Origin of the sequence: Pseudomonas sp. ChxA (genome assembly GCF_030263855.1) — a bacterium.
Taxonomy (GTDB): domain Bacteria; phylum Pseudomonadota; class Gammaproteobacteria; order Pseudomonadales; family Pseudomonadaceae; genus Aquipseudomonas; species Aquipseudomonas fluorescens_CB.
Map to the genome: position 1 here is coordinate 574,206 of NZ_JARPMK010000001.1, position 57,671 is coordinate 631,876.

Sequence of the window (57,671 nt, forward strand, 5' to 3'; positions counted from 1 at the left end):
AGAGCTGTTGGCACAGTATCCGCACCGGTTGATTGACATCATCGACCCTGCCGAGAGCTATTCCGCCGCCGATTTTCGTACCGATGCCCTGGGCGCCATGGCCGAAATCACCGCACGGGGCAATATTCCGCTGCTGGTGGGCGGTACGATGCTCTATTACAAGGCTTTGCAGGAAGGCTTGGCGGATATGCCTGCGGCCGACGCCCAGGTGCGCGGCGAAATTGAAGAAGAGGCTGCACGCCTTGGTTGGCAAGCCCTGCACGACCAGTTGGCGGCAGTTGACCCGGTTTCCGCTGCGCGCATTCACCCCAATGACCCCCAGCGCCTCAGCCGTGCCCTGGAAGTCTGGCGGGTGAGCGGCCAGACCATGACTGAACATAGGCTGAAACAAACTGCGCAAAGTGCTGATGCAGGCGCATCTGGACAGTCACAATTGCCCTATACTGTGGCGAATCTGGCCATTGCTCCGGCAAATCGTCAGGTGTTGCATGAACGAATTGCACAAAGATTCACAATTATGTTGGAACAGGGGTTTGTGGACGAGGTCGTAGCACTGCGTTCCAGAGGTGACCTGCATGCCGGGTTGCCTTCTATACGTGCTGTTGGCTACCGCCAAGTCTGGGAACACCTGGATGGCAAGCTGACGTCAGCCGAAATGCAGGAGCGCGGCATCATTGCCACGCGCCAATTGGCGAAGCGCCAGTTCACCTGGCTGCGCAGCTGGAGCGATTTGCACTGGTTGGACAGCCTGGACAGCGACAATCTGTCACGCGCCTTGAAATACTTGGGATCGGTCTCCATATTGAGCTGAGTCCTTGCAATTGCCGTCTATCCTTGGGGGTGTGACGGCCATGAGCTATCTATTTTCCGAATTTTATTATTGATCCTTAAAGGAGTGCGGCACATGTCAAAAGGGCATTCGCTACAAGACCCTTACTTGAATACTTTACGTAAAGAGAAAGTTGGGGTTTCCATCTACCTGGTCAACGGTATCAAGCTGCAAGGCACGATCGAGTCGTTCGACCAGTTCGTGATCCTGCTGAAAAACACCGTCAGCCAGATGGTTTACAAGCACGCTATCTCGACAGTCGTTCCAGTTCGTCCAATCCGTCTGCCTAGCGCAGCAGGTGATGAACAGGGTGACGCTGAGCCAGGTAACGCCTGATAGGAGTCTCCTTTGTTCTTTGAGCGCCACGGTGGTGGTGAGCGAGTAATCCTCGTTCACTTGGATGGACAGGACCCTGAGGCGCGCGAAGATCCGCAGGAGTTTCAGGAGTTGGCAAATTCGGCCGGCGCCGAGACCGTTGCGTTTTTTAACGTACCGCGTCATCGGCCAACCGCCAAATACCTGATAGGCAGCGGCAAGGTCGAGGAACTGCGCGACCTGGTTCACGCCGAAGAAGCCGATCTGGTGATCTTCAATCACACCCTCACGCCCAGTCAGGAACGTAACCTCGAACGTGTTTTCGAGTGTCGCGTGATCGACCGCACCGGTCTGATTCTCGATATTTTCGCCCAGCGTGCCCGTACCCATGAAGGCAAGCTCCAGGTAGAACTGGCCCAGCTTGACCACATGAGCACCCGGCTGGTGCGTGGCTGGACTCACCTTGAACGTCAGGGTGGTGGCATCGGTATGCGCGGCCCGGGTGAAACCCAGCTGGAAACCGACCGCCGTCTGCTGCGGGTACGCCTGCGCCAGATCAAGGGCCGCCTGGAAAAAGTACGCAGCCAGCGTGAACAATCACGCCGTGGCCGCTCGCGTGCGGACATCCCTACCGTATCCCTGGTGGGCTATACCAACGCCGGCAAATCCACGCTGTTCAACAACGTGACGAAATCGGACGTGTACGCGGCCGACCAACTGTTCGCTACCCTCGACCCGACCTTGCGCCGTCTGGACATCGACGACCTGGGGCCGATTGTCCTGGCCGATACCGTAGGTTTCATTCGTCACTTGCCGCACAAGCTGGTCGAAGCGTTTCGGTCTACGCTCGAAGAGTCGAGCAATTCCGACCTGCTGTTGCACGTGATCGATGCGGCCGAACCGGATCGCATGCTGCAGATCGAGCAGGTGATGGTGGTGCTGGGCGAGATTGGTGCACAGGACTTGCCGATCCTCGAGGTCTATAACAAACTCGATTTGCTTGAGGGCGTTGAGCCGCAAATACAACGCGATGAAGACGGCAAGCCCCAGCGGGTATGGCTGTCGGCGCGCGATGGCAGTGGGCTGGAGTTGCTTGAGCAGGCGATTGCCGAGCTATTGGGCAGCGATTTGTTTGTCGGCACCTTGCGCTTGCCGCAACGTTTTGCTCGACTGCGTGCACAGTTTTTCGAACTGGGCGCCGTACAGAAAGAAGAATACGACGAAGAAGGTGTCAGCTTGCTGGCCGTTCGATTGCCGCGCTCGGAGCTGAATCGGCTGGTCAGCCGTGAAGGTGTAGTACCGACGGAGTTCATCGAACAACACACTTTGCAATAAAAGCCTCCGAAAGCGGTTGTGCCGCAGTAGCAGGCATTCTGTAGCATTGGTCGGCGCGCCGTGGGTGCGTCTTTGCTTTATCAGATGGAGAGCGCTATGGCTTGGAATGAGCCGGGTGGCAACTCGAATAATCAGGATCCTTGGGGTGGTAAACGCCGCAATAATGGCGACCGCAAGGGGCCACCAGATCTCGACGAGGCCTTCCGAAAGCTGCAGGAAAGCCTGAATGGGTTGTTCGGTGGTGGAAAAAAACGCGGTGGTGGTGACGACGGCGGTCGCACAAGCAAGGGCGGCGGCTATGGCCTGCTGGGCCTCGGGCTTGTCGTGCTCGCAGCCGTTTGGCTGTACAGCGCCGTGTACGTGGTGGACGAGCAGGAGCAGGCCGTGGTGCTGCGCTTCGGCAAGTACTACGAGACTGTCGGGCCAGGCCTGAACATCTATTTCCCGCCGATCGACAAGAAGTACATGGAGAACGTCACGCGTGAGCGTGCCTACACCAAGCAGGGCCAGATGCTGACCGAAGACGAGAACATCGTCGAAGTGCCGCTGACCGTGCAGTACAAGATCAGCAACCTGCAGGACTTCGTGCTGAACGTTGATCAGCCGGAAATCAGCCTGCAACACGCAACCGAAAGCGCCCTGCGCCACGTGGTGGGTTCCACCGCCATGGACCAGGTGCTGACCGAAGGTCGTGAATTGATGGCCAGCGAAATCAAGGAGCGCCTGCAACGGTTCCTCGATACCTATCGCACCGGCATCACGGTGACTCAGGTGAACGTACAGAGCGCAGCTGCACCGCGCGAAGTGCAGGAAGCCTTTGATGACGTGATCCGCGCCCGTGAAGACGAGCAGCGTTCGCGCAACCAGGCTGAAACCTACGCCAATGGCGTCGTGCCGGAAGCCCGTGGTCAGGCCCAGCGCATCCTTGAAGATGCCAACGGTTACCGCGACGAAGTGGTCTCCCGCGCCAAGGGTGAGGCGGACCGCTTTACCAAGCTGGTTGCCGAGTACCGCAAGGCTCCGGAAGTCACGCGTGAGCGTCTGTACCTGGACACCATGCAGGAAGTCTTCAGCAACACCAGCAAGGTTCTCGTGACCGGCAGCAAAGGTGGGCAGAACAACCTGCTGTACCTGCCGCTGGACAAGATGATCGAAGGTGGTCGTAGTGGCACCAGCGCACCGTCCAGCAGCTCGAATGCCGCTGCCAACGAAGCGAGCGCCCGTGCGGCCGCTGACTTGCTGCAACAGCAAACACGTACCAGGGAGAGTCGTTGATGAGCAATAAATCGCTGACCGCCCTGATTGTGGGCGTCGTCGTGGTCATCGCTGCCTGGAACTGCTTCTACATCGTGTCTCAGACCGAGCGCGCGGTGTTGCTGCAATTCGGTCGTGTGGTGCAGGCGGATGTCCAGCCGGGCCTGCATGTGAAAGTCCCCTACGTGAACCAGGTGCGCAAGTTCGATGGCCGCCTGATGACCCTGGATGCACCGACACAGCGCTTCCTGACCCTGGAAAAGAAAGCCGTGATGGTTGACGCCTACGCCAAGTGGCGCGTCAAGGATGCCGAGCGCTTCTACACCGCGACCTCCGGCCTCAAGCAGATTGCCGACGAGCGTTTGTCGCGCCGTCTGGAATCGGGCCTGCGTGACCAGTTTGGTAAGCGCACCCTGCACGAGGTGGTATCCGGTGAACGTGATGCGCTGATGGCTGACATCACCCGTTCGCTGAACACGATGGCGGAAAAAGAGCTGGGCATCGAAGTGGTTGATGTTCGGGTCAAGGCCATCGACTTGCCGAAGGAAGTGAACCGCAGCGTGTTCGAGCGTATGAGCACCGAGCGTGAGCGTGAAGCCCGTGAGCATCGCGCCAAAGGTAACGAGTTGGCTGAAGGTATCCGTGCGGATGCCGACCGTCAGCGCCGTGTACTGCTGGCAGAGGCTTATCGCGAGTCTGAAGAGGCCCGTGGTGATGGCGACGCCCAAGCTGCGGCGATCTACGCCAAGGCTTATGGCCAGGACCAGGAGTTCTACGCGTTCTACCGTAGCCTGCGTGCCTACCGTGAAAGCTTTGCGAACAAAACCGACGTCATGGTGCTGGACCCAAGCAGCGACTTCTTCCGCTACCTGGAAAAGTCCAAGTAACCAAGCCTGTGACTTTAGGGCGCACTCCGTCGGGCGGCTAAAATGCCTGGCGGGGTGATCCTTTCAGAAAACGGGTGTATGATGCGGCAGCCGGGAAATTCCCGGCTTTTTTGCGTCTGCATGTTTGATTCGGCAGACGCCACAGGTTTTTCGAGGAAAGTGCCCGACGAGGCCGCAGGCAGGCCGTTCGTCACGTCGCTCTTGCGCGTGGATTATGCAAAGCGTGGGTATTTTCTGCTTCACTCAAGGCTCGGCCGAGGGCTGGCCGCCCGGATCATAGGGGAATGGCGTAATGGCAACGGTAGACCGCTGGCTGCTGCCAGATGGCATCGAAGAAGTACTGCCACCAGAAGCTGCGCGCATTGAAGTAGCGCGTCGCCAGGTGTTGGATCTGTTCCAGAGCTGGGGTTACGAGTTTGTCGTGACCCCCCATATCGAGTACCTGGAATCCCTGCTGACCGGCGCGGGCCAGGACCTGGATCTGCGCACCTTCAAGGTCATCGACCCGCAATCGGGCCGGCAAATGGGTTTCCGTGCCGACATCACGCCGCAAGTGGCGCGCATCGATGCGCACACCCTGCGTCGCGAAGGCCCGAGCCGCCTGTGCTACGCAGGCAGCGTGCTGCATGCTCAGCCGCGCGCGTTGTCGTCTTCGCGCAGCCCGATTCAGTTGGGCGCCGAGTTGTACGGCGATGCCAGCCCGAGCAGCGACGTTGAAGTGATCAGCCTGATGCTGGCCATGCTGCAACTGGCCGACGTGCCGGATGTTCACATGGACCTGGGCCACGTCGGTATCTACCGTGGCCTGGCCCGTGCGGCCGGTTTGTCCGGTGAAGTGGAGCAACAGTTGTTCGATGCCTTGCAGCGCAAGGCTATCGATGAAGTGATCGCCCTGACCGCAGGCGTGCCTGCGGACCTGGCCGACATGCTGCGCGCACTGGTGAACCTGTGCGGTGGCCGTGAAGTGCTGGTGGCTGCTCGTGAGCGCCTGGCCAACGCGCCGGCGCCGGTCTTGGCTGCGCTGGATGATGTGTTCGCGATTGCCGAGCAGTTGTCGGCGCGCTTCCCCGAGTTGCCGCTGTATTTCGACCTGGGTGAGTTGCGCGGCTACCACTACCACACCGGTGTGGTGTTCGCCGTGTTTGTGCCGGGTGTTGGCCAGGCCATCGCCCAAGGCGGTCGTTATGACGATATCGGCGCTGATTTTGGTCGCGCACGTCCGGCGACTGGCTTTTCGACCGATTTGAAAACCCTGGTGACCCTGGGGCGTGCTGAGGTCGAGCTGCCGTCTGGTGGCATCTGGATGCCCGACAGTACGGACGCAGCACTCTGGCAGCAGGTTTGCCAGTTGCGCAGTGAGGGTCAGCGTGTCGTCCAGGCTTTGCCTGGGCAGCCATTGGCCGCCGCCCGTGAAGCGGACTGCGACCGGCAATTGATTCTGCAGAACGGGCTTTGGCAAGTATCGCCACTGGCTTCTTGAGTTTTCCTGCCGGCCATCGCCGGCACCAAGTTTGCGCGAATGAGGACAAGTGTTATGGGTAAGAATGTCGTAGTCCTGGGCACCCAATGGGGTGATGAGGGCAAAGGCAAGATCGTTGATCTGCTGACCGAACATGCTGCCGCCGTAGTGCGCTACCAAGGTGGCCACAACGCTGGCCACACCCTGGTCATCGATGGCGAAAAAACCGTCTTGCACCTGATCCCGTCGGGCGTGCTGCGCGAAGGCGTGCAGTGCCTGATCGGTAACGGCGTAGTGGTTGCGCCTGACGCCCTGCTGCGTGAGATCACCAAGCTGGAAGAGAAAGGCGTACCGGTGCGCGAGCGCCTGCGTATCAGCCCGTCTTGCCCGCTGATCCTGTCCTTCCACGTTGCGCTGGACCAGGCCCGTGAAAAGGCGCGTGGCGAGCTGAAGATCGGCACCACCGGTCGCGGCATCGGCCCGGCTTACGAAGACAAGGTTGCACGTCGTGGTCTGCGTGTGGGCGACCTGCTCAACATGCCGCGCTTTGAAGACAAGCTGCGTGAACTGGTGGATTACCACAACTTCATGCTGGTGGGTTACTACAAAGAGCCAGCCATCGAGTTCGAAAAGACCCTGGCCGAGTGCAAGGAATACGCTGAGCTGCTCAAGCCGCTGATGCTGGACGTGACCGCCGAGCTGCACGACCTGCGTCGCGCCGGCAAAGACATCATGTTCGAAGGCGCTCAGGGTTCGTTGCTCGACATCGACCACGGCACCTACCCGTACGTGACCAGCTCCAACACCACCGCGGGTGGCGTTGCGACCGGTTCGGGCGTTGGCCCGATGTTCCTGGATTACATCCTGGGCATCACCAAGGCTTACACCACGCGCGTAGGTTCGGGCCCGTTCCCGACTGAGCTGTTCGACGCAGTCGGCGCGCACCTGGCCAAGCAAGGTCACGAGTTCGGCGCCACCACCGGCCGTGCCCGTCGTTGCGGATGGTTCGACGCCGTTATCCTGCGTCGCGCTATCGATGTGAACAGCATCTCGGGCATCTGCCTGACCAAGCTGGACGTACTCGACGGCCTGGAAACCATCAACATCTGCATCGGCTACAAAGATGCACAAGGCAAGGACGTTGCACCGACCGACGCTGACAGCTACGTCGGCCTGCAGCCTGTGTACGAAGAAGTGCCGGGCTGGACCGAATCGACCGTGGGCGCCAAGACCCTGGAAGAGCTGCCGGCCAACGCCCGTGCCTACATCAAGCGTGTTGAAGAGCTGATCGGTGCGCCGATCGACATTATTTCGACAGGCCCGGACCGCAACGAGACCATCGTTCTGCGTCACCCGTTCGCTTAACAAGCTGTTGATGTAAAAAGCAAAAGGGCTCCTTCGGGAGCCCTTTTTCGTGCCAGGCCGGCAATCGGCACGACCCTTGCTATGGTTCTTTCTTTCGCGGTGCTATCAAATTAATGGCACCCGTGGTGGAGGGATTTACCGTGTCTGCCGTTCTCTCATTGTTACAAAGCCGGCTGTTGCGGCCGGTGTTCGTTACCCTAGGTATCGCTCTTTTGGTGCAAGTGCTGGTGGCCGTTGCCCTGACGCGAAGCACCGTGACGGCGTTGGAAGCGGATTTAAGCAGCCGCCTGGGTACCGACAGCCAGAAACTGTCTGGCGAGCTGGCGCAAGCCGGCAAGGAAGTCACCTCGAGCCTGGACAGCTTGTCTTCGAGCACGCGCCAGCGTCTGACCGCAGGGCTTTCCACGCGCCTGCAAGAGGAGCAGAAGCAACTGCGTGCGACCCTGGAAAAAGACCTGCAGGATTCGGCCAATGACATGGCCCAACTGCTGGCGTCGGTGGCACCCCGCGCCATGTGGGACAGCGACGTGCCGACGCTGTCGGAGTTTGCCCGGCGTGCCCAGCGCAATCCGAACGTGTTGTTCGTGGTGTATGACGACGCGGCTGGCGAGCACCTGACCCGTTACCTCAATCGTGAAAACCCGATCAACCAGGCGCTGCTCGACAAGGGCAAGGGCGACCGAGCCTTGGATAAGGTCCTGGATGCGGCTAAAAACGATCCTTCGGTGTTCTACGTCGAAGCCTCGATCAGTCCCAATGGCACCGAGATCGGCAAAGTTCGCATGGGGGTCTCGACCAAAGCGGTAGAGACCGACCTGGCTGCGCTGGACAAGCGCTTTGCGGCCTTGATCGCCAGCAGTGATCAGTTGGTCGGTGATAGCCTCAAGGGCGCCGCCGCCGACAGCGCAGCGGCCATGGGTGCGCGCCTGCAATCGGCGCAAGCCACCGCCACCCAGATGACCGCCAACACCAGCAGCGCTGTGCAGGATGCTGCGGGAGCGTTGCGCTGGCGCATTGGCCTGGGCCTTGCCATTGTCGGGTTTGGCGTATTGCTGCTGATCGCCATTGTGCTGGGACGTCGTGTGGTCAATCGGCTGAAGCTGTTGATTGCCGCTATGGACGACCTGGCGGCGGGCGAGGGCGACCTCACCAAGCGAGTGCAGATCAACAGCAAAGACGAAATCGGCGACATGGCCTCGGCGGTCAATCGCTTTGTGGATAAGTTGCAGCCGATCGTGCGTGAGGCGGGCGATGTGGCTCAGCGCACCGGCGTCGAAATCGGCGCCATGACCTTGCGCAATGCCGGGGCTGACAAGGCGGCCGGTTTGCAGCGCGACGAAGTTGCCGAAAGCCTGCGCGCGCTGTCGCAAATGGCCGATGAGGCCCAGTCCGAAAGCCATGCGATGCAGGCGGCGTTGCAGCAGGTGGTGGATATTCGCCAGGCCACAGATGAAAACTCGCGGACCTCGGCGGAGGTTGGCAGCCTGATCGAAGCGCTGGCGGGGCAGGTGCAGGCCGGTTCCCAGGTGATCGAGCGGTTGGCGCAGCAAAGCGAGCAGATCGAAGTGGTGTTGACGGTGATTCACGGGATTGCCGAGCAGACCAACCTGCTGGCCCTGAATGCGGCGATTGAAGCGGCGCGCGCGGGTGAGACCGGGCGAGGTTTTGCGGTGGTGGCGGACGAAGTGCGGGCGCTGGCGAGTAAAACCCAAAGCTCCACCGGCGACATCCAGGCGCATATCGTGGCGTTGCAGCAGGGGGCGCGTGAGGCGGTAGAAACCATCGGCAAGGCCGGGCGCCAGGCGAATGAAGGGTTGTTGGTGCTGCGCGACAGTGTGCGCTTGCAACAGTCGGTGCAGGCTTCGGTGGAGCAAGTGCATGCGGCGATTGGCTTGGCGACGCGTGCGGCCGAGCATCAAGCCCAGGGCGCGCATGCGGTGCGTGGGCGGGTCGAGGTGATCCACGCCCAGGCCGAACGGGCCGCGCAGGCGGTGGTGGAAACCACGGCCAGTGGCAAGGTGCTGGATGGGTTGGCGGCGCAGTTGAAGGCGAGTTTGGGGCAGTTTCGGGCTTAGCGTCGATTGCACCGGCCTCATCGCAGGCAAGCCAGCTCCCATATTTGACCGCATTCCAACTTTGGAACTCGGTCAAATGTGGGAGCTGGCTTGCCTGCGATAGCGGACTCAGCGGCTCAAATATATCCGCGTCGTCAGCAGATACACCGGCAACCCCGACACCAGAATCAACAACGCCGCATACGGCGCCGCCGCCGCAAACTCAACATTCGAGGTATGCGCCCACACGGCAGTCGCCAGGGTATTTAACCCCGTCGGGCTGAGCAGTAAAGTCGCCGTCAACTCCTTCATCGCATCCAGAAACACCAACGCGAACGCCGCACCCAAGGCCGGGAAAATAATCGGCAAGGTGACCCGGCAAAACGCGCTGAACGACGAAGATCCCAGCGTGCGTGCCGCCTCTTCCAATTGCGGTGCAGCTTTGTTCAGTGCGGTTCGAATCGGCGCTTGAGCGAGCGGCAAAAACAACAGCGCATAAGCAATCAGCAGCAGCGCCGAGGTCTGATACAGCGCCGGCACATAGTGCAGGGCGAAATACACCAGTGTCAGAGCAATCACCAGCCCTGGCAGGGCATGCAGCAGATAAGGCAGGCGTTCAGCCCAGATCGCCAGCTGGCCTTTGTAGCGCACCACCAGCAACCCCACCGGTACAGCCAACACCAGGCAAAGCGCAGCGCCGCCCAACGACAGTGCCAGCGAGGACAGCAGCGCCTCACCAATCTCGGCCACCGGGAACGCCGCCGATGAACCCACGGCAAGCCAGTAAGCGAGCATCCCCAAGGGAATGCCGCTGCCAATGATCGCCAGCGCCAGGCAGTACAGCTGACCCACGGGCGACCATTTACCCAGTTTGACCTGTTCCGCATGCCGCGCCGCGCCCTGGCCGATGCGCACATGCCGACCCTTGCCGCGCACGCGCAGCTCCAGCCACAGCAGCGTCAGGCACATCACCAGCAACACCGCCGAGAGCATCGCGGCATTGGCGTTGCTGAATTCCAGTTCGAACTGCTGGTAGATCGCGGTAGTGAAGGTCTGCAGGCCGATAATCGACAGTGCGCCGAACTCCACCAGCATATGCAGCGCGATCAACAGCGCGCCGGCCAACAGCGAAGGCCACAGCAAAGGCAGTGTGACGCGAAAAAAAACGCCCCAGCGGTTCAGGCCCAAGGTGCGTGCCGACTCTTCCAGGGATGGGTCAAGATTGCGCAGGGTCGCCGCCACTGGCAGGAACACCAGCGGGTATTTCGACAGGGTCATCACCAGTATCGCCCCGCCAAGCCCTTCAAAGTTGGCGCTCAGCGACACCCAGGTGAAGCTGCTGACAAACGCCGGCACTGCAAATGGCAGGCACAGGATCACGCCCCAGATGCGCCGCCCCAGCAGGTTGCTGCGTTCAAGCAGCCAGGCCAGCGAGAGGCCGATGACGCCACAGGCCACGGTTACGCCAATCATCAATGCCAAGGTGTTGCGCAATAGCCCAAACACATACGGCCGCCACAGCAGGTGCACTGCTTCTGCCCAGCCGGCCTGCCAGGCCTTGGTACCGACATACACCAACGGCAGCAGGCTCAGGCCAACCAGAAACAGCACGGGTAACAACAGCCAGATCGACGGGCGTTTGCGCCGGGGGCTGAACACCCCGGCGGGTAGCGATGGGTTCATCAGTTCAAGCCAACGTCACGTTCCAGGTCCAGGGCTTCTTCGGCGTTGCCAAGGTCTGCCGGGGTGACTTTCGGCGGTTGCAGCTCGCTGAACGGCTTGAGGCCGCGATTGGATTGCATGCCCTTGCGCAGCGGGTATTCGGCCGAGGTGTTGGTGATCACGCGCTGGCCTTCTTCACTGGCCATGAACGCCAGCAGTTGCTGGGCTTCTTTGGGGTGCTTGCTGGATTTGAGCGCCGCCGCCGAGGACACGGTGATCAGGCCGCCCACATCGCCATCGGTGAAGTAATGCAGCTGCGAGTCCAGGTTGGTTTTTTCTTTCTTGAGGGCGAACCAGTAGTAGTTGTTCACCAGCACGGTGGCCACTTCGCCGTTTTCCACGGCTTTGAGGGCGACCATATTGTTGCTGTACACCTTGCCGAAGGCGCGCAAGCCGGTCAGCCATTCTTCAGCGGCTTCGCGCCCGTGCAATTTGATGATGGCTACCGCTTGCTCCTGGAATGCGCCACTGGTGGGCACAAAGCCGACTTTGCCTTGCCACTCGGGGCCAGCAAAATCGAGTACCGACTTGGGCAGGTCTTTTTCGGCGATCAGTTTGGGGTTAAAGGCCACGACGCGGGTGCGAGCGGTCACGCCCATCCAGTCGCCATTGCTGCCGACGTAATCCTTGGGCAACACGTCCAGCGTGCTGGCATCAATTTTGGCCAGCAGGCCTTGCTCGCCGAGTTTGTTCAGCGGCGGCGATTCTTCGGTGTAGATCACATCGGCAGGGGAGCGCTCGCCTTCTTCCACGACCTGGCTGGCGAGCTGGTTGCTGCTGCCTTTACGCACGTTGACGTGAATGCCGGTCTTGGCTTCGAAGGCCTTGGCGAGTTCATCGCCGACTTCTTTGTGCTGGCCGTTGTACAGGGTCAGGGACACCTTGTCGGCGGAATAGGCGGTGGGCGAGAGCAGGGTCAGGCCGAGCAGTGTGAGGGTCAGGCCACGCAGAAGGGATGTCTTGAGACGGTTATCGCGGATCATCATCCGAAGTGTTCCTCGCTTGTATGCAACAAATCATTGCAAGGATAAACGATAAAACTTCTCAAGTGCGGTGAAGGGCCAAATCAGCGGTGAGGTTTTCAAACCCCGGAAACGAAAAAACCCGCTTTCGCGGGTTTGATCTGAATTTGGTGCCCAGGAGAAGACTCGAACTTCCACGACCTTGCGATCACCAGCACCTGAAGCTGGCGTGTCTACCAATTTCACCACCTGGGCATTATCAACAACGCTTGCGCTGTTGATGGAGCGAACTATACGGAGCGCTTTTTAATCTGTAAACCCCTGATATCAAAAATATAATTCAATATTCTTGTTAAAAATCAAAGGCCTGAAACGAAAAAACCCGCTTTCGCGGGTTTGATCTGAATTTGGTGCCCAGGAGAAGACTCGAACTTCCACGACCTTGCGATCACCAGCACCTGAAGCTGGCGTGTCTACCAATTTCACCACCTGGGCAGCATCAACAACGTTGCCGTCGTCGATGGCGCGCACTATACGGAGGCGATTTTGAGCTGTAAAGCCCTGGCATGAAAAAAGCTTGGAAAATTTCGCCAATGGTCATGCAAGGCGCTTTCCGAGGGCTGCAAAGGCCTTTTAAACGCTTGTTGACACCTGAAATTTCCCGTTTCAATACGCGTATGCCAAACTAACCCGCATATAGACAAGGTGAAAACTCTCTAATGGCCGATTGGCAGTCCCTCGATCCCGAGGCCGCTCGTGAAGCGGAAAAATATGAAAACCCTATTCCTAGCCGCGAACTGATCCTGGCGCATCTCGCCGATCGTGGTTCGCCTGCTAGCCGCGAGCAGTTGGTTGAAGAATTCGGTCTGACCACCGAAGACCAGCTCGAAGCCCTGCGCCGCCGTTTGCGTGCCATGGAGCGCGATGCTCAACTGATCTACACCCGCCGTGGCACCTATGCGCCAGTGGATAAGCTCGACCTGATCCTGGGCCGCATCGCCGGCCATCGGGATGGCTTCGGCTTCCTGATCCCGGATGACGGCAGCGACGACCTGTTCATGAGCCCGGCGCAAATGCGCCTGGTATTCGACGGCGACCGTGCCCTGGCACGCGTTTCCGGCCTGGACCGTCGTGGTCGCCGTGAAGGCGTGATCGTCGAAGTGGTGTCCCGTGCCCACGAGTCCATCGTCGGCCGTTACTTCGAAGAAGGCGGCATCGGCTTTGTAGTGCCGGATAACCCGAAGGTCCAGCAGGAAGTGCTGATCACCCCGGGTCGCAATGGCGCCGCCAAGGTCGGCCAGTTCGTCGAGGTGAAAATCACCCACTGGCCAACCGCGCGCTTCCAGCCTCAGGGCGATATTGTTGAAGTGGTCGGCAACTACATGGCGCCGGGCATGGAAATCGACGTTGCGCTGCGCACCTACGATATTCCTCACGTCTGGCCGGAGGCTGTGCTCAAGGAAGCCGCCAAGCTCAAGCCGGAAGTGGAAGAGAAAGACAAAGAAAAACGCATCGACCTGCGCCATCTGCCGTTCGTCACTATCGACGGCGAAGATGCTCGCGACTTCGACGATGCGGTCTATTGCGAAGCCAAGCCTGGCAAGCTGCGCCTGTTCTCCGGCGGCTGGAAGTTGTTCGTCGCGATTGCCGACGTGTCGAGCTATGTGAAGATCGGTTCGGCCCTGGATAACGAAGCCCAGGTGCGCGGCAACTCCGTGTATTTCCCTGAGCGCGTGATCCCGATGCTGCCTGAGCAGCTGTCCAACGGCCTGTGCTCCCTGAACCCGAAAGTCGACCGTTTGGCCATGGTGTGCGAGATGACCATCTCCAAAACCGGCGAAATGACCGACTACCAGTTCTACGAAGCGGTGATCCACTCCCAGGCGCGCCTGACCTACAACAAGGTCAGCACCATCCTGGAAGCGCCGAAGACCAGCGAAGCCAAGGCCCTGCGTGGCGAATATGCCGACGTCGTGCCGCACCTCAAGCAGCTTTACGCGCTGTACAAGGTGTTGCTGGGCGCACGTCATGTACGTGGCGCCATCGACTTTGAAACCCAGGAAACCCGGATTGTGTTCGGTTCCGAGCGCAAGATCGCGGCCATTACGCCGACCACGCGTAACGATGCGCACAAGCTGATCGAGGAATGCATGCTGGCGGCCAACGTGGCCACCGCAGAATTCCTCAAAAAGCACGAAATTCCTGCCCTGTACCGCGTGCACGACGGCCCGCCGCCGGAGCGTCTGGAGAAGCTGCGCGCGTTCCTCGGTGAGCTTGGCCTGTCCCTGCACAAAGGCAAGGACGGCCCGACGCCGAAGGATTACCAGGCGTTGCTGGCCAGCATCAAGGACCGTCCGGATTACCACGTGATCCAGACCGTAATGCTGCGCTCACTGAGCCAGGCGGTGTACAGCGCCGATAACCAGGGCCACTTCGGCCTGAATTACGAGGCGTACACCCACTTCACGTCGCCGATTCGTCGTTACCCGGACCTGCTCACGCACCGGGCGATTCGCAGTGTGATCCACTCCAAGCAGAACACCCCGCACGTCAAGCGCGCCGGTGCCATGACCATTCCGAAGGCACGGATCTATCCGTACGACGAAGCGGCTCTGGAACAACTGGGCGAGCAGTGCTCCATGAGCGAGCGCCGCGCCGACGAAGCCACCCGCGACGTAGTGAACTGGCTCAAGTGCGAGTTCATGAAAGACCGCGTGGGCGAGTCGTTCCCTGGTGTGATCACTGCCGTGACGGGTTTTGGCCTGTTCGTCGAGCTGACCGATATCTACGTCGAAGGCTTGGTGCACGTCACTGCGCTGCCGGGCGACTACTACCACTTCGACCCTGTGCATCACCGCCTGGCGGGCGAGCGCACGGGTCGCAGCTTCCGTTTGGGCGACACCGTGGAAGTGCAGGTCATGCGCGTCGACCTCGACGAGCGCAAGATCGACTTCGGCATGCCCGACAAGCCGACCGAAACACCGACTGGCCGTAAAAAGCGTGGCAGCGAAGCAACTGCGCCAGCCAGCAAAGGCAAAAGCGCGCCTGCGAAAGCAGCTGCCGCCGAGCCTGCGCCCGCCAAGGCTGGTCGTCGTTCGTCCACCAAGGAAAAGGCCCCTGAGGCCTACCGCCCGAGCGATGCTGCGGCGAAAAACGCTGAAGTGCGCAAGAGCCGTGAGTTGAAGCAGCAGTTGCTCAACGAAGCCAAAAGCGGTGGTAAAGCGGCGTCTGGGGGAAAGTCCCACGGGGCGGAAAAGCCGTCGAGCAAACCGAGTAAACATCGTAAAGGCCCGCCTAAAGCGGGTTCGGCTCCCGCGAAAAGCGGCGGGTCGCGCAAACCTAAGGCCAAGTCATGAGTCTGGAAAAAATCTACGGCGTACATGCCGTAGAAGCACTGCTGCGTCATCACCCTAAACGCGTCAAGCAGGTGTGGTTGGCCGAAGGCCGCAGCGAGCCGCGTGTACAAGCGCTGGTCGAGTTGGCCACGCAAAACAAAGTCGCTATCGGTCAGGCCGAGCGCCGTGAGATGGACGTGTGGGTTGAAGGCGTTCACCAGGGCGTGGTTGCGGACGTAAGCCCGAGCCAGGTGTGGGGCGAGGCGATGCTCGACGAGCTGCTCGACCGTACCGAAGGCGCACCGTTGTTGCTGGTGCTGGACGGCGTGACCGACCCGCACAACCTCGGCGCTTGCCTGCGTTCGGCCGATGCGGCCGGTGCGCTTGCGGTGATCGTGCCTAAAGACAAGTCGGCAACCCTGACGCCGGTCGTGCGTAAAGTCGCGTGTGGTGCGGCGGAAGTGATTCCACTGGTGGCCGTGACCAACCTGGCGCGCACCCTGGAGAAACTCCAGCAGCGCGGCCTGTGGGTCGTGGGTACGGCGGGCGAGGCCGAGGTCAGTATTTATGACCAGGACCTCACCGGCCCGACCATCCTGATCATGGGTGCCGAAGGCAAAGGCATGCGCCGCCTGACTCGCGAGCATTGTGATTACCTGGTGAAACTGCCGATGGCCGGTAGCGTCAGCAGCCTCAACGTGTCGGTTGCCACCGGCGTGTGCCTGTTTGAAGCCCAGCGTCAGCGTGGCGTCAAGGCCAAGAGCAAGAAGTAACCCGATCAAAAATGTGCTGCCGGGCTTGTGTGGGAGCTGGCTTGCCTGCGATAGCATCACCTCTGTATCACTGATACACCGAGGTGCCTGCATCGCAGGCAAGCAAGCTCCCACAGAATTTCAGCTCCCGCAGTCGTTTCAGGCTGTTTGGAAGATTGTTCAAATAATCACCAATCACCTTGCGCCGTTTCTCCCCCTTCTCTACAATTGCGCCCCTTGCCTTCCTGGCAGGCACCTATGTGCCTCCCTGCGGCAAGATCCATAAGTGTCATTCACTCCTTGTCTGACCGTTTTTGAGCGGCAGGCTACAACCCGTAAGGAGCATTCATGCGTCATTACGAAATCATCTTTTTGGTCCACCCGGATCAAAGCGAGCAAGTCGGCGGCATGGTTGAGCGTTACACCAAGCTGATCGAAGAAGACGGCGGCAAAATCCACCGTCTGGAAGATTGGGGCCGTCGTCAACTGGCCTACGCAATCAACAATGTTCACAAGGCTCACTACGTGATGCTGAACGTTGAGTGCACTGGCAAGGCCCTGGCCGAGCTGGAAGACAACTTCCGCTACAACGATGCAGTGATCCGTAACCTGGTCATCCGTCGCGAAGAAGCCGTTACCGGCCAATCCGAGATGCTCAAGGCTGAAGAAAACCGCAGTGAGCGCCGTGAGCGTCGCGACCGTCCTGAGCACGAAGGCGCTGAAAGCGCTGATAGTGATGACAGCGACAACAGCGATAACGCTGACGAGTAATCCACGGACCTTTTAAGGAGCCTATCAAATGGCACGTTTCTTCCGTCGTCGTAAATTCTGCCGCTTCACCGCTGAAGACGTGAAAGAGATCGATTACAAAGATCTCAACACTCTGAAAGCCTACGTATCCGAGACCGGCAAAATCGTTCCAAGCCGTATCACCGGTACTAAAGCACGTTATCAGCGTCAGCTGGCCACCGCTATCAAGCGCGCCCGCTTCCTGGCCCTGCTGGCCTACACCGACAGCCACGGCCGCTGAGACCGGGCAGTCGACAAGTAGTAAGGGATTGAATGCATGCGCGCCTTAGCTGAGTTCATCATGCGCGGTCGCGTGCAGGCCACTCTGGTAGTGGCTGGATGTGCGGCATTGCCGCTGCTTTATTGGTTGGGTGCTGCTGCAGGTTGCCTTGTGCTCCTGCGGCGCGGTTTGAAGGACGCCCTTGGCGTTCTTGCTTTGGGATTGTTGCCGGCCTTGATCTGGTGGCTTCAATTCGGTGATCCGCGGGTACTTCTGGTACTGCTGGGGTCATCGAGCCTTGCGTTGGTTTTACGCGCAAGCGAGTCCTGGGTCCGCACGCTGCTGGTCAGCGTGGCATTGGGGTTGGTGTACTCAGTGATGCTTGGCGCGGCTTTCCGCCCGCAAATCGAAGCGCTGTCGCAAGAGATCGTCAAGATCCTGCCGATGGCCCTCGGGGATCTCTACCAGCAATTGTCGGTAGATGAGCGAGCGCGGTTTGCGTCACTGATTGCTCCGGTCCTGACCGGCCTGATTGCGGCATTGTTGCAGGTCGTCAGCGTGCTGAGCCTGATTGTTGGGCGTTATTGGCAGGCGTTGTTGTACAACCCGGGTGGTTTTGGTCGCGAATTTCGCAGTATCAGAATCCCCGCGGGGCCGGCGATGTTGCTGCTGGCGTGCATGGTTGTCGGGCCGAACTTCGGCCCACAGATGGCCTTGCTGGCGCCGATTTGCAGCGTACCGCTGGTGTTTGCCGGGCTGGCCCTGATGCATGGGCTGGTGGCGCGAAAGCGCCTGGCCAAGTTCTGGCTGGTGGGGTTGTACGTCACGATGTTGCTGTTTATGCAGCTGATCTATCCGTTACTCGTGGTTTTTGCCATTGTCGACGGCCTGATTGATTTTCGCGGTCGTCTCGCGTCGAAAGACGCCGATAACGCGAACGGTGAAGGTTAAAAGTTAGAGGATTTTCACATGCAACTGATCCTTCTGGAAAAAGTCGCCAACCTGGGCAACCTGGGCGACAAAGTGAACGTTAAGGCCGGCTACGGTCGTAACTACCTGCTGCCATACGGCAAAGCCACCGCTGCAACCGCTGCCAACCTGGCTGCGTTTGAAGAGCGTCGTGCTGAGCTGGAAAAAGCCGCAGCAGACAAAAAAGCTTCGGCCGAAACTCGCGCTGCCCAACTGGCTGAGCTGGAAGTGACTATCACTGCCACCGCCGGTGACGAAGGCAAGCTGTTCGGTTCGATCGGTACTCACGACATCGCTGATGCACTGACCGCCTCCGGCGTTGAAGTGCAGAAGAGCGAAGTTCGTCTGCCGAACGGCACCATCCGCAACGTAGGCGAATTCGACGTAGCCGTGCACCTGCACGCCGAAGTTGAAGCCACCGTACGCGTTGTAGTGGTAGCAGCTTAAGCAACACCTAACTGACTGGCACCTCGCGTGCCAGGCGGTTAACATCGGGCACGATCCTGTTTACAGGTCGTGCCTTTTGTTTTTCTACACACCCCTAATTCCAAGTGGCCATGAACGATATTTCAGCTCCTGAGCAATACGATCTGCAAACCGCTGCCCTGAAGGTGCCGCCGCATTCCATCGAGGCCGAACAGGCCGTGCTCGGTGGCTTGATGCTGGACAACAACGCCTGGGAACGTGTGCTGGATCAAGTCTCGGACGGTGATTTCTATCGCCATGACCACCGCCTGATCTTCCGCGCCATTGCCAAGCTGGCCGACCAGAACTCGCCGATCGACGTGGTGACCCTGGCCGAACAACTGGACAAGGAAGGCCAGACTTCTCAAGTCGGCGGCCTGGGCTACCTGGGTGAACTGGCGAAAAACACGCCGTCCGTCGCCAACATCAAGGCGTATGCGCAGATCGTTCGCGAGCGCGCCACCCTGCGCCAGTTGATCGGAATCAGCACCGAAATCGCCGACAGCGCCTTCAACCCCGAAGGGCGCACCGCCGCCGAGATCCTTGATGAGGCTGAACGCCAGATCTTCCAGATCGCCGAAGCGCGCCCGAAGACCGGCGGCCCGGTCAGCGTCAACGACCTGTTGACCAAGGCCATCGACCGCATCGACACCTTGTTCAACACCGACAACGCCATCACGGGTATTTCCACCGGCTACACCGACCTCGACGAGAAGACCAGCGGCTTGCAGCCGTCTGACTTGATCATCGTTGCCGGCCGTCCATCCATGGGTAAAACCACCTTTGCGATGAACCTGGTGGAAAACGCCGTGCTGCGCAGCGACAAAGCCGTACTGGTTTACTCGCTGGAGATGCCAGGTGAATCGTTGATCATGCGTATGCTCTCGTCGCTCGGCCGTATCGACCAGACCAAGGTGCGAGCCGGCCGCCTGGAAGACGACGATTGGCCGCGCCTGACGTCGGCGGTCAACCTGCTTAACGACCGCAAGCTGTTCATCGATGACACCGCCGGTATCAGCCCATCGGAGATGCGTGCACGTACCCGCCGGCTGGTTCGTGAGCACGGCGACATCGCCCTGATCATGATCGACTACCTGCAGCTGATGCAGATTCCAGGCTCCAGTGGTGACAACCGCACCAACGAGATTTCCGAAATCTCGCGGTCGCTCAAGGCCCTGGCCAAGGAATTCAACTGCCCGGTGGTGGCGCTGTCCCAGCTCAACCGTTCCCTGGAACAACGCCCGAACAAGCGCCCGGTGAACTCCGACTTGCGTGAATCCGGAGCGATCGAGCAGGATGCTGACGTGATCATGTTCGTGTACCGCGACGAGGTGTATCACCCCGAGACGGAACACAAAGGCATTGCCGAAATCATCATCGGCAAGCAGCGGAACGGACCAATTGGCTTTATCCGCCTGGCGTTTATCGGTAAATACACGCGCTTCGAAAACCTGGCGCCGGGCAGCTATAACTTCGACGATGACGAGTAAGTTTCAGCGCCTTTAAGGGCCTTATCGCAGGCAAGCCAGCTCCCACATTTGAAGATATTCACAGTTCAAATGTGGGAGCTGGCTTGCCTGCGATGGGGCCACCACAATTCCGACCATTACCGTCGGAATTGGTCAAAATTTGTGCTATATTCCGCGCCCGCGATTTTTCATCTCAACACCGGTCACCGTCATGCAAACAGCCAAGCCGTTATTTGACTATCCCAAGTACTGGGCCGAATGTTTCGGTCCTGCGCCATTCCTGCCGATGAGCAGGGAGGAGATGGATCAGCTTGGCTGGGATTCCTGCGACATCATCATCGTCACCGGTGATGCGTATGTGGATCACCCATCGTTCGGTATGGCCATCATCGGCCGGCTGCTGGAGTCCCAGGGCTTTCGCGTCGGGATCATTGCGCAGCCGAACTGGCAGTCCAAAGACGACTTCATGAAGCTCGGCGAGCCGAACCTGTTCTTCGGCGTCGCGGCCGGCAACATGGACTCGATGATCAACCGTTACACCGCCGACAAGAAAATCCGCTCCGACGACGCCTACACCCCAGGCGGCATGGCCGGCAAACGACCAGACCGCGCCAGCCTGGTGTACAGCCAGCGTTGCAAGGAAGCCTACAAGAATGTGCCGATCGTGCTCGGTGGCATCGAAGCGTCCCTGCGCCGCATCGCCCACTACGATTACTGGCAGGACCGTGTGCGCAACTCGATCCTGATCGATGCCTGCGCCGACATCCTGCTGTACGGCAACGCCGAGCGGGCCATCGTCGAAGTTGCCCAGCGCCTGTCGTGGGGCCACAAGATCGAAGACATCACCGACGTGCGCGGCACCGCGTTCATTCGCCGTGACACGCCTGAAGGCTGGTACGAGGTGGACTCCACGCGTATCGACCGTCCGGGCAAGATCGACAAGATCATCAACCCGTACGTGAATACCCAGGACACCCAGGCCTGCGCCATCGAGCAGGAAAAAGGCCCGGTTGAAGACCCGGAAGAAGCCAAGGTCGTACAAATTCTTGCCAGCCCGCGCATGACCCGTGACAAGACGGTCATTCGTCTGCCGTCCATGGAAAAAGTCCGTGGCGACTCGGTCCTGTACGCCCACGCTAACCGCGTGCTGCACCTGGAAACCAACCCAGGCAACGCCCGCGCCCTGGTGCAGAAGCATGGCGAAGTGGACGTGTGGTTCAACCCGCCGCCCATCCCGATGACCACCGAAGAAATGGACTACGTGTTCGGCATGCCGTACGCCCGCGTCCCGCACCCGGTGTACGGCAAGGAGAAGATCCCGGCCTACGACATGATCCGTTTCTCGGTGAACATCATGCGTGGCTGCTTCGGTGGCTGCACCTTCTGCTCGATCACCGAGCACGAAGGCCGCATCATCCAGAACCGTTCCGAAGAGTCGATCATTCGCGAGATCGAAGAGATCCGCGACAAAGTGCCAGGCTTTACCGGCGTGATCTCCGACCTCGGCGGCCCGACCGCGAACATGTACCGCATCGCCTGCAAAAGCCCGGAAATCGAATCCGCGTGCCGCAAGCCCTCGTGCGTGTTCCCTGGTATCTGCCCGAACCTGAACACTGACCATTCGTCGTTGATCCAGCTGTACCGCAGTGCCCGTGCGTTGCCGGGTGTGAAGAAGATCCTGATTGCTTCCGGCCTGCGCTACGATCTCGCGGTCGAGTCGCCGGAATACGTCAAGGAACTGGTTACCCACCACGTCGGTGGCTACTTGAAGATCGCCCCGGAACACACCGAGGAAGGTCCGCTCAACCAGATGATGAAACCGGGCATTGGCAGCTATGACAAGTTCAAGCGCATGTTCGAGAAGTACACCAAGGAAGCGGGCAAGGAGCAGTACCTGATCCCGTACTTCATCGCCGCCCACCCGGGCACTACCGATGAAGACATGATGAACCTGGCCTTGTGGCTCAAGGGCAATGGCTTCCGTGCCGACCAGGTGCAGGCGTTCTACCCGTCGCCGATGGCCACCGCTACGGCGATGTACCACTCGGGCAAGAACCCGCTGCGCAAGGTCACCTACAAGAGCGACGCGGTCACCATCGTCAAGAGCGAGGAGCAGCGTCGTTTGCACAAGGCCTTCCTGCGTTACCACGACCCGAAAGGCTGGCCGATGCTGCGTGAAGCACTGACGCGCATGGGCCGCGCCGACCTGATCGGGCCGGGCAAGGATCAGTTGATTCCGCTGCACCAGCCGTCCACCGACAGCTACCAGAGCGCCCGTCGCAAGAACTCGACGCCGGCTGGCAGCCATAAGGTTGCGAAGGAAACCACCACCAGGATCCTCACCCAGCACACCGGCTTGCCACCGCGCGGCAGTGACGGCAGCAACCCGTGGGACAAGCGTGAGCAAGCCAAGGCGGCGGCTCAGGCGCGTAACAAGCAGGCGGCTAAAGAGCGCAGTGATGCGGCGAAGGGCAAGGGCGGCAAGCCTGCGCGCAAGCCGGTCGTGCCGCGCTGATCGCAACCTGACTATGCAAAACGCCAGCCTCGTGCTGGCGTTTTGCTTTCTATTCGATGGCGTGCCTGTTTGTTAAGGTGGCGCCCATCGATCGCCATCGCAGGCAAGCCAGCTCCCACAATTGCAATGCATTCCCCTGTGGGAACCGGGCTTGCCCGCGATGGGGCCGGGCCGGCCACCCTCATATTCAAGGAAGAACACCCATGAGCAACCCCCTGCTCTCCATCGGCATGGACTCCAACCGCTCCCAGTTCATGGCGCGCCAGCGCATCGAAAGCCAGATCAACCTGCTACGGTTGTTCGCCGCCATCGATGCCGACCCCGGCATTGTCGGCGCGGGTGTGGTGTACATCGACGCCGACTTCAACGTCGTGACCCTGCGCGAATTCAAGCCCATCTGCAGCATCAAGCCCAAGCGCATCATTTTGCGCGAAGCACAGAAGTACATTTCGCCCGCGCAATTTGTGGAGCAGGTCAAGACCGACCCACGGGAAGAACGCCTCAGAAAAGAGGCGTTTGATATGGGCCTGTCTTGCACCGCCGCGATTATCGGCTGGATCGTGGTGTTCAGCGGCAGCGTCGCTGTGCCTTTTACGGCAGGCGCCAGCGCATTCGTGGTGGGCATTGGCGTGACGGCGGCACTGGCCAGCAGTGCGCAGTGCGGGTTCGGCGTGGCACGTACCTACAACGAGATACTCGACCCTGACGCTAACGACCGGATGGATGACGCCGAATGGTTCGGCGCTGTTTCAACCCTCCTCGATACGGCTTCCCTGGTGGGGATCGGCACCGGCGCGCTGACCACGGTGAAGCTGCTCAGGGCCAAAAAGGCTGCCGCTCTGGGCAAGAGTTGGTATGAATTGCTCAAGGGTTTAAATCGCCAGGAACGCAAGAAACTGACCAAGGAGCTGCTAAGCCTGCGCGACCCCAGCCTGACGCCCAAGCTGCTCAAGTTGCAGCAGCGTGCAGGCAAACTGACCAAAAGCTTCAGCTCCACGGAAATTCGGCATGCCACCCTGACCCAGATGAAAGACGCTTTGGGCGGCATCCTCGGTATCGTCGGCAGCTACCGCAGCGGTAGCGTGGGCAGCGCCACCACCCTTGCAATCGGCTTGTATGAGGACCTCACCGAATGAAAGGTTTCCCCGACATGGGCAGTTTCCTCGCGCGCTATTTCCCGGTGTTCATGGGCACGATCTTCATGGCGATCTTTTCCGGCGCGTCTGCAGTGTCCCTCGCCGGGGTGACGTATTTGCGTGGTGTCGACCCGTCGCTTAAATCCGACTACTCCGGCCTGGCGATTTTGCTGCTGGTGGCGGTACTGGTGTTTGGCAACGTGATGGTTGCGCGTGGCCGCCCCTGGGCCACCGGCTTGGTGGCGGGTTACCTGGGCTGCTGCCTGCTGTTCGTGCTGCCGATGATTCAGTACCCCATTCCCAAACTGGTCTACGGCTCGGCGGTACTCTTTCCGCTGTTGGGTTTGTTGCTGCTCAACAGCAAGCGTCACCGCGAAATGCGCAACAAACTGTTGGAAGTCCGCCATCTTCGTCAGGCGGTAATCGCCGCGCATAAAAAACCCTAGCCCAAGGGTGCCGCCTGGATCGTCGAACACATGCTGAGTGAGGCTGGGCGCACTCGACCGGCGGTGTCACATTTTGACGTTCTGGCGAATATTCCAACCGTATTTGACCGCACCACCGTCCTTGCCACCGTCAGCTTTCTGCGGCTGATAGCTGACTTCGACCGTGGCGAAGTTCAGGCCGATCACCTCGGTCAGTGTATCGCTGGTGGTCACCGCGTCGGTTTGGTAGGAGGTCACCATGACTTCCTTCATCGTGATCAGCAGATACTCCACGGCATTACTGCCTCCGGCCTTGCGTACCACCAGCCGCGCCTCCGGGTAATGCTTGCCGGTGGAGCAGGCCATCATCAGGTTGGGTGAAGACTTATCCATGAACTTGGTGATGACCAGATTTTGAATGTCGACCTTGCCGGCACCGCCGCCGCTGCCGCTGTGCATGGAACCTGTCTGAGACATGCCCCAGCCCCATTTGCTGATCGCGATTTCATCGCGGTGCACCTGATCCTTGGACTCGCCCTTGATGTCTCCCAGCTTCAAAAACATATCAGTCGCCATCATCGTTCCCTGTTTTGGTGTGCACCCGAATGGGTGGGGGGCACACTCTTTCTTATTTGGGATATGACCTACAAGGTGCTCAGCCACGATAAGGAAGCGCCTTTCCGGATAAAGCGAAGCTTCTGACATTTTTAGGCGATGCCCAGTCTTTACCCTCTGCGCTCTTGTGAAAACCGGAGTAAAGGGATGACTTCCAGTGTGTTGAAAGACGGTTTCCCCAGTGCCCATTTGCCCACGCGGCAGTGGGTCGAAAGCAGTATTGATCTGCGCAAGTTATTTGCCGCCATTGATGCTGATCCGGCAATTGTCGGCGCGGGCGTGGTGTACCTCGACGCTCAGTTGCGGGCGATGGTGTTGCGTGAGTTTCAGCCGATTTGCAGTGTTGCGCCGAAGAAAGTGATTTTGCGTGAGGCGCCCAGTTACATCGGGCGCGTGGAGTTTGCGCGGCGGTTGGCGAATGAGCCGCGGGAGTCGCAGGTGGCGTTTGAGGCGGTGAATACGGGGCTGGCGTGTACATCGGCGGTGATTAGCTGGTTGGTGATGGCGGGTGGCTCTACGTTGAGCCCCTTCACCTTCGGGGCTACTGGTGTGGTTGCTGTGATTGGCTATACGTCGGCAGTCGCCAGCTCGCTTCAGTGCTGGATTAGCGGTCGCCGGACTAGAAACGAAATGAATGATCCTGCCCTTAACGATGCTATGGACAACGAGCCATGGTATCAGGCCGTAGTGGTTGGGCTGGATGCGGTTTCTTTGTTAGGTGCTGGTACTTCCGCGATGTCGACAATCCGATTCGTCAACATGCTGAAAAAGGCAACCGGGAAAACCACGCAACAGGTGCTTGAAGGCTTGAGTCGGCAAGAACGGGCAAAACTCACCAGGGAGCTGCTGAGTATCAACCATCCCGGAATAACCCGAAAAATGATCAAGCTGAAACAAATCGCGGGTGAGATGCCAAAGCGCTACACGTCGGCGGAAATAAGGAATGGGACGCTCTTGCAGATGCTTGATGCCCTCGGCGCTGCGTCTGCTGTTGCTGGCAGCATACGGTCCGGAAATATCCGGATCATTGCCGTTGGGCTGTATGAGGAGATCTCAGAATGAGGCTTATCACAAGGAAGTATCTTGTTCCTATCCGGCCTTTTCTGGCTCGTAATTTTCCCGTGCTTATTGGCGTAATTCTTTCGGGTTTATTCGGCAGTTCCGCTGTTGTCGTACTGGTGGAAAACTATTATTTACCCTCGTTATCGAATGCGGATGCTGAGATTACCGGCTTGGTGTTGGTCGTCTTTATCACCCACTGCAATTTCATGATTATCTATGGGCGACCGAAATGGGCTTGGGGGATGTATGCCCTTTTCATCGCCTGCCTATTGATTGCAGTGCCGGGCTTTTATTTTTCACCGCACATGTTCATTTATTTTGAATGCTTCTTCTGGCCGATACTCGGCCTGCTACTGCTGCGCAGCAAACGCCATCAGGAAATGCGTGCCGCCTATGTAGAAGTTCGCCACATGCGCGTAAAAGTCCAGGCAGCCATCAACAAACGCCGCAAACACGAGCGCGCAATCATCAGAATAAAAAAACCGAGGTAATTCCCCACCTCATCGCCCACCCAATCGCTACCGCCGCACCCACTCACGCCACAAATATGTGCAAGCCTTGCACCATAACCGCAGGCACGGCGCCGTTTTGGTGCTGTACTGCACCGGGTCTTACGATAAAGCGCAATGACGGCCGCTCTGGCATAAGTCTTGCGCGCTTTGTGTCCATGCCCTGGCTCGCAGGAGGCCGCCGTGTCGATTCATGTCGCGTTGCACCACGTTACGCATTACCGCTACGACCGCGCTGTCGAACTCGGCCCACAGATCGTGCGCTTGCGCCCGGCTGCCCATAGCCGCACGCGGATCTTGTCTTACGCGCTCAAAGTGCTGCCCGAGCAGCACTTCATCAATTGGCAGCAGGACCCACAGGGCAACTACCTGGCGCGCTTGGTGTTCCCGGAAAAGACCGACGAACTGCGCATTGAGGTCGACCTCGTCGCCGAGATGGCGGTGTTCAACCCGTTCGATTTTTTCCTCGAACCCTACGCCGAAAAAATCCCCTTCAGCTACGCCGCCGATGAGCAGCGCGAGCTTGCGCCGTACCTGGAAACCTTGCCGCTGACGCCAAAGTTTGCCGCCTACCTGGCGGGTATTGACCGCACGCCGCTGCCGGCTGTGGATTTTCTGGTCGGGCTCAATCAGCGCCTGGCTGCGGATATCGGTTACCTGATCCGTATGGAACCGGGCGTACAAACTCCGGAATTCACCTTGGGCGCGGCTTCCGGCTCTTGCCGAGATTCGGCCTGGCTGCTGGTGCAACTGCTGCGCAACCTGGGGTTGGCGGCGCGGTTTGTGTCGGGCTATTTGATCCAGCTCACCGCCGACGTCAAAGCCCTCGATGGCCCGTCCGGCACCGAAGTCGACTTCACCGACCTGCACGCCTGGTGCGAGGTGTACTTGCCAGGCGCGGGCTGGATCGGCCTGGACGCCACCTCCGGGCTGTTCGCCGGTGAAGGGCATATCCCATTGGCCTGTAGCCCTGATCCTTCGTCCGCCGCACCGATCAGCGGGCTGGTGGAACCCTGCGAGTGCGAATTCACCCACGAGATGTCGGTGGAGCGCATTTGGGAAGCGCCACGTGTCACCAAGCCCTACACCGAAGAACAATGGCTGGCGATCCAGGCGTTGGGCCGGCAGATCGACGCCGACCTGCTCAAGGATGACGTACGCCTGACCATGGGCGGCGAACCGACCTTCGTCTCCATCGATGACCCGGACGGCGCCGAGTGGAATACCGCGGCCCTCGGGCCGGACAAGCGTCGTCTGTCCGCCGAGCTGTTCCAGCGCATGCGCGCGCACTACGCGCCCAAAGGCCTGGTGCACTTTGGCCAGGGCAAGTGGTACCCCGGCGAGCAACTGCCGCGCTGGTCGCTCAATTGCTACTGGCGCCGCGACGGCGTGCCGATCTGGCACAACAGCGCGTTGATCGCCGATGAACAACAGGATTATGGCGCCGATGGTGCGATGGCCGGGCGCTTCCTGGCCAGTGTCGCCGAGCGCCTTAAACTGCCGGCCCGCTTTGTGTTCCCGGCTTTCGAAGACAACTTCTACTACCTGTGGCGCGAAGGTGCGCTGCCGCAAAACGTTACCGCCCAGGACCCGCGTTTAAGCGACGATCTTGAGCGCGAGCGCCTGCGCAAAGTGTTCAGCCAGGGCCTGGATAAAGTCATCGGCCAAGTGCTGCCGCTGGCGCGCACGGCGGCCAATGACCGCTGGCAGAGCGGGCGCTGGTACCTGCGTGATAACCACTGCCGTCTGGTGCCGGGCGACTCACCGCTGGGTTATCGACTGCCGTTGGCCTCGCAGCCATGGGTGACGGCGGCGGAGTATCCGTTTGTGCATCCCACCGACCCGAATCAGGATCAGCCGGAGCTGCCGACCACCGCCCAACTGCAAAGCCACGCCACGCCTGCGCCGAGCGACGAGCGCGAGCCGAAGGTCGACGAATCCGCCGACTGGCTGACCCGCACCGCCTTGTGTGCCGAAGCGCGGGAAGGGCGTTTGTACCTATTTATGCCGCCGCTGGAGCGCGTCGAGGATTACCTGGAGTTGGTGGCTGCCATCGAAGCCACCGCCGAAGAACTGCATTGCCCGGTATTGCTGGAAGGTTACGAGCCGCCATTCGATACGCGCTTGAGCAACTTCCGGGTCACGCCGGACCCGGGTGTGATCGAGGTCAATGTGCAGCCGTCCGCGACCTGGGATGAGCTGGTGGAACGCACCGAGTTCCTTTACGAAGAGGCACGGCAAACCCGCCTGACCACCGAAAAGTTCATGATCGACGGGCGCCACACCGGCACCGGCGGTGGTAACCACTTTGTGCTGGGCGGCGCGACGCCGAAAGACTCGCCGTTCCTGCGCCGCCCGGATTTGCTGCGCAGCCTGATCAGCTACTGGCATAACCATCCGTCCTTGTCGTACCTGTTTTCCGGGCTGTTTATTGGTCCGACCTCCCAGGCGCCACGGGTGGATGAAGCGCGTAACGATGCGCTGTACGAGCTGGAAATCGCCTTCGCGCAAATGCCCGAGCCTGGCGAGGAATGCCCGCCGTGGCTGGTCGACCGGCTGTTGCGCAACCTGCTGATCGACGTGACCGGCAACACCCATCGCGCCGAATTCTGCATCGACAAACTCTATTCGCCCGACGGCGCCACGGGCCGCCTGGGCCTGTTGGAATTGCGTGCATTTGAAATGCCGCCCCATGCGCGCATGAGCCTCACCCAGCAATTGCTGCTGCGCGCCTTGGTCGCGCGTTTCTGGCGCGAACCGTATGCACCGCCAAAACTGGCGCGTTGGGGCACTGAGCTGCACGATCGCTTTTTGCTGCCGCACTTTATCGAGCAGGATTTTGCCGACGTGATCGTCGAGCTCAACGCTGCTGGTTACCCGCTGCGCGCCGAATGGTTTGCCGCGCACCTGGCGTTTCGTTTCCCCAAGGTCGGCGACTACGCCGTCAGCGGCATCGAACTGGAGTTGCGCCAGGCGTTGGAGCCTTGGCACGTGCTGGGCGAAGAAGGCGCCGTGGGTGGCACGGTGCGTTACGTGGACTCATCCCTGGAACGCTTGCAGGTGAAGTTAAGCGGCTTGGCGCCGCAACGCTACCTGCTGACCTGCAACGGCATCCCGGTGCCGTTGCAGCCGACCGGGCGTATCGGCGAGTTTGTCGCCGGTGTGCGTTATCGCGCCTGGCAACCGGCCAACTGTTTGCAGCCGACCATCGCGGTGCACGCACCGTTGGTGTTCGATGTGCTCGACACCTGGATGCAACGCTCCCTGGGCGGCTGCCAGTACCACGTCGCGCATCCGGGTGGGCGCAATTACGACAGCTTGCCGGTGAATGCCAATGAGGCCGAGAGCCGGCGCATGGCGCGGTTTTTCCGCCTCGGCCACAGCCCAGGCAAATTGCCGGTACCGCCTTTGGTGATTAACGATGAACTACCAATGACCCTGGATTTGCGGCGTTTCCCCAATAAGAAATAACCAATCCAAATGAGGGATGGCTTTTGTGGCGAGGGAGCTTGCTCCCGCTGGGGTGCGAAGCGCCCCCAAAGCAGGCGACTGCTACGCAGTCGAACGGGAGCAAGCTCCCTCGCCACAACAAGCCGGCTCCCACATTAGATTGCAGTGAATTTGATTTAAACTGACTTCCCTTGCCTCTGCCGAGCGTTCCATGCCCGACTTGCTCGACCGTTACCCGCTCACTGCGGGCACCTATCACGAACTGCTCGACGACAGTGGCGCGGTGCGTGCCCATTGGCAGCGCCTGCTCGATCACCTGCAACGCAGTACGCCCGTGCAACTGGCCCAGCGCCAGGCGTTGCTGACCCGGCAGATCCAGGAAAACGGCGTGACCTACAACGTCTACGCCGACCCCAAAGGCGCCGACCGCCCGTGGGAACTGGACTTGCTGCCCCATGTGCTGGCCGCCGATGAGTGGCAGCACCTGTCGGCCGGCATCGCCCAACGGGCGCGTTTGCTCAATGCCGTGCTGGCCGACCTGTACGGCCCGCAGCGCCTTATCAAAGAAGGCCTGTTGCCGGCCGAGCTGGTGTTTGGGCACAACAACTTCCTATGGCCGTGCCAGGGCATTCAGCCGCCGGACGGCGCGTTTCTGCACCTGTATGCCGTGGACCTGGCGCGCACCCCGGATGGCCGTTGGTGGGTCACCGCCGACCGTACCCAGGCGCCCTCGGGCGCAGGTTACGCGCTGGAAAACCGCACCATCGTGTCCCGTGCATTCCCGGATCTGTACCGTGATTTGCAGGTTCAACACCTCACGGGTTTCTTCCGCACGCTCCAGGAAACCCTGGCCCGTCAGGCGCCCGGTGATGACCAGCCGCCGCTGATCGTGCTGCTCACGCCGGGGCGTTTCAACGAAAGCTATTTCGAACACCTCTACCTCGCACGCCAGCTCGGCTACCCATTGGTAGAAGGCGGCGACCTCACGGTGCGTGACAGCACGGTGTTCCTCAAAACCCTCAGCGGCCTGCGCCGGGTGCACGCGATCATGCGGCGCCTGGACGACGATTTCTGCGACCCGCTGGAGTTGCGCACCGACTCGGCCCTGGGCGTGCCCGGCCTGCTGGATGCGGTGCGCCAGGGCAATGTGCTGGTGGCCAATGCCTTGGGCAGCGGCGTGCTGGAGTCGCCCGGTTTGCTTGGCTTTCTGCCAAAGATCAACGAGTTTCTGTTTGGTGAGGAACTGATCCTGCCGTCCATCGCCACCTGGTGGTGCGGCGAGGCACCGGTGCTGGCCGAAGCCTTGGAAAAACTGCCGGAATTGCTGATCAAACCAGCGTTTCCTTCGCAAAGCTTCGCACCGGTATTCGGTCGCGATTTGAACGAAGAGCAACGCCTGGTCCTGGCCGAACGCATGCGTGCGCGGCCTTACGCCTATGTGGCCCAGGAGCTGGCGCAATTGTCCCAGGCGCCGGTATGGCACACCGTCGACGACCATCTGCAACACCGTGCCATCGGCATGCGCGTGTACGCGGTGGCCAGCGCTGACGGCTACCGCGTATTGCCCGGCGGCCTGACTCGCGTGGCGGCCGAGGCGGATGCCGAAGTGGTGTCGATGCAACGCGGTGGTGCGAGCAAAGACACCTGGGTGCTGGGCGACCGTGCTGTCGGCGGCGAGCATTGGCGCGCGCAACGGGCGATTGGCGTACATGATCTGGTGCGGCGCGACCCTTATCTGCCGTCGCGCGTGGTGGAAAACCTGTTCTGGTTTGGCCGTTACTGCGAACGCTGTGATGACAGCGCGCGCTGGCTGCGCATTGTGCTGGCGCGCTATGTCGATGGCGACGACCCGCAAGCCTTGCAGGCCGCTGTCGAGCTGGGCGAGACCCTGCGCTTATTGCCGGAGGAGGGCGAGTTGCCCGAGCGCCTGCTTGCCGCTTTGCTTGGCGATGACTGGCCGTCGAGCCTGCGCGCCAACCTGCAACGCTTGCAGTGGGCGGCGTCCCAGGTGCGTGGCAAGTTGTCCCGCGAGAACTGGCAAGCGCTGGTGGAGTTGCAGCGCGAAGCCCTGGAGTTGGAAAGCGAGACCCCGGATTTTGGCGAGTTGCTGGATTTCCTCAACCGCCTGGTGATGTCCCTGGCGGCGCTGTCCGGATTCGCCCTGGATGACATGACCCGTGACGAAGGCTGGCGCTTTTTGATGATGGGTCGGCGCATTGAACGCCTGCAATTTCTCAGCAGCAGCCTCGCCGCGTTCCTGCGTGGCGTGGCGGTGTTTGATCAGGCCGGGTTGGAATGGCTGCTGGAGCTGGGCAACAGCAGCATCACCTATCGCTCGCGTTACCTGGCCGTGCCGCAGTTGATCCCGGTGCTCGACTTGTTGCTGCTCGATGAACAGAACCCGCACGCGGTGCTGTTCCAGCTGAAGCTGGTCAGCCGTACTCTGCGGCGTCTCAATGATGACTTTGGCGTGCCACGGGAAACCGGCCTGGCGCCGTTGGTGGAACGCCTGTCGCGTTTCGACCTGGGCTGCCTGGAGAACCCGCTGTTCGGCGAATCCAGCGTGCGTGCCGCATTGGACGGCCTGGCGGACCTGTTGCAAGCGGTCGCCGATGAAAGCGGGCAAGTGTCGGATCGCCTGGCGTTGCGTCATTTTGCCCATGTGGATGATGTCAGCCAGCAAACGGTGTCGGTGTGATGAGTGCGCGCTACCAGATTTTTCACGATACCCACTACCACTACGACAGCCCGGTGTCCCTGGCCCAGCAGTTGGCGCACCTGTGGCCTCGGCCATGCGCGTGGCAGCGCTGCAGTTCCCAGCAATTGGATATCAGCCCACAGCCGTCGTCGCGCCGTGATGAGCTGGACGTATTCGGCAACCCCATCACCCGGCTGGCGTTCGAACGGCCGCATGATGAATTGTTGGTCAATGCCGGGCTGACCGTGGAAGTGCTGGCGCGGCCGGTGCTGGATTTCCAGCAGTCACCGGCCTGGGACCAGACGCGCGACAGCCTGACCTACAGCAGCCAAGTGCTATCGCCTGAAATGCTCGAAGCCTGTCGTTATCGCTTCGAATCGCCCTACGTGCATTTGAAAAATACCTTCGTCGAGTTCTCCGAAAGTTGTTTCCCGCCGGGCGTGCCCTTGCTGGTGGGTGTGCAGGCCTTGATGCAGAAAATCTTCAGCGAATTCACCTTCGATGCCGAAGCCACCCAGGTCGCCACGCCCTTGGTAGAAGTGCTGGAGCGTCGCCGCGGCGTGTGCCAGGACTTCGCCCACCTGATGCTCGCGTGCCTGCGCTCACGGGGCCTGGCGGCGCGTTACATCAGCGGCTACCTGCTGACCCAGCCACCGCCCGGCCAGCCACGGCTGATCGGCGCCGATGCATCCCACGCGTGGGTCTCGGTGTTTTGCCCGGTGGCGGGCTGGGTGGATTTTGATCCGACGAATAACGTGCAGCCGGCACTCGAGCACATCACCCTGGCCTGGGGCCGTGATTTCTCGGATGTGTCGCCGTTGCGTGGGGTAATTCTGGGAGGAGGGAGCCATGACCCGGAGGTGCGGGTGACGGTGATGCCGCTGGAGTAACAGTGGGTTGGGTTGAGCAGGGAGGGCCTGCTCACCCCAACAAAATTTATTCAGCCGGGTCTTTCGGTGTCTCGGTGTCATCAGCAGCCACTTCACCTTCAGCATCCGGGTTCAGTGCGCCTGCTTCTTCATCTGCAGCGGCTTTCTTGCGTTGCAGCTTTTCCTCTTTCTTCTGCTCCTTGGCCAAGTCTCTCTGACGTTTGGCGAAGGAGTAATTAGGTTTGGCCATGGGCGATCCTCTAGGGTCGAAGGTGAGGGTGGGCGGCGCGCAGCTGCCTTGGGTCGCTATGGTAGCAGCTTAGCAGCGCGATTGGCCTTCACTTACCGCAGGCATACGCGGCCAAGAGGCCGTTGAAGAATTGATTGAAGTGCATGGCAGACGCTCCGGTGGGGGATGGAGCGATCATAGGCGGGTGGCGGTTGTTTGGCTGGTAGATTGTGTTGATCAGTCTGATAGCCTAAAGTTGTATACAATCTGTTGATTTAGATCATAAGAATTTCAGCCTGCTTGGGGCACCCTAGTCGCAATACGCGTTTTTTAAACCCTGCCTTGGAGATTCACATGTTTGCCAAAATCGTTGCTGTTTCCCTGCTGACACTGGCGAGCGGCCAGTTGCTTGCTGCAGAGTGCGCGGTCACTGTTGATTCCACCGACCAGATGTCCTTCAACACCAAAGAAATCACCATCGACAAGAGCTGCAAGAAGTTCACTGTGAACCTTGAGCACTCCGGCAGCTTGCCGAAAAACGTCATGGGCCATAACTGGGTACTGAGTTCCGCCGCCGACATGCCGGGCGTTGCCAGCGACGGCATGGCCGCCGGTATCGACAAGAACTACCTCAAAGACGGCGACACCCGCATCATCGCCCACACCAAGATCATTGGTGCTGGTGAGAAAGATTCGGTGACCTTCGATGTGTCGAAACTGGCTGCAGGCACGGATTACGCGTTCTTCTGCTCGTTCCCAGGCCACATCTCGATGATGAAAGGCACTGTGGTAGTCAAGTAACACCGCGTTATCGTTCATCGCAGGCAAGCCAGCTCCCACATTTGACCGCGTTCCCCTGTTGGAACTCGGTCAAGTGTGGGAGCGGGCTTGCTCGCGAAGGCGATCTAACAAACACCGCCGGACTAACAGGTTTACCTCACGGCGCAAATGGCATGACGCGCTTGTGCTCAGTCTTGCGATACGTGTCGCAGATAATCTTGAACGCTTCCTCACGCACCGGCTCGCCGTGCAGGAACGCATCGATCTCGGCGTAGGTCACGCCGTGTGACGCTTCGTCCGGTTTGCCCGGCGACAGGTCTTCAAGGTCGGCAGTCGGGATCTTCTCGACCAGCGACTCCGGCGCACCGAAGTGCCGCGCAATGGCGCGCACCTGGTTCTTCACCAGCCCGCTCAACGGCGCCAGGTCGCAGGCACCGTCACCGAACTTGGTGAAGAAACCCATCACCGCTTCCGCGGCATGATCAGTGCCGATCACCAAACCACCGGCCGCGCCGGCGATGGTGTACTGCGCCACCATGCGCATGCGCGCCTTGGTGTTGCCCAGCACAAAATCACGCGACACCGCCGCCTTGCCTTCGAACGCCGCCACTTCATAGGCCAGGGATTTAACCGCAGGACCGATGTTCACGGTGTGGCGCTCGTCCGGGTCGATAAAGTCCACCGACGCCTGGGCGTCGTGTTCGTCGAACTGGGTTTCGTAGGGCAGGCGCACGGCGATAAAGCGGTAGGCTTCATCACCCGTGCTGGCACGCAGTTCTTTCATTGCACGCTGGGCCAGCAGGCCGGCGGTCAGGGAGTCGACACCGCCGCTGATGCCCAGCACCAAGCTCTTGAGCCCGGAATTGCGCAGGCAGTCCTGGATAAACCCTACGCGGCGAGCCACTTCGGCCTCAAGGGCGGCCTGGTCGTTGAACGGTGCTTGGACCTTGAGCTGCTGCGCAATCTCACGCTGTACGGCTTGCATGATTCACTCCTTGCTGGAAAGGGCAGGTACTTTGAAAACGTGACGCAAATAGGCGACAAAATTCGGGTCGGTGCAGTGGGTCTTGCCCGCCTCATCGGAAATCTTCGCTACGGGCTGGCCATTACAGGCAGTCATTTTAAGCACGATGCTCATCGGTTCAACACCCGGGATGTCACAGGTCAGGTTGGTGCCGATGCCGAAGCTGACATTAATCCGGCCACGCAGCGCGCGGAAAATCTCCAGGGCCTTGGGCAGCGTCAGGCTGTCGGAGAACACCAAGGTCTTGCTCATCGGCTCGATGCCGAGCTTGTGGTAGTGGGCGATGGCTTTTTCGGCCCATTGAATCGGGTCGCCGGAGTCGTGGCGCAGGCCGTCGAAGAGCTTGGCGAAGTACAGGTCGAAATCGCCCAGGAACGCGTCGGTGGTGATGCAGTCGGTCAGCGCAATGCCGAGCAGGCCACGGTACTCGCGCACCCAGCAGTCGAGCGCGGCGATCTGGCTGTCGATCAGGCGCGGGCCGAGTTGCTGGTGGGCCATGATCCATTCGTGGGCCATGGTGCCCAGCGGTTTCATGTCGAACTCGCGGGCCAGGTGCACGTTGCTGGTGCCGACAAAACGGCCGGGGAAATCGTGCTTGAGCACGCTGACCACTTCTTCCTGCACGCGGTACGAGAAGCGCCGGCGGGTGCCGAAGTCAGCCACTTGCAGCTCCGAGAGTTCTTCGCTGCTGGCATTGGCGGTCAGCCAGTCGAACTTGCGGTACAGCTGTTCGCGGGCCTGTTCGAGGATGACGGTCTGGTAGCGGTAGCGGTTACGCACTTCGCTGACGATGGCCAGCATCGGCACTTCAAACAGGATCACATGCAGCCACGGCCCGCGCAGACGGATAAACAGCTCGCCGTTCTCGATGCCGGTTTGCACATAGCGCAGGTTGAAGCGAAACAGTCCCAAAAAACGCAGGAAGTCCGGCTTCATAAAGCTGATGCGTTCCAGGAAACCCAGCTGGTCCGGGCTCAGGCTCAGCTCCGCGAGGCGTTCGATCTGGTAGCGGATTTCCGCCAGGTACGGGCGCAGGTCTTCACTGTTGCGGCAACGAAACTCCCATTCAACTTCCACGTTCGGGTAGTTGTGCAGCACCGCCTGCATCATGGTCAACTTGTAGAAGTCGGTGTCGAGCAAGTTCTGCACGATGCGATCGGCAAACACACTCTCGCTCATAACGGGAATCTCCAGACGGGTCGGCGATGGGCGCCGGCCTTTACGCACAATTAAGGAAGGGTGCTAGTGGCGCATAGACCTGTGGGGTTTTGCCAGTGATTTTTTCAGTGCGGCCACTGGCCTCATCGCAGGCAAGCCAGCTCCCACACTGGAAATGCGTTCCAAATGTGGGAGCTGGCTTGCCTGTGATGACGGTGGTGCAGCCCAAAAAGACCTAAACCTGCTCCATCATCCACTTCACAAACTCACGCACCTTGGGCACCTCCGCCGAATGCTCCGGATACGCCAGGTAATACGCATCCTGGCTGGGCATTGCATGCTGCCAGGGAATTACCAGCTTGCCGTCCGCCAGCTCTTCTTCGACCAGAAAGCGCGGCAACAAGGCCACGCCACAGCCGACCTGCGCCGCCCGAATGCACATATAAAAGGTATCAAAACGCGGCCCGTGGTAGCTGTGCTCGGTCTGGTAGCCCTGGCTGGCGAACCAGTCATGCCAGCCCTGCGGTCGCGAGGCATTCTGCAACAGCACCAGGTTGCTCAGTTGCGTGGGGTCGGTGAATGGCTGCGCAGGCAAGCTCTCTGGCGCACACACCGGCACCAACTCTTCGCTGAACAGCTTCAGGCTCTCGGTGCCCGGCCGTGAGCCCTGGCCGAAGTAGAAAGCCATATCGGCCTTGCCTTGCAGCAACTCGTCCGGCTCCTGCTCGTTGCACAGGTCCAGGTGGATCTGCGGGTGACGCAAACGCCAGCCCTTGAGGCGCGGCACCAGCCAGCGTGCGCCGAACGTGTAGGGCGTGGACACGCGCAGCACTTCGGTCTCGCCGCCGTAGGAGCGCAGGTAGTGGGTGGACATCTCCACTTGCGTGAGGATTTTGCGCACTTCCACCAGGTACAGATCCCCTGCTGGTGTCATCTGCAAGCGGCGGCGCACCCGGCGAAACAACAGGTGTTGGAGCAATTCTTCCAGCTGCGCGACCTGCTTGCTCACTGCGCTTTGCGTGAGGTTCAGTTCCTCGGCAGCGCGGGTGAAGCTCAGGTGGCGGGTGGCGGCTTCGAAACACTGCAGGGCGGTGATCGAGGGCAAATGTCTTTTGTTGAGCACGGCACGCCTCTTTTTATTCTTTGCATGAGTAAACGGAATGATATCTCGCCTAATCGTCGTTTGTTGGCAAGTCTTGGGCCAGCTACAAATAAGGTCTGGATCGCCGTGTCTGTGGCGGCGCGAATTTTCTGTTTGAGTTTGAAGGAGTGACCCATGGTTGCCGCATTGCTTGACCGTCTCGGGGTAAACCCGGCGCTGTACCAGTCGGGTAAACAGCCCGTGCATTCGCCGATTGATGGCAGCCGTATCGGCAGTGTGCACTGGGAAGGTGCCGCTGAAGTGGAGCAGCAGGTCAGTCGCGCCGAGCATGCATTCGAGGCCTGGCGCAAGGTGCCGGCACCGCGTCGCGGCGAGCTGGTGCGCCAGTTCGGCGATGTATTGCGCGAATATAAAGCCGACCTGGGCGAGTTGGTGTCGTGGGAGGCCGGCAAGATCACCCAGGAAGGCTTGGGTGAAGTGCAGGAGATGATCGACATCTGCGACTTCGCCGTGGGCCTGTCCCGCCAGTTGTACGGCTTGACCATCGCCTCCGAGCGCCCAGGCCACCACATGCGTGAAACCTGGCACCCGCTGGGCGTGGTCGGCGTGATCAGTGCCTTCAACTTCCCGGTCGCCGTATGGGCGTGGAACACCACGCTGGCGCTGGTGTGCGGCAACGCAGTGATCTGGAAACCCTCGGAAAAGACCCCGCTCACCGCCCTGGCCTGCCAGGCATTGTTCGAGCGCGTACTGAAGAAGTTCGACGGCGCCCCCGAATACCTCAGCCAAGTGATCATCGGCGGCCGTGACGCCGGTGCCACCTTGGTGGATGACCCGCGCGTTGCGCTGATCAGCGCCACCGGCAGCACGCGCATGGGCCGCGAAGTGGCGCCGAAAGTCGCCGCCCGTTTCGCCCGCAGCATCCTTGAACTGGGCGGCAACAACGCGATGATCCTCGGCCCAAGCGCCGACCTCGACATGGCCGTGCGCGCCATCCTGTTCAGCGCCGTCGGCACGGCCGGCCAGCGTTGCACCACCCTGCGCCGTTTGATCGCCCATGAGTCGGTCAAGGAAGAAATCGTTACCCGCCTCAAGGCTGCCTATTCCAAAGTGCGCATCGGCCACCCGCTGGAAGGCAACCTGATTGGCCCGCTGATCGACAAGCACGGTTTCGAGAATATGCAGGACGCCCTGGAACAAGCCTTGAGCGAAGGCGGCAAGGTGTTCGGTGGCAAGCGTCAGTTGGAAGACAAGTTCCCGAATGCCTACTACGTGTCGCCGGCCATTGTCGAAATGCCCGAGCAAAGCGAGGTGGTGTGCACTGAAACCTTCGCGCCGATTCTGTATGTGGTTGGCTACACCGAGTTCACCGAAGCCCTGCGCTTGAACAACGCCGTGCCGCAAGGCCTGTCGTCGTGCATCTTCACCACCGACGTGCGTGAAGCCGAGCAGTTCATGTCGGCGGTGGGCAGCGACTGCGGCATCGCCAACGTCAATATCGGCCCGAGCGGCGCTGAGATTGGTGGCGCGTTTGGTGGCGAGAAAGAGACCGGCGGCGGGCGTGAGTCGGGTTCAGATGCGTGGCGCGGGTATATGCGGCGCCAGACCAATACTGTGAACTACTCGTTGGAGCTGCCCTTGGCGCAGGGCATTACCTTCGACTAATCCTCAAGTCGAAGTGCGGTCAGTGTGGGAGCTGGCTTGCCTGCGATAGCGGTGTATCGGTCACCGCCGCTATCGCAGGCAAGTCGAATCGTCGCACCGCAGCTCCCACATTGATTGGGTTTGCAGTTCGGAAATAGTTGTTTGTTGGGTCTCATCGGAGTCTGGCAATGGCACTACGCGAAACATGTTTATGGGAACAACTCACCCCAGGCCGGCCGGACCGCGCTGCGCTCAAGGGCGAGGTCAAGGTTGATGTGTGCGTGATCGGCGCCGGCATCACCGGCTTGTCGGCCGCCATTCACCTGCTGGAGCAAGGCAAAAGCGTCGCCGTGCTGGAGGCTCATCGCACCGGCCATGGCGGTTCGGGGCGTAACGTCGGGCTGGTCAACGCCGGTATGTGGATTCCGCCGGACGAGATCGAAGCCGGTTTTGGCGAGGTGGTAGGCAGTCAGCTCAACCGCATGCTGGGCGCGGCACCCTCGCTGGTGTTCAGCCTTATCGACAAATACAAGATTGATTGCCAACTGCGCCGTGAGGGCACCTTGCACATGGCGCACAACACCCGTGGCGAGGCGGATTTGCGCAGTCGCGAAGAACAATGGAAGCGCCGTGGCGCCCCTGTCGAGCTGCTCACGGGCCAGGCGTGCGAACAAGCCACCGGCACCAAAAAGATCGCCGCCGCCTTGCTGGATCGACGCGCGGGCACCTTGAACCCGATGGCCTACACCAGTGGCCTGGCAAATGCCGCCCTGGGGCTTGGCGGGCAACTGTTCGATCATTCGCCGGTCACGCAACTTGAGCGCCAAGGCGCACTCTGGTCGGTGCAGACCGCCCAGGGCTCAGTGCAGGCGGCGCAAGTGGTGATCGCCTCCAATGCTTATACAGAAGGCGAATGGACCGAGTTGCGGCGCAACTTTTTCCCCGGCTATTACTACCAGGTCGCCTCGGCACCGCTGACGGACGCAGCCGCGCAACAAATCCTCCCCGGCGGGCAGGGCTCGTGGGACACACGCCAGGTGTTAAGCAGCATCCGCCGCGACGCGGATGGCCGCTTGTTGCTCGGCAGCCTGGGCAATGGCAACCAGAAACCCACGTGGTTCCTCAAGGCGTGGGCCGATCGGGTGCAGCAGCATTACTTCCCGTACCTCAAATCGGTGCAGTGGGAGTGCACCTGGACCGGCTGCATCGCCTTCACCCCGGACCACCTGATGCGCCTGTTCGAGCCGGCCCCCGGTCTGGTCGCCGTCACCGGTTATAACGGACGCGGCGTGACCACCGGCAGTGTGGTGGGCAAGGCCTTTGCCGACTATTTGTGTCACCAGGATCCACAGGCACTGCCGATCCCGTTTGCGCCGATGCAACCGCTGGCCGGGGTAGGCCTGCGCAGTTGCCTGTATGAAGCGGGGTTCTCGCTGTATCACGCCGGGCAATGCCTGCGGATCGTGGTCTGATCAGCGAAATACCTGTCAAAAGCCTGCATTTTCTTAGCAGGCTACTAATCTGTATTGGTGCAAGTCGTAGCAATCACGCACTGTAAATGTGCAGTTCCGTTACGCACATTGTTACAGCTGTAGGAACTGTCGTTTAGGCATCCGGTTGCAGGTGCGACCCGTCAGGGTTGTACTTTTTGGATCCATTGGTTGCACCTTTCGATGCTAGACGGTTGCACGTACTGGCAAAGGGAGTCGAAACGCCTGTAATAACAATGACACCGTGTCTTTTTGAAGAATAAAAAAGTAATGGCACGCGCCTTGCTCTGGGCTTTCCTGTGAAAGTTTGACGCGAATTCGTAGTGCCAATAAACAAAAACCTCGGAGCACCACTCATGTCCCAGACGTTTTACAAGAAAGGTTTTCTGGCCCTCGCCGTTGCAGCGGCGTTGGGTGTTTCTGCGTTTGTTCAAGCTGATGTGAAGATTGGCGTGGCAGGCCCGATGACGGGCGCCAACGCGGCTTTCGGTGAGCAGTACATGAAGGGTGCCCAAGCGGCAGCCGATGTGATCAACAAGGCCGGTGGCATCAACGGCGAGCAGATCAAACTGGTTGCCGGCGATGACGCCTGTGAGCCCAAGCAAGCCGTGGCCGTGGCCAACCGCCTGGCCGACCAGGACAAAGTGATCGGTGTTGTCGGGCACTTCTGCTCGTCCAACACCATCCCGGCGTCTGAGGTGTACGACGAAGCTGGCATCATCATGATCACGCCGGGTTCCACCAACCCACAGGTGACCGAGCGTGGCCTGGGCGCCGTGTTCCGCATGTGCGGGCGTGACGATCAGCAAGGCATCGTGGCCGGCGACTACATCGTCGACGTGCTCAAAGGCAAGAAAGTAGCGGTCATCAACGACAAAGACACCTACGGCAAAGGCCTGGCCGATGCTACGGCTGCCCAGTTGACCAAGCGCGGCGTCAAGCCGGTGCTGGAAGAAGGCCTGACCCGTGGCGAGAAAGACTTCAGCGCCCTGGTCACCAAGATCCGCTCCACCGGTGCGGACGTCGTGTACTTCGGCGGCCTGCACCCGGAAGCCGGTCCACTGGTTCGCCAGATCCGTGAAGCCGGCCTCAAAGACGTCAAGTTCATGTCCGATGATGGTGTTGTGACCGACGAACTGGTGGCCACCGCTGGCGGCGCACAATACGTAGACGGCGTGTACATGACCTTCGGCGCCGACCCGCGCCTGCTGCCAGACAGCAAAACAGTGGTGGAAGAGTTCCGTAAAAACGGCACCGAGCCAGAAGGCTACACCTTGTACGCCTACGCCTCGATCCAGGCTCTGGCCGCCGGCTTCAATGGCGCCAAGTCCAACAAAGGCGAAGACGCCGCCAAGTGGCTCAAGGCTCACCCGGTGAAAACCGTGATGGGCGAAAAAGCCTGGGATACCAAGGGCGACCTGAAAATCTCCGACTACGTGGTTTATCAGTGGGATAAAGACGGCAAATACCACCAGTTGGAAAAGCAGAAGTAAGCCTGAGCGCCACATAACCCATGTGTGAGCGGGCTTGTTGTGGGAGCTGGCTCGCCTGCGATACAGGCACCTCGGTACTTCAGTAATACCCAGGTGATGCAATCGCAGGCAAGCCAGCTCCCACACAGGGCCCGCTTCCACAGGGGAGTGGTGTTGATATCAAGATCTGTCTTTTCCTCCAGAAGCTCCGCACACCCACCCGTGTGCAGGTGCTCACCGCGTGAGATTGCGTTATGGATGGTATTTTCCTGCAGCAACTGGTCAACGGCCTGACCCTCGGGTCGGTCTACGGCCTGATCGCCATCGGCTACACAATGGTCTATGGCATCATTGGCATGATCAACTTCGCCCATGGCGAGGTTTATATGATTTCCGCTTACCTCGCGGCGATCAGTCTGGCACTGCTGGCTTACTTCGGCATCGAATCCTTCCCGCTGCTCATTCTCGGCACTCTGATCTTCACCGTGGTCGTCACCGGCGTGTACGGTTGGGTCATCGAGCGTGTCGCCTACAAACCGCTGCGTAACTCCACCCGGCTGGCACCGTTGATCAGCGCCATCGGTATCTCCCTGATCCTGCAAAACTATGCGCAGATCGCTCAGGGCGCGAAACAACAAGGCATTCCAACCCTGCTGGCCGGCGCCTGGCGCGTCGATATCGGCACGGGCTTCGTGCAGTTGACCTACACCAAGGTGTTTATCCTGGTGGCCGCGTTCCTCGGTATGGGCCTGCTGACCTACATCATCAAATACACCAAGCTCGGCCGCATGTGTCGCGCCACCCAGCAAGACCGCAAGATGGCCTCGATCCTGGGCATCAACACCGACCGCGTGATCTCCTACGTGTTCGTCATCGGTGCCGCCATGGCCGCCCTGGCCGGCGTGCTGATCACCCTCAACTACGGCACCTTCGACTTCTATGCCGGCTTCATCATCGGCATCAAGGCGTTTACCGCAGCGGTACTCGGCGGCATCGGCTCCCTGCCTGGGGCGATGTTGGGCGGGATTATCCTGGGGATCTCCGAGTCGCTGTTCTCGGGGTTGATCAACTCTGACTACAAAGACGTGTTCAGCTTCTCCCTGCTGGTGGTGATTCTGATCTTCCGTCCTCAGGGCCTGCTTGGTCGCCCACTCGTGGCTAAGGTGTAAACATGTCTGCTGCCAAATCTATCGATATCAAGAAAAGTGTGGTCGATACGGTCCTTGCCGGGCTGATTTCGTTGATCGTGTTCGGCCCGATTGTCGGCGTGGTCCTCGACGGCTACAGCTTCAACCTGGAACCGGCCCGTGTGGCCACGTTGGTCGCCATCGTGATGGCCGGGCGCTTTGCCTTGAGCCTGTTCCTGCAAACCCCCAAGGGCATCAAGATCCTGCAGGGCTTCGAGAGCAGTGGCTCCGGCGTGCACGTGTTGCCGCCGGACTACAAATCGCGACTGCGCTGGATCATCCCGGCACTGATCGTGATCGCCATCGTGTTCCCGATCTTCGCCAACAAATACCTGCTGACCGTGGTGATCCTCGGGCTGATCTACGTGTTGCTCGGCCTTGGCCTGAACATCGTGGTGGGCCTGGCCGGCTTGCTCGACCTGGGTTACGTGGCGTTCTACGCCATCGGCGCCTACGGCCTGGCACTCGGTTACCAATACCTCGGCCTGGGTTTCTGGAGTGTGTTGCCCCTGGCAGCCATCGCTGCCGCGCTGGCGGGATGCATACTCGGGTTCCCGGTGCTGCGAATGCACGGTGACTACCTGGCCATCGTGACCCTGGGCTTTGGTGAAATCATCCGCCTGGTGCTCAACAACTGGTTGTCGTTCACCGGCGGCCCCAACGGTATGCCGGTGCCTTCGCCGACCTTCCTCGGCCTGGAGTTCGGGCGCAAGGCCAAGGATGGCGGGATTCCATTCCACGAGTTCTTCGGCATCGATTACAACCCCAACATCAAGTTCATGTTCATCTACATCGTGCTCTTCCTGGTGGTGCTGGCCGTGCTGTACATCAAGCACCGCCTGACCCGCATGCCAGTGGGCCGCGCTTGGGAAGCCTTGCGCGAAGATGAAATCGCCTGCCGCTCCATGGGCCTGAACCATGTGCTGGTCAAGCTTTCGGCGTTCACTATCGGGGCCTCGACTGCGGGCCTGGCCGGGGTGTTCTTTGCCAGCTACCAGGGCTTCGTCAACCCGTCGTCGTTTACCTTCTTCGAGTCGGCGCTGATCCTGGCCATCGTGGTGCTGGGCGGCATGGGTTCGACGGTGGGTGTGGTGATTGCGGCGTTCGTATTGACGGTTGCGCCTGAACTGCTGCGCAGCTTCTCCGAATACCGCGTGCTGCTGTTTGGCGTGTTGATGGTGGTGATGATGATCTGGCGACCGCGCGGCTTGATCCGCATCAGCCGTACCGGTGTGACCCCACGTAAAGGAGTGGCGCCATGAGCAAGGAAGTCGTCCTCTCAGTGGAACACCTGATGATGCACTTCGGTGGCATCAAGGCCTTGAGCGACGTGAGCCTCAAGGTCAAACGCAACTCGATCTTCGCCCTGATCGGCCCCAACGGCGCGGGCAAGACCACGGTGTTCAACTGCCTCACCGGCTTCTACAAAGCCAGCGGCGGCAAGATCGAACTGAATATTCGTGGCAAGCAGACCAACGTGATCCAGTTGCTCGGCGAACGCTTCAAGGCCGTCGACTTTGTGTCGCCAAAAAGCTTCTTCAGCCGCGTGTACTACAAGATGTTCGGCGGCACCCACCTGGTCAACCGCGCAGGGTTGGCGCGGACCTTCCAGAACATTCGCCTGTTCAAGGAAATGTCGGTGCTGGAAAACCTGCTGGTGGCCCAGCACATGTGGGTCAACCGCAACATGCTGGCGGGCATCCTCAATACCAAGGGCTACCGCAAGGCCGAAAGCGATGCCCTCGACCACGCCTTCTATTGGCTCGAAGTGGTGGACCTGGTGGACTGCGCCAACCGCCTGGCCGGTGAGCTTTCCTACGGCCAGCAGCGCCGCCTGGAGATCGCCCGCGCCATGTGCACCCGGCCGCAGATCATCTGCCTGGACGAACCGGCCGCAGGCCTCAACCCGCAGGAAACCGAAGCCCTCAGCGCGATGATTCGCCTGCTGCGCGACGAACACGACCTGACAGTGGTGCTGATCGAACACGACATGGGCATGGTGATGAGTATTTCCGACCACATCGTGGTGCTCGACCACGGCAACGTGATCGCCGAAGGCGGCCCGGATGCAATCCGCAACGACCCGAAAGTGATCGCCGCCTACCTGGGCGCAGACGAAGAGGAACTGGTATGAGTGCGCCTATCCTCGAAATCAAGGACCTGGACGTGTTTTACGGCCCGATCCAGGCCCTCAAAAAAGTCTCTCTGCACATCAACGAAGGCGAAACCGTGAGCCTGATCGGCTCCAACGGCGCGGGTAAATCCACGTTGCTGATGTCGATTTTCGGCCAGCCGCGCGCCGAGTCCGGGCAAATTCTGTACAACGGCGTCGACATTACCCATAAGTCGTCCCACTACATCGCCTCCAACGGCATTGCACAGTCGCCGGAAGGGCGGCGGGTGTTCCCCGACATGACCGTCGAGGAGAACCTGCTGATGGGCACCATCCCGATTGGCGACAAGTTTGCGCAGGAAGACATGCAGCGCATGTTCGAGCTGTTCCCACGGCTCAAGGAGCGGCGCACCCAGCGCGCAATGACCATGTCGGGTGGTGAGCAGCAAATGCTCGCTATCGCCCGCGCGCTGATGAGCCGGCCCAAACTGCTGTTGCTGGACGAACCGAGCCTGGGCCTGGCGCCCATTGTGGTGAAGCAAATCTTTTCTACACTGCGCGAGCTGGCGGCCACCGGGATGACCATCTTCCTGGTGGAACAGAACGCTAACCACGCGCTGCGCCTGTCGGACCGGGCGTATGTGATGGTTAACGGCGAGATCCGCCTGACGGGCACCGGTAAGGAATTGCTGGTGAATGAGGAAGTGCGCAACGCCTACCTCGGCGGGCATTGATCTAAAGGCATGACGCAATAACCCCATGTGGGAACCGGCTCTCTGTGGGAGCTGGCTTGCCTGCGATGCAAGCACCTCGGTCTTTCAGGTAGACGGAGGAGATGCCATCGCAGGCAAGCCAGCTCCCACATGAAACGGTTCCCACATGTGTTTTTGGGGCGTTTTCAGTGCTCCCGCCAAATTGTGGAAAACAAATCCAGCCACCCTCCAAAGCGCGACATATAGCCGCCGCAAATCCCTGTTTTGTCACAGTTTTGACTTGTCCCCATCCGCTGTGGAACCGGCTGTGGGTAACGTGGGAGTAGCTGGCTGCAAGCCTTTAAAACCGTGGCTTGCAGCGTGGTGGTTGTTTATTGATCAGCCGGTTTTTGCGGGCCTGCCGAGGGTTTTGTCAACCTGTTTAAAGACACAGGTATATGACTGATTTATGTCGGCTCAGCCTGTGGATAAGTCTGTGACTAAACTCTGGAAAGACTGCCGCAGAGGCCGGAATGACTGGCCTGGAGCCATCGTTCGGATTTTCCCTATTGCCATTGGGCTACATACGCCTTGGCCAAGGTCAAGCAAAAAACTTTCTGAAATCGCCTGCAAGCCTTGTCCAGAGCGGCTTGGCGCTTTTTACACTTGCCCCCAAAGACTGTGGGCGCAGTTGTGGATAACCTGCGTGCATATGGCTGCAAGCCACGTTCTATAAGGCTTTGCGTGCCGTGATCAAAAAACAACCAGGCCTGCATGAAGTTATGCGCTTAGCGGTTGCCGCAATCGCGGCGTAAGGGCATTCTGCTGGCTGTTTTTTTCTCGATGCCCGCAAGGAGAACACCATGTCCGACACGCTGTTTATTACTGGCGCCACCTCAGGTTTCGGCGAAGCTTGCGCCCGTCGTTTTGCTGATGCCGGCTGGAAACTGGTGCTTACCGGCCGTCGTGCTGACCGTTTGAATGCCTTGGTCGAAGAGCTTTCCAAGCAGACCGAAGTGCATGGCCTGGTGGTGGACGTGCGTGACCGCAAGGGTATGGAAGAGGCCATCGCCAACCTGCCACCGTCGTTCGCCAAGCTGCGCGGGCTGATCAACAACGCCGGCCTGGCCGTGGGCACCGACCCTGCGCCCAAGTGCAGCCTCGACGATTGGGAAACCATGGTCGACACCAACATCAAAGGCCTGCTGACCACCACCAACCTGCTGTTGCCGCGCCTGATCGCCCACGGCCGTGGCGCCGGCATCATCAACCTGGGTTCTATCGCCGGTAACTACCCATACCCGGGCAGCCACGTGTATGGCGGCTCCAAGGCGTTCGTGAAGCAGTTCTCGCTGAACCTGCGTTGCGACCTGCAAGGCACCGGCGTGCGTGTGACCAACATCGAGCCGGGCCTGTGTGAGAGCGAGTTCTCGCTGGTGCGCTTTGGCGGTGACCAGGCGCGTTATGACGCGACCTATGCCGGTGCCGAGCCGATCCAGCCGCAGGATATTGCCGACACGATCTTCTGGGTGATGAATACTCCGGCGCACGTCAACATCAACCGGTTGGAGCTGATGCCGGTGAGCCAGACCTGGGCCGGGTTTGCGATTGAGCGTGGGGCCAAGGGCTGAAACTGATTGTTGTTGTTGTGGCGAGGGAGCTTGCTCCCGCTGGGGCGCGCAGCGGCCCTAAGATTTTGGGGCTGCTGCGCAGCCCAGCGGGAGCAAGCTCCCTCGCCACAAGGTTTCCGGTGTCTCAGAAGGCGGCAAATCGGCCAAAACACGACATAAGGTACACTCCACTCCTGAAAACCCCTCCGCACTGTGCGGTTTAAAGGTTTTGACGGGAGGAAATGTGAGTAACCGAGGTGAGCAGGCACTGCTCAAACAATCGACGATTCTGATGTTCGCAGTCGCGATCGCCGGGATTGTCACGGGTGTGATATCTGGCGCCCAATCCATTCTATTCGACGGCTTTTTCTCGCTGATCGCCACCGCCATCAAGGTGCTGATGCTGATCACGGCCAAGCTGATCGCCAAGAAAAGCAACGAGCGTTTTCAGTTCGGCTACTGGCACCTGGAACCGATGGTGCTGCTGATCGAAGGCAGCTTCCTGTTGCTGATCGCGATCTACGCGTTTCTCAACGGCGTGTTCGGCATTATCAATGGCGGGCGTGAGATTGAGTTGGGGCTGGTGATCGTCTACGCGGCGGTGTTTACCGTGGTCGAGTTTGCCTACTTCTTCTACGTGCGCTATCGCAATCGCACGCTCAAATCTTCACTGATCCAGTTCGACAACATCAGTTGGCTGGTGGACGCGATGCTGTCGGTGGGCTTGCTGATCAGCTTTCTCGCCGCGCTGTTGCTCAAGTCCCAGGGGTATGGCGAGTGGGCGGTGTATGTCGACCCATTGATCCTGATTCTGCTGGCCCTGAGCATGCTGGCGCCGGCGTTCAAGATCCTGCGCCCGGCGTTGCGTGAGGTGCTGGGCATTGCCCCGGACCATTTGGACGACAAAGTGCGCGAAGTGATGGACGCGGCACAGGCCAGGCATGGTTTCGATGACTACGTGTCCTACGTGCAAAAGCACGGGCGGGCGCGGTTTATCGAGATTCATGTGGTGCTGCCGGCCAACTACCCGGTGGCTAATGTGGCGACGCTGGATGAGCTGCGCGAGGAGATATCCACAGGGTTGGGTACGCCGGATGCGGCGCGCTGGCTGACGATCAGTTTTACTGGGGATCGCAAGTGGATTGCATGACAGTCAGGTAGACCGCTATCGCAGGCAAGCCAGCTCCTACATTTGACTGTGTTCACACATCAAAATGTGGGAGCTGGCTTGCCAGCGATGAGGCACTAAAGGTCAACCCAGATGCTGGATCAGGCCCTGATAGCAGGTGGCCAAGTGATACGGCGTAGTCGACGGCATATCCCGCCGGCTCACCGCGCCCTCGGCATCCAGGCATTCATGCCAGCCGTTCTCATGCAAAAAGCGCTGTTGCAGCGCCAGCAATTGGCGTTGCAGCAGCGCCTCACTGCCAGGCCGCAAGGTCAGCGCCCGCAGGTATTCAGCCTGAGCCCAGATCCTTTGAGTGCCGTCGCGCACGCTGCCATCCAGCGCGAGCATGCCGCTGACCGCGCCACTTAATTTATCCACACCCTTAAGCTCTGCATAGGCAAATGCCCGCGTCAGCGAGGCATGCAACGGTGTGCCGCGCAGCACGTCCGACGATTCGAGCAAAAAGAACCATTCGAACTGGTGCCCCGGCTCAAACCAGTTATCCACAGCGCCCAGCGGTTTCTCCATCATCACGCCGTGCTGGCGGTCGATGAAGCGCTTTTGCAGGGCGGTGGCGAGGTCCAGCAGCGCATCCTGGGTGATCGCGTCTTCACGCACGGCCAGCGTGGCGAGAAAGCCTTCGGCCAGGTGCATCAGTGGGTTTTGCAGTGGGCCGGACTTGAGCGATGACCAGTTGCGCTCCAATACGGCTTCGTACAGGCCGTCGCCGGTGGCAAAACGTTCGGCGACCACGGCCAGGGCCGCATCGAGTACCGACTCCACCAACGGCTCGCGTACCTTGGCCCAATAGTGGGCGCAGGCGAAGATGATGAAGGCGTGGGTGTAGAGGTCTTTGCGCTTGTCCAGCGGTTTGCCGTGGGCGTCGATGCTGTAGAACCAGCCGCCATGCTCGGCATCATGGAAGTGCCGTTGCAGCGAACGAAACAGTGCCGCCGCGCGTTCTTCGGCAAACGCAGCACCCGGCTCGCCGATCAGGCTGGCGAACAGGTACAACTGCCGGGCGCAGGCCATGGCGCGATAGCGTTGTGGGGGCAATGGCTGGTGATCGGCGCCCAATGCTTCGTAGGGCAGCGCCAACTCGGCATTCCAGCCCGGGCCTTGCCACAGCGGCACGATCAGGGTGTGGAAGTGCGTGAGCACGGCATTCAAGGAAGGTTGGGAAGCGATGGGCATCGGCTGGCGTCGTCACGGCAGAGGTGTAGGCGCGCATGGTAGCAGGCTTGAGTTCTGTGGTGTTTGTGCCACCGCCATCGCAGGCAAGCCAGCTCCCACCTTTGGATCTGTGAACACAGTCAAAGGTGGGAGCTGGCTTGCCTGCGATGGGGCCTTCAGCAGCGCCGCCAATCAGCCCGCCAGCAACCAGACCCCAGTCGCCGCCGAAGCTGCGCCGGCAACCCGCACCAACGGTGCAGCAGCGGTCGGCAGAAAACGCACCACGGCATAGCCGGCAGCATGCAGAGCCGCCGTCGCGGCAACAAACCCGGCCGCATACGCCCACGGGTTGGACATGTCCGGCAGCTCCAGGCCGTGCGCCACACCGTGGAACAGCGCAAACAACGCCGTCGCCGCCACCGCCACAAACAACGGCGGCCGTACTGCCAGCGCCACCGCCAAGCCCAGCGCCAGCACCGAGGTGGCAATCCCGCTTTCCAGCGCCGGCAGTTCCAGGCCTTCAAAGCCGAGCAGGCCGCCTATCAACATGGTGCCGACAAACGCGCAAGGCAGTGCCCAGCGCGCCTTGCCTTGTTGCTGCGCGGCCCACAGCCCGACCGCGACCATGGCCAGTAAATGATCAATACCGCCCAGCGGGTGGCTGATACCGGCCACCAGCCCATTATCGCCATGCCCGGGGTGAGCGAAGGCGAGAGCCGGTGCCAGCAGCAAGGCGGCGGTTGCGAGAAGTTTGTTGAGACCCATACAGGCTCCTTTTGGGGGGTGATCAGGCTGCAGTCAGCAAACCCTGACGTTCGATAAAGGCGACGATTTCATCCAGGCCGACGCCGGTTTTCTGGTTGCTGAACACAAAGGGCTTACCATTGCGCATGCGTGTGGTGTCGCTGTTCATCAGTTCCAGCGAGGCGCCGACCAGGGGCGCCAGGTCGATCTTGTTGATGACCAGCAAGTCGGATTTGCAAATACCGGGCCCACCCTTGCGCGGCAGCTTGTCACCGGCAGACACATCGATCACGTAGATGGTCAGGTCTGACAGTTCCGGGCTGAACGTGGCCGACAAGTTGTCGCCGCCAGACTCCACCAGGATCAGGTCCAGGCCGGGGAAGCGGCGGTTGAGTTGGTCGACCGCTTCGAGGTTGATCGAGGCGTCTTCACGAATCGCCGTGTGCGGGCAGCCGCCGGTTTCCACGCCGATGATGCGCTCGGGTGCCAACGCTTGGTTGCGCACCAGAAAATCCGCGTCTTCGCGGGTGTAGATATCGTTGGTGACCACCGCCAGGTTGTAGCGGTCGCGCAGCGCCAGGCACAGCGCCAGGGTCAGGGCGGTCTTGCCGGAGCCCACTGGGCCGCCGATACCGACACGCAAAGGTTGTGTGTTCATGTAGGTTCTCCTAGGAACGGAACAGGCGGCTGTATTGGCGCTCATGGGCCATACACGCCAGGGACAGGCCGAACGCGGCGCTGCCGAAATGGTGAGGGTCGATGCGTGCCGCGTCCTGCTGGGCTTGTTGCAACAGGGGCAGCAATTCGCTGGTCAGGCGTTGGGCGGCTTGCTGGCCCAGCGGCAGGGTTTTCATCAGCACCGCCAATTGGTTTTCCAGCCAGCTCCACAGCCATGCGGCCAGGGCGTCATCGGGGCTGATGTGCCAGGCGCGGGCGGCCAAGGCCCAGCCCAGGGCCAGGTGCGGCTCATCACGTTGGGCCAGGAAGTGGCGTGCGGCATCGTCCAGCTCCGGTAAACCGTTGAGCAGCTGTTGCAGGGAATAGCCCATCTGGCGGCTCTCTTGATACAGCTCGCGCGTCTCGCGGCTGGCGCGGTGTTCTTCGCACAGTTGCGCCAAACGCGGCCAATCCTGTTCGGCGGCGGCGCGGCAATGGGCGAGCAACAGCGGCGCTTCGAAACGGGCGAGGTTGAGCAGCAACTGGTCGCTGATCCAGCGCCGGGCACTGGCTGCATCATTGACCCGGCCGTTCTCCACCGCCATCTCCAGCCCTTGGGAATAGCTGTAGCCACCAATCGGCAATTGCGGACTGGCCAGACGTAACAGCGCCCAGGCTGGGTTCATAGACGCACGCCGAACTGGTGCAGTTTGGGTGGGTAATTGAAATCTTCATCGCCATGACGCGAATGATGATGGCCACCGCCATAGGCACCGTGTTCCGGCTGGAACGGCGCTTCAAGGGTTTGCGTGGTGGCGCCAAGCTGTTCAAGCATGGCCTTGAGTACGTAGTCATCGAGCAGGCGCAGCCAACCGTCGCCGACTTGCAGGGCAACATGGCGATTACCCAGGTGATACGCCGCGCGGGTCAGTTCAAAGGCGTTAATGCAGGTCACGTGCAGCAGTTGTTCAGGGCGGGCGACCACGCGCACTACGCGCCCGTCTTCAGCCTGCAGGCACTCGCCGTCGTGCAGTGGCGGTTGGCCGCGCTCCAGAAACAGGCCGACGTCTTCGCCGTCAGCACTGAAACAGCGCAGGCGGCTTTTGCTGCGGGCTTCGAAGTTGAGCAGCAGTTCAGCGGCCCAGAGGGCTTGGGGGGCGATTCGGCGGTGGATCACCAGCATCAGGAGGCTTCCAGCTATGAGCGATAAATGAGCTAGAGCAAGGGGCTTGCCAACCGTGTGTATAGGCGGGAAATCCCTGTAGGCAAGCACGGACATGCCACCGAATAGGGCGTCAGCCATTTCCTGCCGCGCTTCAATTTGGTGCGTTATCGAATTTATAGCACTGGATAGGGGCGTTTTGCGTTGAGAACCGTTGCGTGGAAGATGAAATTTCCTTCATCTGATTCGCACTGGATTTTTCTCGGATTTGTCCTACGAGATTGAAGGATTTGCCGTTCAAAAAGTTACGCGCTGTTTCATTACGATGTGCGCCGTGTTTAATCCACTGCGACGCCGATCATGTTCAGAGTATTTTTGGTTTCATTCATTGTCAGCTTGTCCTGCGCCGCCATACCAGCCTCGGCCAATTTAAACGTGCCTGTGGCCTTAGAGTCCTCCGCCAGCATCGACAACGTGATCGATCGTGCCCATGAGCTGCTCGGCACGCCGTATAAAAGCGGCGGTAACAAAGTTGACCAGGGCTTTGATTGCAGCAGCTTCATGGTCTATCTGTTCAAGACCGAAGCCAATATCCGCCTGCCGCGCACCACCACAGAAATGCATCGATCAAGCGCCGTGACCGTTCAGCGCGAGGCGCTCAAGCCCGGCGACGCGGTATTTTTCAACGGCAATGGGCGCGGCCAGGTCAGCCATGTCGGCCTTTATATCGGCAAGGGCAAATTCATCCACTCGCCCAGCACCGGCAAGCGCGTGCGGATCGATTCATTGAGCAACAGCTACTGGAAAAAACACTACACCACCGCCAAGCGCTTCCACGCGGCGGGCTGATTGGGCTTATTCGGTGCTGCCCAGCCCTTGCCAATGCTTGAGGCCGATAAAGATAAAGCGCAGTTGCTGGGTGATTTTCGCCTGGGGCGTAAGGTGCGCAGGCAAAGCCTGGGCTGGAGGGTCGATGATGTCGGGCAGGGTGGCGAACACGCTCTTGACGATCAGGTCGGCCATGACGTGCAGGCCGTCGGCATCCAAGTGCTGGAGTTTGGGCATCAACGTGAGGTCGGCAGCCAAGTCGCTGGTGATGTCTTCACGCAGCGCGCCGATGGCTTGGCGCACAGCCAAACAGCCACCGTATTGCTCGCGGGCCAGGAACAGGAATTGCGAACGGTTGGCTGAAACCACGTCCAGAAAAATCCGCACAGAGGCATCAATGATGCCGCCCATCACGAACTCGTTGTGACGGACCAGGCGAATGGTGGCGCGAAAGGTCTGGCCGACTTCACTGACCAGGACGAGCCCTAGCTGGTCCATATCCTCAAAGTGACGATAGAACCCGGTTGGCACGATCCCGGCGGTCTTGGCCACTTCGCGCAGGCTCAGGCTGCCAAACCCACGGCCACACTCCATCAGATGGCGGGCTGCGTCCATCAAGGCAAGGCGGGTCTGTTGCTTTTGTTCGGCGCGGGGCAGCATCGGCGGGCGGGCTTTGTCGGCAAGTACAGCGACGCACTCTAGCAAAACAGCTTCAGCTACGTCGAACTTGGCGGGATGTTGGGGTGTGATGCGGTTCAGATAAAAGCAAAAGCCCGATCTTCAGATCGGGCTTTTTTCTCGGCCACCACGGGGTTAGCTCTGTGCTTGATGCAGTTCTTGCAGACGGTCTGCACCGCCTTCAGCAACGCCTTCGGTGTAAGCGCGTTTGTTGGCTTGTTCAGCACCACCTTCTACCAGACCTTTCTGTTCCAGGCGATCACGGCCACCTTCAGCAACGCCTTCGGTGTAAGCACGTTTGTTGGCTTGTTCAGCGCCGCCTTCTACCAGGCCTTTCTCTTCCAGGCGGTTGCGACCGTTTTCAGCCACAGCGCCTTTGGCGTAGTCGCGGTTTTCATCTTCTTGCGAACCGCTGCGGGCCAGGGTCTGGCTCGACTGAACGGCTTGAGCTTTGTTCTGTGGGGTGGCTTGTTCAGCGGCTGGGAGGGCAAATGCGCTCGAAGCCAGGACCGACAGCAGAACAGTAGCGAGTATTTGGCGTTTCATGATGGGTTGCTCCTTGGGAGGGCGATAAAGTGGGTACAGGGCTAATGTTACTCTCGAGAAGTCGATATAAAAGTTCATAAACACAATGGTAATAATCAACAGAATTGATTGTTCCCCGCAGAGGCTCTAGAACGCGCCTCTCAAGCCCGCGCTTTTGCACCGTGGTGGGTATTTTCGACACGAACGTGGGTAACAATGGTGCGCCACCGATGATGAAAACTGTCTGGTCGATCAGGAATGTGGCTTTTTGCGACTAAATCGCTGATCGGGTTAAACCCCCAGGCGGTTTGCCAGTCGTAGCCTTATGAGCTGTAGTTTTGCTATCTGTGTTGAGGAGTCCTGTGCAATGACGCGCACTCGTAAAATCGTGGTTTGGAGCTGCGCCAGCTTCGCTGTGTTAATCGCTATCGTGGTCTTGGTGCTGGTGTTTTTTGATTGGAACCGCATCAAGCCGCCGCTCAATGCCAAGGTCTCCGAAGAACTGCATCGCCCGTTTGCCATTAATGGCAACCTCGCCGTGGTGTGGGCGCGCGAGCCCGATGAAGGCGGTTGGCGTGCCTGGGTGCCGTGGCCGCACGTGATCGCCGAAGACCTGACCCTGGGCAACCCGGACTGGTCAAAAAAACCGCAGATGGTCACGCTCAAGCGTGTGGAATTGCGCATTTCACCCCTGGCCTTGCTGGCCCAGCGCGTGGTGATCCCGCGTATCGACCTCACCGAGCCAAGCGCCGACTTGCAGCGCCTCGCTGACGGTCGCGCCAACTGGACTTTCAAGTTCGACCCCAAAGACCCCAACGCTGAGCCCTCCAGCTGGGTCGTGGATATCGGCTCCATCGGCTTCGACAAGGGCCACGTCACCCTCGATGACCAAACCCTCAAGACCCAGTTGGACGTGATCATCGACCTGCTCGGCAAGCCGATTCCCTTTGGCGAAATCGTCGGCGATGCGGATGCCAAGAAGGCCCTGGAAAAAGGCTCGGCACCGCAGGATTACGCATTCGGCCTCAAGGTCAAAGGCCAGTATCACGGCCAGAAGCTCGACGGCACCGGCAAGATCGGCGGGCTGCTGGCCTTGCAGGACGCGGCCAAGCCGTTCCCACTGCAAGCTCAGGTGAAGATCGCCGACACCAGCATCGCGCTGGCCGGCACCCTGACCGACCCGCTGAACCTGGGCGCCCTGGACCTGCGGCTGAAACTGTCCGGCAGCAGCCTGGGCAACCTTTACCCGCTGACCGGCGTGACGTTGCCCGATTCTCCGGCCTATTCCACCGACGGCCATCTGATCGCCAAACTGCACGAGGCCAGCGGAGCGTCATTCACCTACGAAAATTTCAACGGCAAGATTGGCGACAGCGATATCCACGGCAACCTCAGCTACGTCGCCAGCCAGCCACGCCCCAAGCTCAGCGGTACGCTGGTGTCCAACCAACTGCTGATGACCGACCTTGCGCCGCTGATTGGTGCCGACTCCAACGCCAAGCAAAAGGCCCGTGGTGGCGAGAGCAAGCAACCGGCGACCAAAGTGCTGCCGGTGGAAGAGTTTCGCACCGAGCGCTGGCGGGATATGGACGCCGATGTGGAATTCACCGGCAAACGCATCGTGCACAGCGCCGACCTGCCGTTTACCGACCTCTACACCCACTTGGTTCTCAACGATGGCGAGCTGAGCCTGCAACCCCTGCGCTTTGGTGTGGCGGGTGGCAAGCTGGATGCGCAGATCCGCTTGAACGGGCGCATCACGCCGATGGAGGGCCGTGCCAGGTTGACGGCGCGCAACTTCAAGCTCAAGCAGTTGTTCCCGACATTCGAGCCGATGAAGACCAGCTTTGGTGAACTCAACGGTGATGCCGATATTTCCGGGCGAGGCAACTCCGTGGCGGCCTTGTTGGGCACGTCCAACGGTGACCTGAAAATGCTGATCAATGACGGCGCCATCAGCCGCGGCCTGATGGAAATTGCCGGGCTCAACGTGGGCAACTACGTGGTCGGTCGCTTGTTTGGCGATAAGGAAGTGAAGATCAACTGTGCGGCGGCGGACTTTGGCATCAAGACCGGTCTGGCGACGACACGGCTGTTTGTGTTCGATACCGAGAACGCGATTATCTATATCGATGGCACGGCGAACATGGCGACCGAGCAGTTGGACTTGACCATCACACCAGAGTCCAAGGGCTTCCGCCTGTTCTCCCTGCGCTCACCGTTGTACGTCAATGGCCCGTTTATCAAGCCTAATGCGGGTGTAAAGGCCGTGCCGCTGATGTTGCGGGGTGCCGGCATGGTCGCGCTGGGCGTAATCGCCGGCCCGGCTGCCGGGTTGCTGGCGTTGGTCGCACCAAGCGGCGATGAGCCCAACCAGTGCGCACCGTTGCTGCAACAGATGAAGGAAGGCAAGGCGCCGAAAACCGTTAAATAAGGCGTCCGCTCCTAACGGGAATGTGACGCAGAGCGTCACTGGATGCATTCCCACGCGGAGCGTGGGAGCGATCAGTAGTCGGCGCAAAAAAATGTGGAAGCTGGCTTGCCTGCGATAAGGATCGTTCCCACGCTCCGCGTGGGAATGCCGCCCAGGACGCTCTGCGTCCGCTCCTAAAGGGGGTGTGACGCAGAGCGTCACTGGATGCATTCCCATGCGGAGCGTGGGAACGATCAGGAACCGGCGCAAAAAAATGTGGGAGCTGGCTTGCCTGCGATAGCGGTGTAACAGTCGATACAGGCACTGACTGTCGGATTGCTATCGCGGGCAAGCCCGCTCCC

The 57,671-nt window shown here is 60.1% G+C and carries 49 protein-coding genes and 2 tRNA genes (1 of these 51 only partly in view); 35 read left to right on the plus strand and 16 right to left on the minus strand.

Annotated features, from left to right (window positions below; genetic code table 11):
- The 8 genes from miaA to P5706_RS02450 all read left to right on the plus strand — a co-directional run.
- Positions 1 to 811: the 3' portion of a tRNA (adenosine(37)-N6)-dimethylallyltransferase MiaA gene (gene miaA / locus P5706_RS02415; protein ID WP_200432021.1), read on the plus strand. It extends 161 nt beyond the left edge of the window; only the last 811 of its 972 coding nucleotides appear in the window; its start codon lies off the left edge, out of view; it ends in the stop codon at positions 809 to 811.
- A 93-nt stretch (positions 812 to 904) separates the two neighbouring features.
- Complete coding sequence (hfq, locus tag P5706_RS02420) at positions 905 to 1,165, plus strand: RNA chaperone Hfq (protein WP_003188059.1); 261 nt, start codon at positions 905 to 907, stop codon at positions 1,163 to 1,165.
- 12 nt (positions 1,166 to 1,177) lie between these two features.
- On the plus strand, positions 1,178 to 2,479 hold the full coding sequence (gene hflX / locus P5706_RS02425; protein ID WP_017138462.1) for a ribosome rescue GTPase HflX: 1,302 nt from the start codon (positions 1,178 to 1,180) through the stop codon (positions 2,477 to 2,479).
- Positions 2,480 to 2,575: 96 nt separating this feature from the next.
- On the plus strand, positions 2,576 to 3,754 hold the full coding sequence (hflK, locus tag P5706_RS02430) for an FtsH protease activity modulator HflK (RefSeq protein WP_017138461.1): 1,179 nt from the start codon (positions 2,576 to 2,578) through the stop codon (positions 3,752 to 3,754).
- Positions 3,754 to 4,620, plus strand: coding sequence for a protease modulator HflC (hflC, locus tag P5706_RS02435; protein ID WP_017138460.1), 867 nt, complete (start codon positions 3,754 to 3,756; stop codon positions 4,618 to 4,620). Before hflK ends, hflC begins: the two co-directional genes overlap by 1 nt.
- A gap of 292 nt (positions 4,621 to 4,912) precedes the next feature.
- The gene (locus P5706_RS02440) at positions 4,913 to 6,100 is read left to right on the plus strand and encodes an ATP phosphoribosyltransferase regulatory subunit (RefSeq protein WP_017138459.1); all 1,188 of its coding nucleotides are present in this window, start codon (positions 4,913 to 4,915) and stop codon (positions 6,098 to 6,100) included.
- A gap of 54 nt (positions 6,101 to 6,154) precedes the next feature.
- A complete protein-coding gene (locus P5706_RS02445; protein WP_200432020.1) occupies positions 6,155 to 7,444 on the plus strand; it encodes an adenylosuccinate synthase in 1,290 nt (429 codons plus the stop codon).
- Between the two features lie 140 nt (positions 7,445 to 7,584).
- Positions 7,585 to 9,519, plus strand: coding sequence for a methyl-accepting chemotaxis protein (locus tag P5706_RS02450; RefSeq protein WP_285678480.1), 1,935 nt, complete (start codon positions 7,585 to 7,587; stop codon positions 9,517 to 9,519).
- Positions 9,520 to 9,627: 108 nt separating this feature from the next.
- On the opposite strand, the gene P5706_RS02455 is transcribed toward P5706_RS02450, so the two are convergent.
- The 4 genes from P5706_RS02455 to P5706_RS02470 form a co-directional block, all read right to left on the minus strand.
- On the minus strand, positions 9,628 to 11,181 hold the full coding sequence (locus P5706_RS02455) for an ABC transporter permease (protein ID WP_285678481.1): 1,554 nt from the start codon (positions 11,179 to 11,181) through the stop codon (positions 9,628 to 9,630).
- Positions 11,181 to 12,206, minus strand: a complete 1,026-nt coding sequence (locus tag P5706_RS02460; RefSeq protein ID WP_138449479.1) for an extracellular solute-binding protein — start codon at positions 12,204 to 12,206, stop codon at positions 11,181 to 11,183. The genes P5706_RS02455 and P5706_RS02460 overlap by 1 nt, the downstream gene beginning before the upstream one ends.
- A gap of 144 nt (positions 12,207 to 12,350) precedes the next feature.
- Positions 12,351 to 12,437 (minus strand) — tRNA-Leu (locus P5706_RS02465).
- Between the two features lie 153 nt (positions 12,438 to 12,590).
- Positions 12,591 to 12,677, minus strand: a tRNA-Leu gene (locus tag P5706_RS02470).
- Positions 12,678 to 12,901: 224 nt separating this feature from the next.
- Between P5706_RS02470 and rnr the strand changes: the two genes are divergently transcribed.
- From rnr to P5706_RS02520, 10 genes are all read left to right on the plus strand, one after another.
- On the plus strand, positions 12,902 to 15,538 hold the full coding sequence (gene rnr / locus P5706_RS02475; RefSeq protein ID WP_200432016.1) for a ribonuclease R: 2,637 nt from the start codon (positions 12,902 to 12,904) through the stop codon (positions 15,536 to 15,538).
- Complete coding sequence (gene rlmB, locus P5706_RS02480) at positions 15,535 to 16,290, plus strand: 23S rRNA (guanosine(2251)-2'-O)-methyltransferase RlmB (RefSeq protein WP_058422435.1); 756 nt, start codon at positions 15,535 to 15,537, stop codon at positions 16,288 to 16,290. Before rnr ends, rlmB begins: the two co-directional genes overlap by 4 nt.
- 327 nt (positions 16,291 to 16,617) lie before the next feature.
- Entirely contained in the window at positions 16,618 to 17,040 is a 423-nt protein-coding gene (gene rpsF / locus P5706_RS02485; RefSeq protein ID WP_003217491.1) for a 30S ribosomal protein S6, read from the plus strand.
- Positions 17,041 to 17,068: 28 nt separating this feature from the next.
- Positions 17,069 to 17,299 carry a 30S ribosomal protein S18 gene (gene rpsR, locus P5706_RS02490; RefSeq protein ID WP_002551829.1) on the plus strand — a complete coding sequence of 77 codons (231 nt, stop codon included), beginning with the start codon at positions 17,069 to 17,071 and terminating at the stop codon, positions 17,297 to 17,299.
- A 36-nt stretch (positions 17,300 to 17,335) separates the two neighbouring features.
- Positions 17,336 to 18,229, plus strand: a complete 894-nt coding sequence (locus P5706_RS02495) for a hypothetical protein (RefSeq protein ID WP_056860520.1) — start codon at positions 17,336 to 17,338, stop codon at positions 18,227 to 18,229.
- A gap of 18 nt (positions 18,230 to 18,247) precedes the next feature.
- Positions 18,248 to 18,694: a 50S ribosomal protein L9 gene (gene rplI, locus P5706_RS02500; RefSeq protein WP_003171376.1), complete on the plus strand. Its 447-nt coding sequence runs from the start codon at positions 18,248 to 18,250 to the stop codon at positions 18,692 to 18,694.
- A 110-nt stretch (positions 18,695 to 18,804) separates the two neighbouring features.
- Entirely contained in the window at positions 18,805 to 20,202 is a 1,398-nt protein-coding gene (dnaB, locus tag P5706_RS02505; protein ID WP_017138451.1) for a replicative DNA helicase, read from the plus strand.
- 190 nt (positions 20,203 to 20,392) lie between these two features.
- Positions 20,393 to 22,696, plus strand: a complete 2,304-nt coding sequence (locus tag P5706_RS02510; protein ID WP_017138450.1) for a YgiQ family radical SAM protein — start codon at positions 20,393 to 20,395, stop codon at positions 22,694 to 22,696.
- Positions 22,697 to 22,899: 203 nt separating this feature from the next.
- Positions 22,900 to 23,832, plus strand: a complete 933-nt coding sequence (ssp4, locus tag P5706_RS02515) for an Ssp4 family T6SS effector (protein WP_285678486.1) — start codon at positions 22,900 to 22,902, stop codon at positions 23,830 to 23,832.
- Positions 23,829 to 24,278, plus strand: coding sequence for a hypothetical protein (locus tag P5706_RS02520; RefSeq protein WP_285678487.1), 450 nt, complete (start codon positions 23,829 to 23,831; stop codon positions 24,276 to 24,278). The genes ssp4 (P5706_RS02515) and P5706_RS02520 overlap by 4 nt, the downstream gene beginning before the upstream one ends.
- A gap of 66 nt (positions 24,279 to 24,344) precedes the next feature.
- On the opposite strand, the gene P5706_RS02525 is transcribed toward P5706_RS02520, so the two are convergent.
- Positions 24,345 to 24,833, minus strand: coding sequence for an Hcp family type VI secretion system effector (locus P5706_RS02525; protein WP_200432012.1), 489 nt, complete (start codon positions 24,831 to 24,833; stop codon positions 24,345 to 24,347).
- Positions 24,834 to 25,019: 186 nt separating this feature from the next.
- Here P5706_RS02525 and ssp4 (P5706_RS02530) point away from each other — a divergent pair, with 186 nt between their 5' ends.
- From ssp4 (P5706_RS02530) to P5706_RS02550, 5 genes are all read left to right on the plus strand, one after another.
- Positions 25,020 to 25,934: an Ssp4 family T6SS effector gene (gene ssp4 / locus P5706_RS02530; RefSeq protein ID WP_285678488.1), complete on the plus strand. Its 915-nt coding sequence runs from the start codon at positions 25,020 to 25,022 to the stop codon at positions 25,932 to 25,934.
- The gene (locus P5706_RS02535; RefSeq protein ID WP_285678489.1) at positions 25,931 to 26,425 is read left to right on the plus strand and encodes a hypothetical protein; all 495 of its coding nucleotides are present in this window, start codon (positions 25,931 to 25,933) and stop codon (positions 26,423 to 26,425) included. The genes ssp4 (P5706_RS02530) and P5706_RS02535 overlap by 4 nt, the downstream gene beginning before the upstream one ends.
- 201 nt (positions 26,426 to 26,626) lie before the next feature.
- Positions 26,627 to 29,914 carry a transglutaminase family protein gene (locus tag P5706_RS02540; RefSeq protein ID WP_285678490.1) on the plus strand — a complete coding sequence of 1,096 codons (3,288 nt, stop codon included), beginning with the start codon at positions 26,627 to 26,629 and terminating at the stop codon, positions 29,912 to 29,914.
- Between the two features lie 190 nt (positions 29,915 to 30,104).
- Entirely contained in the window at positions 30,105 to 32,591 is a 2,487-nt protein-coding gene (locus P5706_RS02545; RefSeq protein ID WP_200432008.1) for a circularly permuted type 2 ATP-grasp protein, read from the plus strand.
- Positions 32,591 to 33,481, plus strand: a complete 891-nt coding sequence (locus P5706_RS02550) for a transglutaminase family protein (protein ID WP_285678492.1) — start codon at positions 32,591 to 32,593, stop codon at positions 33,479 to 33,481. The genes P5706_RS02545 and P5706_RS02550 overlap by 1 nt, the downstream gene beginning before the upstream one ends.
- 46 nt (positions 33,482 to 33,527) lie before the next feature.
- Here P5706_RS02550 and P5706_RS02555 read toward each other — a convergent pair whose 3' ends face one another.
- Complete coding sequence (locus tag P5706_RS02555) at positions 33,528 to 33,710, minus strand: hypothetical protein (protein WP_017138444.1); 183 nt, start codon at positions 33,708 to 33,710, stop codon at positions 33,528 to 33,530.
- A gap of 333 nt (positions 33,711 to 34,043) precedes the next feature.
- Here P5706_RS02555 and azu point away from each other — a divergent pair, with 333 nt between their 5' ends.
- On the plus strand, positions 34,044 to 34,490 hold the full coding sequence (gene azu, locus P5706_RS02560; RefSeq protein WP_017138443.1) for an azurin: 447 nt from the start codon (positions 34,044 to 34,046) through the stop codon (positions 34,488 to 34,490).
- A 136-nt stretch (positions 34,491 to 34,626) separates the two neighbouring features.
- Here azu and nadE read toward each other — a convergent pair whose 3' ends face one another.
- The 3 genes from nadE to P5706_RS02575 all read right to left on the minus strand — a co-directional run bounded on the left by nadE (position 34,627) and on the right by P5706_RS02575 (position 37,774).
- The gene (nadE, locus tag P5706_RS02565) at positions 34,627 to 35,454 is read right to left on the minus strand and encodes an NAD(+) synthase (protein ID WP_285678493.1); all 828 of its coding nucleotides are present in this window, start codon (positions 35,452 to 35,454) and stop codon (positions 34,627 to 34,629) included.
- Between the two features lie 3 nt (positions 35,455 to 35,457).
- Complete coding sequence (gene pncB, locus P5706_RS02570; protein WP_110623864.1) at positions 35,458 to 36,672, minus strand: nicotinate phosphoribosyltransferase; 1,215 nt, start codon at positions 36,670 to 36,672, stop codon at positions 35,458 to 35,460.
- A 214-nt stretch (positions 36,673 to 36,886) separates the two neighbouring features.
- On the minus strand, positions 36,887 to 37,774 hold the full coding sequence (locus P5706_RS02575) for a LysR family transcriptional regulator (protein WP_200432006.1): 888 nt from the start codon (positions 37,772 to 37,774) through the stop codon (positions 36,887 to 36,889).
- Between the two features lie 153 nt (positions 37,775 to 37,927).
- Here P5706_RS02575 and amaB point away from each other — a divergent pair, with 153 nt between their 5' ends.
- The 9 genes from amaB (at position 37,928) to P5706_RS02620 (ending at position 49,111) form a co-directional block, all read left to right on the plus strand.
- Positions 37,928 to 39,418 carry an L-piperidine-6-carboxylate dehydrogenase gene (gene amaB, locus P5706_RS02580; protein WP_285678494.1) on the plus strand — a complete coding sequence of 497 codons (1,491 nt, stop codon included), beginning with the start codon at positions 37,928 to 37,930 and terminating at the stop codon, positions 39,416 to 39,418.
- Between the two features lie 167 nt (positions 39,419 to 39,585).
- Positions 39,586 to 40,869, plus strand: a complete 1,284-nt coding sequence (amaA, locus tag P5706_RS02585) for an L-pipecolate oxidase (RefSeq protein WP_285678495.1) — start codon at positions 39,586 to 39,588, stop codon at positions 40,867 to 40,869.
- 374 nt (positions 40,870 to 41,243) lie between these two features.
- Entirely contained in the window at positions 41,244 to 42,380 is a 1,137-nt protein-coding gene (locus P5706_RS02590) for a branched-chain amino acid ABC transporter substrate-binding protein (RefSeq protein WP_285678496.1), read from the plus strand.
- 233 nt (positions 42,381 to 42,613) lie between these two features.
- Complete coding sequence (locus P5706_RS02595; RefSeq protein ID WP_017136076.1) at positions 42,614 to 43,528, plus strand: ABC transporter permease subunit; 915 nt, start codon at positions 42,614 to 42,616, stop codon at positions 43,526 to 43,528.
- A 2-nt stretch (positions 43,529 to 43,530) separates the two neighbouring features.
- On the plus strand, positions 43,531 to 44,808 hold the full coding sequence (livM, locus tag P5706_RS02600; RefSeq protein ID WP_200432002.1) for a high-affinity branched-chain amino acid ABC transporter permease LivM: 1,278 nt from the start codon (positions 43,531 to 43,533) through the stop codon (positions 44,806 to 44,808).
- Positions 44,805 to 45,680 carry an ABC transporter ATP-binding protein gene (locus P5706_RS02605; RefSeq protein WP_017136078.1) on the plus strand — a complete coding sequence of 292 codons (876 nt, stop codon included), beginning with the start codon at positions 44,805 to 44,807 and terminating at the stop codon, positions 45,678 to 45,680. The genes livM and P5706_RS02605 overlap by 4 nt, the downstream gene beginning before the upstream one ends.
- The gene (locus P5706_RS02610; RefSeq protein ID WP_285678497.1) at positions 45,677 to 46,393 is read left to right on the plus strand and encodes an ABC transporter ATP-binding protein; all 717 of its coding nucleotides are present in this window, start codon (positions 45,677 to 45,679) and stop codon (positions 46,391 to 46,393) included. The genes P5706_RS02605 and P5706_RS02610 overlap by 4 nt, the downstream gene beginning before the upstream one ends.
- 821 nt (positions 46,394 to 47,214) lie before the next feature.
- On the plus strand, positions 47,215 to 47,982 hold the full coding sequence (locus P5706_RS02615) for an SDR family oxidoreductase (protein ID WP_017136080.1): 768 nt from the start codon (positions 47,215 to 47,217) through the stop codon (positions 47,980 to 47,982).
- A 223-nt stretch (positions 47,983 to 48,205) separates the two neighbouring features.
- Positions 48,206 to 49,111: a cation diffusion facilitator family transporter gene (locus P5706_RS02620; RefSeq protein WP_056860506.1), complete on the plus strand. Its 906-nt coding sequence runs from the start codon at positions 48,206 to 48,208 to the stop codon at positions 49,109 to 49,111.
- Between the two features lie 102 nt (positions 49,112 to 49,213).
- Here the strand turns inward: P5706_RS02620 and P5706_RS02625 are convergent, their stop codons facing one another.
- The 5 genes from P5706_RS02625 to ureE form a co-directional block, all read right to left on the minus strand.
- Entirely contained in the window at positions 49,214 to 50,323 is a 1,110-nt protein-coding gene (locus P5706_RS02625; protein WP_285678498.1) for an AGE family epimerase/isomerase, read from the minus strand.
- Between the two features lie 171 nt (positions 50,324 to 50,494).
- Positions 50,495 to 51,067, minus strand: coding sequence for a HupE/UreJ family protein (locus tag P5706_RS02630; RefSeq protein ID WP_285678499.1), 573 nt, complete (start codon positions 51,065 to 51,067; stop codon positions 50,495 to 50,497).
- Between the two features lie 22 nt (positions 51,068 to 51,089).
- Positions 51,090 to 51,704, minus strand: a complete 615-nt coding sequence (gene ureG, locus P5706_RS02635; RefSeq protein ID WP_028615537.1) for an urease accessory protein UreG — start codon at positions 51,702 to 51,704, stop codon at positions 51,090 to 51,092.
- 10 nt (positions 51,705 to 51,714) lie between these two features.
- A complete protein-coding gene (locus P5706_RS02640) occupies positions 51,715 to 52,389 on the minus strand; it encodes an urease accessory protein UreF (protein WP_285678500.1) in 675 nt (224 codons plus the stop codon).
- Positions 52,386 to 52,886, minus strand: a complete 501-nt coding sequence (ureE, locus tag P5706_RS02645; RefSeq protein WP_200431996.1) for an urease accessory protein UreE — start codon at positions 52,884 to 52,886, stop codon at positions 52,386 to 52,388. Before ureE ends, P5706_RS02640 begins: the two co-directional genes overlap by 4 nt.
- Positions 52,887 to 53,225: 339 nt before the next feature.
- Here ureE and P5706_RS02650 point away from each other — a divergent pair, with 339 nt between their 5' ends.
- Positions 53,226 to 53,714 carry a C40 family peptidase gene (locus tag P5706_RS02650; RefSeq protein WP_285678501.1) on the plus strand — a complete coding sequence of 163 codons (489 nt, stop codon included), beginning with the start codon at positions 53,226 to 53,228 and terminating at the stop codon, positions 53,712 to 53,714.
- Between the two features lie 6 nt (positions 53,715 to 53,720).
- On the opposite strand, the gene P5706_RS02655 is transcribed toward P5706_RS02650, so the two are convergent.
- Together P5706_RS02655 and P5706_RS02660 are read right to left on the minus strand one after the other, a co-directional pair.
- Positions 53,721 to 54,353 carry a TetR family transcriptional regulator gene (locus P5706_RS02655; RefSeq protein WP_017136792.1) on the minus strand — a complete coding sequence of 211 codons (633 nt, stop codon included), beginning with the start codon at positions 54,351 to 54,353 and terminating at the stop codon, positions 53,721 to 53,723.
- Positions 54,354 to 54,506: 153 nt separating this feature from the next.
- A complete protein-coding gene (locus P5706_RS02660; RefSeq protein WP_056860500.1) occupies positions 54,507 to 54,917 on the minus strand; it encodes a hypothetical protein in 411 nt (136 codons plus the stop codon).
- Between the two features lie 346 nt (positions 54,918 to 55,263).
- Here P5706_RS02660 and P5706_RS02665 point away from each other — a divergent pair, with 346 nt between their 5' ends.
- Positions 55,264 to 57,330: an AsmA family protein gene (locus P5706_RS02665; RefSeq protein WP_285678502.1), complete on the plus strand. Its 2,067-nt coding sequence runs from the start codon at positions 55,264 to 55,266 to the stop codon at positions 57,328 to 57,330.
- The last annotated feature ends 341 nt before the right edge of the window (positions 57,331 to 57,671 follow it).

Bases quoted from the DNA above. Each gene is read 5' to 3' on its own strand.
- hfq (WP_003188059.1), top strand. From the start codon at position 905: ATGTCAAAAGGGCATTCGCTACAAGACCCTTACTTGAATACTTTACGT.
- hflK (WP_017138461.1), top strand. From the start codon at position 2,576: ATGGCTTGGAATGAGCCGGGTGGCAACTCGAATAATCAGGATCCTTGG.
- hflC (WP_017138460.1), top strand. From the start codon at position 3,754: ATGAGCAATAAATCGCTGACCGCCCTGATTGTGGGCGTCGTCGTGGTC.
- P5706_RS02440 (WP_017138459.1), top strand. From the start codon at position 4,913: ATGGCAACGGTAGACCGCTGGCTGCTGCCAGATGGCATCGAAGAAGTA.
- P5706_RS02445 (WP_200432020.1), top strand. From the start codon at position 6,155: ATGGGTAAGAATGTCGTAGTCCTGGGCACCCAATGGGGTGATGAGGGC.
- P5706_RS02455 (WP_285678481.1), bottom strand. From the start codon at position 11,181: ATGAACCCATCGCTACCCGCCGGGGTGTTCAGCCCCCGGCGCAAACGC.
- P5706_RS02460 (WP_138449479.1), bottom strand. From the start codon at position 12,206: ATGATGATCCGCGATAACCGTCTCAAGACATCCCTTCTGCGTGGCCTG.
- rnr (WP_200432016.1), top strand. From the start codon at position 12,902: ATGGCCGATTGGCAGTCCCTCGATCCCGAGGCCGCTCGTGAAGCGGAA.
- rlmB (WP_058422435.1), top strand. From the start codon at position 15,535: ATGAGTCTGGAAAAAATCTACGGCGTACATGCCGTAGAAGCACTGCTG.
- rpsF (WP_003217491.1), top strand. From the start codon at position 16,618: ATGCGTCATTACGAAATCATCTTTTTGGTCCACCCGGATCAAAGCGAG.
- rpsR (WP_002551829.1), top strand. From the start codon at position 17,069: ATGGCACGTTTCTTCCGTCGTCGTAAATTCTGCCGCTTCACCGCTGAA.
- P5706_RS02495 (WP_056860520.1), top strand. From the start codon at position 17,336: ATGCGCGCCTTAGCTGAGTTCATCATGCGCGGTCGCGTGCAGGCCACT.
- rplI (WP_003171376.1), top strand. From the start codon at position 18,248: ATGCAACTGATCCTTCTGGAAAAAGTCGCCAACCTGGGCAACCTGGGC.
- dnaB (WP_017138451.1), top strand. From the start codon at position 18,805: ATGAACGATATTTCAGCTCCTGAGCAATACGATCTGCAAACCGCTGCC.
- P5706_RS02510 (WP_017138450.1), top strand. From the start codon at position 20,393: ATGCAAACAGCCAAGCCGTTATTTGACTATCCCAAGTACTGGGCCGAA.
- ssp4 (WP_285678486.1), top strand. From the start codon at position 22,900: ATGAGCAACCCCCTGCTCTCCATCGGCATGGACTCCAACCGCTCCCAG.
- P5706_RS02520 (WP_285678487.1), top strand. From the start codon at position 23,829: ATGAAAGGTTTCCCCGACATGGGCAGTTTCCTCGCGCGCTATTTCCCG.
- P5706_RS02525 (WP_200432012.1), bottom strand. From the start codon at position 24,833: ATGGCGACTGATATGTTTTTGAAGCTGGGAGACATCAAGGGCGAGTCC.
- ssp4 (WP_285678488.1), top strand. From the start codon at position 25,020: ATGACTTCCAGTGTGTTGAAAGACGGTTTCCCCAGTGCCCATTTGCCC.
- P5706_RS02535 (WP_285678489.1), top strand. From the start codon at position 25,931: ATGAGGCTTATCACAAGGAAGTATCTTGTTCCTATCCGGCCTTTTCTG.
- P5706_RS02545 (WP_200432008.1), top strand. From the start codon at position 30,105: ATGCCCGACTTGCTCGACCGTTACCCGCTCACTGCGGGCACCTATCAC.
- P5706_RS02550 (WP_285678492.1), top strand. From the start codon at position 32,591: ATGAGTGCGCGCTACCAGATTTTTCACGATACCCACTACCACTACGAC.
- P5706_RS02555 (WP_017138444.1), bottom strand. From the start codon at position 33,710: ATGGCCAAACCTAATTACTCCTTCGCCAAACGTCAGAGAGACTTGGCC.
- azu (WP_017138443.1), top strand. From the start codon at position 34,044: ATGTTTGCCAAAATCGTTGCTGTTTCCCTGCTGACACTGGCGAGCGGC.
- nadE (WP_285678493.1), bottom strand. From the start codon at position 35,454: ATGCAAGCCGTACAGCGTGAGATTGCGCAGCAGCTCAAGGTCCAAGCA.
- pncB (WP_110623864.1), bottom strand. From the start codon at position 36,672: ATGAGCGAGAGTGTGTTTGCCGATCGCATCGTGCAGAACTTGCTCGAC.
- amaB (WP_285678494.1), top strand. From the start codon at position 37,928: ATGGTTGCCGCATTGCTTGACCGTCTCGGGGTAAACCCGGCGCTGTAC.
- amaA (WP_285678495.1), top strand. From the start codon at position 39,586: ATGGCACTACGCGAAACATGTTTATGGGAACAACTCACCCCAGGCCGG.
- P5706_RS02590 (WP_285678496.1), top strand. From the start codon at position 41,244: ATGTCCCAGACGTTTTACAAGAAAGGTTTTCTGGCCCTCGCCGTTGCA.
- P5706_RS02595 (WP_017136076.1), top strand. From the start codon at position 42,614: ATGGATGGTATTTTCCTGCAGCAACTGGTCAACGGCCTGACCCTCGGG.
- livM (WP_200432002.1), top strand. From the start codon at position 43,531: ATGTCTGCTGCCAAATCTATCGATATCAAGAAAAGTGTGGTCGATACG.
- P5706_RS02605 (WP_017136078.1), top strand. From the start codon at position 44,805: ATGAGCAAGGAAGTCGTCCTCTCAGTGGAACACCTGATGATGCACTTC.
- P5706_RS02610 (WP_285678497.1), top strand. From the start codon at position 45,677: ATGAGTGCGCCTATCCTCGAAATCAAGGACCTGGACGTGTTTTACGGC.
- P5706_RS02615 (WP_017136080.1), top strand. From the start codon at position 47,215: ATGTCCGACACGCTGTTTATTACTGGCGCCACCTCAGGTTTCGGCGAA.
- P5706_RS02625 (WP_285678498.1), bottom strand. From the start codon at position 50,323: ATGCCCATCGCTTCCCAACCTTCCTTGAATGCCGTGCTCACGCACTTC.
- P5706_RS02630 (WP_285678499.1), bottom strand. From the start codon at position 51,067: ATGGGTCTCAACAAACTTCTCGCAACCGCCGCCTTGCTGCTGGCACCG.
- ureG (WP_028615537.1), bottom strand. From the start codon at position 51,704: ATGAACACACAACCTTTGCGTGTCGGTATCGGCGGCCCAGTGGGCTCC.
- P5706_RS02640 (WP_285678500.1), bottom strand. From the start codon at position 52,389: ATGAACCCAGCCTGGGCGCTGTTACGTCTGGCCAGTCCGCAATTGCCG.
- ureE (WP_200431996.1), bottom strand. From the start codon at position 52,886: ATGCTGGTGATCCACCGCCGAATCGCCCCCCAAGCCCTCTGGGCCGCT.
- P5706_RS02650 (WP_285678501.1), top strand. From the start codon at position 53,226: ATGTTCAGAGTATTTTTGGTTTCATTCATTGTCAGCTTGTCCTGCGCC.
- P5706_RS02655 (WP_017136792.1), bottom strand. From the start codon at position 54,353: ATGCTGCCCCGCGCCGAACAAAAGCAACAGACCCGCCTTGCCTTGATG.
- P5706_RS02660 (WP_056860500.1), bottom strand. From the start codon at position 54,917: ATGAAACGCCAAATACTCGCTACTGTTCTGCTGTCGGTCCTGGCTTCG.
- P5706_RS02665 (WP_285678502.1), top strand. From the start codon at position 55,264: ATGACGCGCACTCGTAAAATCGTGGTTTGGAGCTGCGCCAGCTTCGCT.